We start from the raw sequence: 57,671 nt of genomic DNA on the forward strand, positions 1-57,671 counted from the left end.
CCTACGTGCACTATGCGTCCAACGAGACCATTGGTGGCCTGCAGTTTGACTGGGTGCCGCAAACCGGTGACGTGCCGTTGGTGGTCGATATGTCGTCCGACATCCTCTCGCGCCCGATCGATGTGTCGCAGTACGGCCTGATCTACGCCGGCGCGCAGAAGAATATCGGCCCAAGCGGCCTGGTGGTGGTGATCGTGCGCGAAGACCTGTTGGGTCATGCCCGCAGCAGCTGCCCGACCATGCTCGACTACAAGGTTTCGGCTGACAACGGGTCGATGTACAACACCCCGGCCACCTACTCTTGGTACCTCTCGGGCCTGGTCTTCGAGTGGCTGAAGGAGCAGGGCGGCGTTGATGCCATGGAGCAGCGCAACCGTGCCAAGAAAGACCGCCTTTACGGCTTCATCGACCGCAGCGAGTTCTATACCAACCCGATCAGCGTCAACGCCCGTTCGTGGATGAACGTGCCGTTCCGCCTGGCTGACGAGCGCCTGGACAAGGCCTTCCTCGCGGGCGCCGACGCGCGTGGCCTGCTCAACCTCAAGGGCCACCGTTCGGTTGGCGGCATGCGTGCCTCCATCTACAACGCCCTGGGCCTGGAAGCGGTAGAAGCGCTGGTAGGCTACATGGCTGAATTCGAGAAGGAGCATGGCTGATATGTCCGAACAGGAGCTCAAGGCGCTGCGCGTGCGCATCGACAGCCTCGACGAGAAAATCCTCGAGCTGATCAGCGACCGCGCCCGCTGCGCCGAAGAAGTAGCCCGGGTCAAGACTGCCTCGCTCAAGGAAGGCGAGAAGCCGGTGTTCTACCGTCCCGAGCGTGAAGCTGCGGTGCTCAAGCGCGTGATGGAGCGCAACAAGGGGCCGCTGGGCAACGAAGAGATGGCGCGGCTGTTCCGCGAAATCATGTCGTCGTGCCTGGCCCTGGAAGAACCGCTGAAAATCGCCTACCTCGGCCCAGAAGGCACCTTCACCCAGGCGGCGGCCATGAAGCACTTCGGTCACGCGGTGATCAGTCGCCCGATGGCGGCCATCGACGAAGTGTTCCGTGAGGTGGCGGCCGGTGCCGTCAACTTCGGTGTGGTGCCGGTGGAAAACTCCACTGAAGGTGCGGTCAGCCACACCCTGGACAGCTTCCTCGAGCATGACATGGTGATTTGCGGTGAGGTCGAGCTGCGTATTCACCACCACCTGCTGGTGGGCGAGAACACCAAGACCGACAGCATCACCCGCATCTACTCCCACGCCCAGTCGCTGGCCCAGTGCCGCAAGTGGCTGGACGCGCACTACCCGAACGTGGAGCGCGTGGCTGTATCGAGCAATGCCGAAGCGGCCAAGCGGGTCAAGGGTGAGTGGAATTCGGCGGCGATCGCCGGTGACATGGCGGCCAATCTGTACGGTTTGACCCGTCTGGCCGAGAAGATCGAAGACCGCCCGGACAACTCCACGCGCTTCCTGATGATCGGCAACCAGGAAGTACCGCCGACCGGCGACGACAAGACCTCGATCATCGTTTCGATGAGCAACAAGCCAGGAGCCTTGCATGAGTTGCTGGTGCCGTTCTATCAGAACGGCATCGACCTGACCCGTATCGAGACCCGCCCGTCGCGCAGCGGCAAGTGGACCTACGTGTTCTTCATCGACTTCGTCGGCCACCACCGCGACCCGCTGATCAAGGCGGTGCTCGAGCAGATCAGCCAGGAGGCTGTGGCGCTGAAGGTGCTGGGCTCTTATCCGAAGGCGGTGCTTTGATTCAGGGGCCTTGGGGCTGCCTTGCAGCCCTTCGCGGGCATGCCCGCTCCCACAGTGAGCATGTGATGCCGATCTCTGTGGGAGCGGGCGAGCCCGCGAAGGGCCGCGCCGCGGCCCCAATGGCCCTCACAGGCTACCTAGATTTCTGAACAGGGTTCGCACCAGTGGTAAATGCAGCAAAAACCAAACCCGCGCCCATCATCGACCGCCTGGTCGTGGTCGGCCTGGGCCTGATCGGCGGCTCGTTCGCCAAGGGCCTGCGTGAAAGCGGCCTGTGCCGCGAAGTGGTCGGTGTCGACCTGGATGCCCTCTCGCGCAAGCAGGCTGTGGCCTTGGGGGTGGTCGACCGCTGCGAAGAAGACCTCGCCGCCGCTTGTGTGGGCGCCGATGTCATCCAGCTGGCCGTACCGATCCTGGCCATGGAAAAAGTCCTGGCGCGCCTGGCCCTGCTAGACCTGGGTGATGCGACCATCACCGACGTTGGCAGCGCCAAGGGCAACGTCGTGCGTGAGGCGCGTGCCGTCTTCGGTGCACGCCTGCCGCGCTTCGTCCCGGGCCACCCCATCGCCGGGTCCGAGCAGAGCGGGGTAGAGGCGTCGAATGCCACCTTGTTCCGTCGGCACAAGGTCATCCTCACGCCGCTGGCCGAAACCGACCCCGCCGCGCTGGCCATGGTTGACCGCCTGTGGCGTGCGCTGGATGCCGATGTGGAGCACATGTCGGTCGAGCGCCATGACGAAGTACTGGCCGCCACCAGCCATCTGCCACACCTGCTGGCCTTTGGCCTGGTCGACTCGCTGGCCAAACGCAATGAAAACCTCGAGATCTTCCGGTACGCTGCGGGTGGATTCCGCGATTTCACAAGAATCGCCGGCAGCGACCCGACCATGTGGCATGACATCTTCCTCGCCAACCGCGACGCTGTCCTGCGCACACTTGATACATATCGCAGCGATCTCGACGCCTTGCGCGACGCGATCGCTGAAGGGGATGGGCACCAGCTGCTGGGTGTATTCACCCGCGCACGGGCTGCCCGCGAGCATTTCAGTAAAATCCTGGCCCGCCGGGCCTATGTGGACGCTATGAACGCCAACGATCTGATTTTCCAGGCCCAACCGGGTGGCCGCCTGAACGGGCGGATCCGTGTACCGGGCGACAAGTCGATTTCCCATCGCTCGATCATGCTCGGCTCGCTGGCCGAAGGTACTACCGAGGTCGAAGGCTTCCTCGAAGGCGAAGACGCGCTGGCGACCCTGCAGGCATTTCGTGACATGGGTGTGGTCATCGAAGGCCCCAACCACGGTCGCGTGACCATTCACGGCGTGGGCCTGCATGGCCTCAAGCCGCCACCAGGGCCGCTGTACGTGGGTAACTCCGGTACCTCGATGCGCCTGCTGTCGGGCCTGTTGGCCGGTCAGTCGTTCGATGTCACCATGACCGGCGACGCCTCGCTGTCCAAGCGCCCGATGAACCGTGTGGCCAACCCGCTGCGCGAAATGGGTGCTGTGGTCGAAACCGGCCCGGACGGCCGCCCGCCGCTGACCATTCGTGGTGGCCACAAGCTCAAAGGGCTGACCTACACGCTGCCGATGGCTAGCGCCCAGGTCAAATCCTGCCTGTTGCTGGCTGGTCTGTACGCCGAAGGCAAGACCACTGTCACCGAGCCTGCGCCTACCCGTGACCACACCGAGCGCATGCTGCGCGGTTTTGGCTACTCGGTCGACAGCAATGGCCCGGTGGCCTCGCTGCAGTCCGGTGGCAAGCTGACCGCTACCCGGATCGAAGTGCCGGCTGACATTTCCTCGGCAGCGTTCTTCCTGGTGGCAGCCTCTATCGCTGAAGGCTCCGAGCTGGTGCTGGAGCATGTCGGCATCAACCCGACCCGTACCGGCGTGATCGACATCCTGCGCCTGATGGGCGGCGACATCACCCTGGAAAACCAGCGTGAGGTGGGCGGCGAGCCTGTGGCCGACCTGCGTGTGCGCGGTGCCAAGCTGAAGGGTATCGACATTCCTGAAGCATTGGTGCCGCTGGCCATCGACGAATTCCCGGTATTGTTCGTGGCGGCTGCCTGCGCTGAAGGGCGTACCGTGCTGCGTGGCGCCGAAGAGCTGCGGGTCAAGGAGTCCGACCGCATCCAGGTGATGGCCGATGGCCTGATCACCTTGGGCATCAAGTGCGAGCCGACCCCGGACGGCATCATCATCGACGGCGGCCAGTTGGGCGGCGGCGAAGTGCATGGGCATGGTGATCACCGCATCGCCATGGCCTTCAGCGTGGCCTCGCTGCGCGCCAGTGCACCGATTCGCATTCACGACTGCGCCAACGTCGCCACCTCGTTCCCCAACTTCCTGGCGCTGTGTGCCGAAGTGGGTATTCGCGTGGCAGAAGAGGGCAAGTCGTGAATTCGCTGGCACCGGTTATTACCATCGACGGGCCAAGCGGCTCGGGCAAGGGCACTGTCGCCGGGCTGATGGCCCGCGAGCTGGGCTGGAAGCTGCTGGACTCCGGCGCGCTGTATCGCTTGCTGGCATTCAATGCGAGCAACCACGGCGTCGACCTGACCAACGAAGAGCTGCTGACCAAGCTTGCCGCTCATCTGGATGTGCAGTTCATCGCTGCCGAGCCCGGTAAGCTGCAGCAGATCATCCTTGAGGGTGAGGACGTCAGCAACGTCATCCGTACCGAAACCGTCGGTGCCGGTGCATCGATGGTGGCGTCGCTGCCGGCGGTGCGTGATGCGCTGCTGGTGCGTCAGCGTGAGTTCCGCGAAGTGCCGGGGCTGATTGCTGACGGTCGCGACATGGGTACCGTGGTGTTCCCGGACGCGCCATTGAAGGTCTTCCTCACCGCCAGCGCGGAGGAGCGCGCACGTCGCCGCTACCTGCAGTTGAAGGGCAAGGGTGAAGATGTTAGTCTGTCGAGTCTGCTGGATGAGATTCGTGCACGTGATGAACGTGACACCCAACGTGCAGTGGCCCCGCTGAAACCAGCGGCCGATGCCATTCAGTTGGACTCTACCGAGTTGTCCATCGAGCAGGTGTTGCAACGTATCAGAAGCGAGATCGCCCAGCGCGACCTTATCTGATAGCCAGGAAAGCAGGCAGGGGCACCAGTCAACGTCCTGCCGGCTTTCCTTTACTTAAAACGAACCCACATTGTCTGGAATGTGGTTATGGGCGTTTGTTTCGCCCGAATCTACAGGAATTAAAATGAGCGAAAGCTTTGCAGAACTCTTTGAAGAAAGCCTGAAAACCCTCAATCTTCAGCCGGGTGCGATCATCACCGGTATCGTTGTCGACATCGACGGCGACTGGGTTACCGTACACGCTGGCCTGAAGTCCGAGGGCGTCATCCCGCTCGAGCAGTTCTACAACGAAGCTGGCGAGCTGACCATCAAGGTCGGTGACGAAGTTCACGTTGCGCTGGACGCGGTCGAAGACGGCTTTGGCGAAACCAAACTGTCCCGTGAAAAAGCCAAGCGCGCCGAGTGCTGGATTGTTCTGGAAGCAGCTTTCGCCGCCGAAGAAGTGGTCAAGGGCGTTATCAACGGTAAGGTTAAGGGCGGCTTCACTGTCGACGTTAACGGCATCCGTGCGTTCCTGCCGGGCTCCCTGGTTGATGTCCGCCCAGTGCGCGACACCACCCACCTTGAAGGCAAAGAGCTGGAATTCAAGGTCATCAAGCTGGACCAGAAGCGCAACAACGTTGTCGTTTCCCGTCGCAGCGTGCTGGAAGCCGAGAACAGCGCCGAGCGCGAAGCCCTGCTGGAAACCCTGCAGGAAGGCCAGCAAGTCAAAGGTATCGTCAAGAACCTCACCGACTACGGCGCATTCGTGGACCTGGGCGGTATCGACGGCCTGCTGCACATCACCGACATGGCCTGGAAGCGCATCAAGCACCCATCGGAAATCGTTAACGTTGGCGACGAAGTCGACGTACGCGTTCTGAAGTTCGACCGTGAGCGCAACCGCGTTTCGCTGGGTCTGAAGCAGATGGGCGAAGATCCGTGGGTAGCTATCACTGCCCGTTACCCAGAAGGTACTCGCGTACAGGCTCGCGTTACCAACCTGACCGACTACGGCTGCTTCGCTGAGCTGGAAGAAGGCGTTGAAGGTCTGGTACACGTTTCCGAAATGGACTGGACCAACAAGAACATCCACCCGTCGAAAGTCGTTCAGGTTGGCGACGAAGTGGAAGTCATGGTTCTGGACATCGACGAAGAGCGTCGTCGTATCTCCCTGGGCATCAAGCAGTGCAAGTCCAACCCATGGGAAGACTTCTCCGGCCAGTTCAACAAGGGTGACAAGATCACCGGTACCATCAAGTCGATCACCGACTTCGGTATCTTCATTGGCCTGGACGGCGGCATCGACGGCCTGGTTCACCTGTCCGACATCTCCTGGAACGAAACCGGCGAAGAAGCCGTACGTCGTTTCAAGAAGGGCGACGAGCTGGAAACCGTCATCCTGTCGGTCGACCCAGAGCGCGAGCGCATCTCCCTGGGCATCAAGCAGCTGGAAGACGATCCGTTCTCCAACTTCGTTGCTGTCAATGACAAGGGCGCTATCGTCAAGGGCATCGTGAAAGAAGTTGACGCCAAAGGCGCCATCGTCACCCTGGCCGACGACATCGAAGCCACTCTGAAAGCTTCCGAAATCAGCCGTGACCGCGTTGAAGACGCGCGTAACGTTCTGAAGGAAGGCGAAGAGATCGAAGCCAAGATCATCAGCGTTGACCGCAAGTCCCGCGTTATCAGCCTGTCGATCAAGTCGAAAGACGACGCTGAAGAGCGCGAAGCTATCCAGAGCCTGAAAAACGCTCCGGAAGCTGCTGCCGACACCACCATGGCTGCGCTGCTGCGCGAAGCAATGGCCAAGCAGAACTGAGTTCTGTTTGATCGGTAAAAAGGGCGACCCTCGGGTCGCCCTTTTTTTATGCCTGCAATCAAGCGGCGCGGCGGTTGTCACCGCTGGACCACGCCAGCTTCAGGCTGGCACAACCCAGTGTACGGTGGATGACACCGGCATCGCCGGTGTTCGCGGGTAAACCTGCGCCTACGCCGATGGCGCCGGACCACTTCAGGCAGACACCCCCTCCATTGTAGGAGCGGGTTCACCCGCGAATCAGGCGCCACGGTGGATGGCACCGGCATCGCCGGTGTTCGCGGGTAAACCCGCGCCTACGCCGATGGCGCCGGACCACACTAACTTCAGGCTGACACCCCCATTGTAGGAGCGGGTTCACCGCGAATCAGGCGCCACGGTGGGAGGGCACCGGCATCGCCGGTGTTCGCGGGTAAGCCCGCGCCTACGCCGATGGCGCCGGACCACGCTAACTTCAGGCTGACACCCTCCATTGTAGGAGCGGGGTCACCCGCGAATCAGGCGCCACGGTGGATGGCACCGGCATCGCCGGTGTTCGCGGGTAAACCCGCGCCTACGCCGATGGCGCCGGACCACGCTAACTTCAGGCTGACACCCCCATTGTAGGAGCGGGTTCACCCGCGAATCAGGCGCCACGGTGGATGGCACCGGCATCGCCGGTGTTCGCGGGTAAACCCGCGCCTACGCCGATGGCGCCGGACCACGCTAACTTCAGGCTGGCACCCCCCATTGTAGGAGCGGGTTCACCCGCGAATCAGGCAGCGCTGGCCTGTCTAAGCGGTAGACCATTCTTGAATTACTTCAATCTTGAATTTTTTTATTAAGTCAAGATCCACCCTGTTCAAATCCTTCCCGGCGTGCTACAAACTGGTTAAGCAATGATCTAGCTGCTTGATAACGAAGGGAAAAATATGACGAAGTCGGAGCTGATCGAACGTATTGTCACCCATCAGGGGCTGCTCTCGTCCAAGGACGTGGAGCTGGCCATCAAGACCATGCTTGAGCAGATGTCACAATGCCTGGCTACCGGCGATCGCATCGAGATCCGCGGTTTTGGCAGCTTCTCGCTGCACTATCGCGCCCCACGCGTAGGCCGTAATCCCAAGACCGGCCAGTCGGTCAGCCTCGAAGGCAAGTTCGTGCCGCATTTCAAACCCGGCAAAGAGTTGCGCGACCGGGTCAATGAAGACGAGCATGAAGAGGCCCACACCTGATTCCCAAAGGAGCAATCTGATGCGTAACTTCAAGCGCGCCCTGGCGGCGGTCTTCGTGCTGCTATTGGCGGCTGTGGTGCTGTTCTTCGTGCTGGAGAACCAGCAAACCGTGTCATTGGTCCTGTTCGGTTGGGCTGCACCCGCCATGCCGGTTGCTGTCCTGGTATTGGCCGCTTTGGTCATTGGCCTGGCAGTCGGGCCATTGCTGGGGGCCTACGGCGTGCAGCGCAGCAAGCGCAAGATCAGGGCGTCTGCCCGTGAGGCGGCACTGAGCGGCAACTAAGGAAATGTCCTACACCTAATAAAGAAAGGTTCACCTATGCATGCGTCGGCCGTCATGGAGTAATAGTCCACTTCATTTTCGGTCCAGGCGAGTGTGCGCAGCATGGAATATCCCAGCCTTTCCCATCATGGTGGTACCCGCGGCGTCACTGGGTCCTGCCATCAGTTGCACCTTGATCCCTCCGTTAGCCTGCTGATTGATTGCGGCCTTGAGCAAGGGAATGAGGCGCCGTCGGATGCGGAGACCGCGGCGCTCGGCTTCGATATCCAGGGCATTCAGGCACTGGTCATCACCCATGTCCATCTCGACCATGTTGGGCGCATCCCTGCGCTGCTGGCAGCGGGTTACCGTGGCCCTATCCTGTGCAGCGAGCCCTCAGCCCGGCTGCTGCCGCTGGTACTGGAAGACGCCTACAAGCTGAGTATCAGCAGCAAGCCTGCGCAGGTGGCGCGCTATCTCGATTTCATCCGTGACCTCATCGTGCCGCTGCCCTTCGAGCAGTGGCACACGGTGGCCGAGCGCCCGGGTCTTGCCTGTCGTATTCGTCTGCAGCGCGCAGGGCATCTGCTGGGGTCCGCTTATGTCGAGTGCGATATGCAGCATGAGCAAACCAACACCCGGTATGTGTTTTCTGGCGACCTGGGCGCTTGCGGCAACCCGTTGCTGCGTCCGGTGCAGCCTCCGGAGCGCGCCGACGTGCTAGTGCTGGAAAGCACCTACGGCGACCGCCTGCACCCACAGGCAGGCGACCGCCGCCAGCGACTGGAAGACGCCATCGATCGAGCCCTCGCCGACAAGGGCACCATCCTGATTCCCGCATTCAGTCTTGGTCGTACCCAGGAGCTGCTGTATGAACTGGAAGATATTCTTCATCGCAAAGCCCTGCTGAACACTACCGGTCCGGCTCCGGACGGGGAGCCGATCGACTGGTCACAGTTGCCCGTCATCCTCGATTCGCCCTTGGCTCAGCGCATCACCAGCGTGTACCGGGAGCTGCACGAATACTGGAATGCAGAAGCCAAGGCGCGTGTTGAAGCGGGGCGCGATCCACTCGGCTTCAGTCAGCTGATCAGTGTGGACACCCATGCCCGCCACCAGCAGGTGGTCAACTACCTCAAGAGCACAGGGCGCCCTGCAATCGTAATCGCCGGCAACGGGATGTGTTCGGGTGGGCGTATCGTCAATTACCTCAAGGCCATGCTGGGGGATCCGCGGCATGAGGTGATGTTTGTGGGGTACCAGGCTAAGGGGACGCCGGGGGCGGTGATACAGGCGAGTGAGGGGGCTGAAGGGTTTGTGCAGGTTGATTTGGATGGGCGGATGTATGAAGTGCGGCTTAAGGTCATGACGATCGCTGGCTTTGCAGGGCATGCAGATCAGTTTGGGCTCGTGCGCTTCGCTCTGCAGGGGCGGTCTCCTGCAGGACGAGTGTTGCTTGTACATGGTGAGATCAGTGCCAAGCTGCAACTACTACAAGCATTGCGCAGCAGCGCGGTTGCTTCGAACCTCACATTGGAAGTTGGTATACCAAAATAGCAGAACAGATTAATGGTTTTTTTCTCCGGAACTTTTTGAACCAAGCGATCTCTACTTCAACCTTAAACGATCGTCCTGAATACGGTTACCAGATTTTAGATTTTTTGTATAGTCAAAATCCAAGTCTGCTCAATTGATATTTATTCGCATTTGTGGAGGGCGTTGCAGTCACTCTTGCTATTGCTTTCGTATGGGATATTCTAGCTCTGAAGAGCCTGCTGGTATGAGGAGTGCATCGAGCAGCACTTTTGGGCAGTAAAATTTCCCCCCCCCCTTGCGGATGCTGTTCGACATCCGCTGTATTTATTTTCCCCCCGTTTTTGGGTTGCTGGCTCGGCGGTGGGGAGGGGCGAATGCAGCAGTGCAGGTGAAAACAAGGAAAAAAATCGAATGGCTAGCGAGCTATACCGGGGTGGCGAGGAAGTTGATCTAAGCGAGCTATTTAAAAGCTTGTTCGAGCAAAAGGTTTTGATAATCGGGTTAACGATCGCATTCTTATTGTTGGCAGTACTTTACGCTTTTACACGTCAGCCTATTTATCAAGCTGATCTAGCGATCGTAGCACCTTCCCATAACGATATTTCTGCCATAAATTATGGGCGCGGTGAAGCAGTTGGCCTGCCGTTAATTTCCGTTAGGGAGGTGTATGATTTATATGCGCGAGTACTATATTCGGAAAATGCGCGACGCAAAGTGTTTGAAGAAATCTATCTTCTCTCGCTTCCTGAAAGCGAGAAAGCGATGTCTCAGAATGTGATGTTCAGACAGTTTTCTCGTTCGTTTGTAATCAGCAAGGCAGGTGATGATGCGGCTGCACGCTATGTGATCAGCGTCTCTTATTCTGAGCCAGCGGTAGCGGCGGAGTGGGCAGACGCACTTGCGGATACCGCTGCTGAAATGACGAAGAACGAGTTGGTGAAAAATGCCGTTTCAGATGCGTCCTTGCGTGCCGCCATGTTGGGTAGAGAAATCTCCGGTAAACGTGAGGTGGCGCGCAAGGAGCGGGAAGATAGGCTGAGTAAGTTGAAAGAGGCGCTGGCAATCGCCTTGGCTGTTGGCTTGAAGAAGCCTCCTATCATTACGGGGAGTGCTTCGGAGTTGTCGGCGCGAATGGATGGAGATCTCGCCTATATGCGCGGTAGTGATGCTATTCGGGCCGAAATAGATAATATGGAGAGGCGTAACTCCGACGATCCATATATTGATAACTTGCGTCAGCTTGAAGAGCGTATGGCTTTTTATCAGAACTTTAAGGTTAGCGACGATGGCTTTCGTGTTTATCGGCGGGATGGCGTGCTTGCGGTGCCTGATCAACCCGTTAAACCCAGAAAAATTTTGATTATATTGGGTGGGCTCGTGCTGGGGCTAGGTCTGGGAATATTCATTGCACTAATTCGGTTTTTCGTGCGTGGAAAGAAAGAAAGATTTGCATAATGAACGGCTTGGCTCAGGTGCTGGCTGATGTGGTAAAAGGGGCGTAAATTGGACTTGGGTCAGGTTAAAATACTTTATAAGAACAACCTGAAGGTGGTTAGTAATTACCTGCATATGACGGTATTGCAGGTTATGAATTCTTTTTTTTATCTCATTATATATCCCTATGTTATTCACCGGCTTGGGGTGGAAAATTTTGGGCTGTATGTATTTGCATCCGGTGTTGCCATGTATTTCATGGTGTTTGTGAATTTTGGCTTCGATATTCATGCAGCAAAGTTAGTGTCGCTTGAGCAAGATAACAAGCTCGGGCATGGCAGCCTGATGGCTCGCGTGTTGTTGGCCAAAAGCTGGTTAGTCTGTGTCGCTACGGTAATATTCTTGCCGTTGATGATGTTTTTTGAGTTTATGCGTGGGCATTGGCTAGTGTTTGTCTTGGCCTATGCCAATGTGCTGTCCAGTGTGCTTCTGCCGCAGTGGTACTTCCATGGTATGCAGAAGATGAAGGTGTTGACGACTATTCAACTGGTGTTGAAATTGTTGTCATTGCCGTTAATTTTTCTACTTGTTACCCAGGAAGGGGATGTGGTGTTTTACACTGCGATTACTGTCGGGGTCAATGTGCTTGCCAGTCTGCTGGCATTTCTATTTGCAAGTCGGGGGTGCGAGCGCCCTGCGTTTCCGGCTGGTAAAGAGGTAAAGGCATTGTTGTTGGAAGTGCAGCCGTTTTTCTGGTCTACAGCGGCCAACACATTTAAGCAGAAAAGTATTGAAATTATAATTGGTAGTCTATTCGGTATGCGAGAGGTTGCGATCTATGACCTTGCGAACAAAATCTTTTCGGTGCCGAGTCTGTTGGCGTCAAATATTAATGCGGCATTGTTCCCTGTTCTGATTCGCAGCGCACGACGTGAGTTGATTAGCAAGATTATAAAGATCGAGCTCGGCGTAGGCCTGCTGTGTATCTTGTCGGTTGTAATTGGTGGGTATTGGGTGGTGGCGTTTATTGCGCCTCCTGGCATGGAGCAGGCATATTACCTGTCGATCCTGCTCAGCATCAGTATCTTGACTTACCTCATTGTCGGTAGTCATATTTATTTTATCTATGTGCCAAACCAGTGTTATGGTCTAGTGCTAAAAAATCAGATAGTTTCGATTATCTCATTCTATTGCTTTTGTGCGCTTTACTTGAGCGTCCATTGGGATATAAGTTCTGTTGTGTTCGGTTTGGTGAGCTCGGCCATGCTTGAGATTGCATACAGCTATAGCCTTGTAAAGAAAGTGCCTGAATATCAATAGTTTGTCTGGAATTTACGCCCGGTCAAGAAATGAAAGGTAGGCGATTTTATGGAAAGATTCGACGTTCCGGTGGCTTTGTTCTTGTTCAAGCGCATCGACAAACCCCTGGAAATCATCAAGCAGCTTGCCAAAATCGCTCCTGCGCGTCTCTATCTGCTCTCTGATGGTGGGCGAACCGACGACGAGCGGTGTCAGGTTGCTGAGTGTCGTGATGCGATTGAGCGCGCCATTACCTGGGAGTGCGAAGTCGTAAAGAAATATGAGGCTCAGAACGTAGGTGTTTACGAAAATATTGCTGGCGGCGCAAAGTGGGTGCTGCAGCGAGAGCCGTTTGCCATCTTTTTGGAAGACGATAATTTTCCGGAGATTACCTTTTTTCAGTTCTGCAAAGAGCTATTAGAAAGATACGAGAACGATACTCGTGTCTTGTGGATCTGCGGTACTAACTATTTAAAGACGTACGCGCCGCAAGATGGTTCCAGTTATGTATTTACCAAGAACATGATGCCATGTGGCTGGGCGTCTTGGGCAAGTAAGTTTATTCCCTTCTACGACGGTGAGCTTACCCTGTGGCAAGATTCCTATGTGCGTGATCGTATTCGTAAGGAATATGCATACGAGAAACTCTACTATCAGGATCGGTACAATGTTGAGTATGAATTGGATGCCAAGGCTAAGACTGGGCGGTTCTATTCATGGGACTATCAAATGAGTTTTTCCATCCGTGCCCATAATTTGTATGGCATTGTGCCGGCGTACAATCAGATTACCAACATTGGGGTGGATAATGATTCGACGCACGGTGGCACATCAATGGAGGATGTAATGACCGAGCGATTCTGCGGTCTGCCAACACGGCCTATGGAATTTCCGTTAAGGCATCCAAAGGCGTTGTTGATTGACGATACCTTTGAGGTTGCCGTTGCCAAAATTATTCTCCACCCAAAGTTTTTTTCAGTAAAATCAAGGCTTTCGCGCACCGTTCGAAAGCTGCTTGGTATCCGTAAGACAGAAAGTATTCTTGGTTACTTAAAGAGCAAGTTAGCCTGAGCCATGGCGACGATGCAGAGCAGGTATCTCTCGATTATTTTGTCCATCCCAGTGTTCCTGCTGATGTGGGCGTTGTACGGGTGGAATACTTGGAATGGTGATCGCGATGGTTATGAGTTGTATTATAATACGCGTATTACCCTGGCTAGTTGGGGTAAGGAGGTTGGATATGGCTATCTTAATATAATAGCGAAGCAGGCTGGAATATCATTTGGTCATTTCCAGATTGCCCTTTCACTGGTTACGCTGCTGCTTGTATATCGCTATGTCTTGAAAAAAGCTATTGCGCCCGTGGCATCAATGCTGGCTTATTTCGTGTGCTTCTTCGCGTTAGATTTTGTTTTGATGCGAAATTTTCTAGCTTTTGCTATATGTCTGCAGGCGATGCTGTATTTGTATGAAGGGGGCTGGCGGGGGCGCCTCGCCTACGCGTTTCTAATTTTGCTGGCGACCAGTATCCATCAATCTTCGCTTGTTTACATGGTATTCGTGGTAATGCCTTTGGGGCGGGTGCTACCGTTGAATCGCCTTCTTTTTTTCTGCGGCATCTTCATATCTGCTTACGTCATGGTTCGCTATTTCGTAGCGCTTCCAGACTCGATAGCTGCGCACTTTAGTTACTATGCTACTTCATTGAAAAGTTCGCTTTTCAATTCGGCGGTTCACTTGCTCTCGGTGTTGTCTTTGGTACTGGTTGCGTTGAGTGAGCGGAAGAATTTGTTGCGTGGTGTAGCGGTTGATGAGCGGGATAGAGAGTTGATCTTTATCTGTAATGTCAATTGCTTGTCGCTGCTTTTTATTCCGCTGTATTTTGAGTCGGAAATTTTTATCCGGTTGCTCCGTTTTGTGCTGTTCTTCAATTTATTGCACTGCGTTAATTCACTGTTTATGTGGCGAAAGAGTTATTTTCTTATATTGTGTTATCTGTCATTCTTGATGCTTTACCTCATTTTATTTTTTTTGGTTCCTGTGGCTGAGTATTCGGTCATACCGCTATTTAAGAATAATGCACTGTTAGGGTTGGGTTGATGGGGCATACATAATGGAGCAGATTCTGTTGGGTGCAAGGGTCGACGTTCAGGTTGAGGCGCATTTATGAGAGTAGTATTTCTGGGAGGGGTGTTCACAGATACTGACCGTGAATCAATTGTCAGCTATTCGCAGGGTAGCATTCAGTTTGCGGCGGACACATTGCAGAAAAACTATATCCGTGGTTTCAGCGAATGCCCTGAGATCAGCGGGATAACGGTGGTCAATCTTCCGTTTATAGGTGCGTACCCGCGAAGGTATAAGGAAATTTTCTATTCGCCCGCAGTCGCGCTAGAACAAATGAATGGCGCCACTGTCAAAAACAAGCCCTTTTTCAACCTGACGATCATCAAGAACCTGCACAAGGTCATGGTTGCCTATCGAGGCATACAAGACAGCCTGCCAAAAGGCGGAGGGGAGCGCACGTTACTAGTCTGTTATTCCATGCACCTCCCGTTTCTTATTGCGTGCAGGTTGATCCGTGCAATACGTAAGGATGTGGATTTTTGCGTAATTGTGCCGGACCTTCCAGAGTATATGGCAGCTCGCTCCGGCCTGACTAAGCTTGTCTTTCAGGGTTTGGCGCGGATTTCATACCGAATTGTCAATGGGGCCGACAGCGTCGTCGCGATCACTGATGCGATGCTTGACGTATTTTCACCAAGACTCAAAAAGGTTGTTGTTGAGGGCATAGCAGACAGTGATTATGTCAGCCGTCCGTCTTCGTCCGTGCGCAAGCCCTATTTCTTGTATAGTGGTACCTTGGACAGACGATATGGTATTCGCAAACTGCTGGACGCATTCCTTGCATCCGGCGTTGAGAATTATGAGCTTTATATTTGTGGTGATGGCGATGATCGTGCCAATGTGGAAAGCGTTTCTGCAGAAAATGGTAAAGTGAAATACCTGGGTCAGTTGGACAGAAATGCTGTTCTGAAGTTGCAGCGAGAAGCTACGCTGCTGATTAATCCGCGTGATAATGAGTCGGCGTTTACTAAGTACTCGTTTCCATCAAAGGTAATCGAGTACATGTCTTCTGGTGTGCCGGTCATGATGTATGCGCTTGACGGTATACCTAAAGAATATTATCGTTTTTGCTACCTGGTTCCACCCGGTCCGGAGGGGCTGAAAGAGATGATAGCCAAGGTGGCCTCGTTCGATGTCGATGAGCTCAGCGAAATGGGGCGGTCGGCAAAAAAATTTATTGCAGATCATAAAATGCCCAGTGCTCAAATCGCCAAGGTGCTGGATGCCATAAAAGGGAAAACCTATGTTTGAAGGCAAGAAATTACTCATTACCGGCGGAACCGGATCGTTTGGCAATGCTGTTCTCAAGCGTTTTCTGGATACTGATATTGCAGAAATCCGCATTTTCAGTCGGGACGAAAAGAAACAGGATGACATGCGCAAGCGATATGCCAGCTCTAAGCTGAAGTTTTATATCGGCGATGTGCGTGATTATCAAAGCCTTTTGAACGCGACACGAGGTGTTGATTACATCTTTCATGCGGCCGCGCTGAAGCAGGTTCCGTCCTGCGAGTTCCACCCAATGGAGGCGGTCAAAACCAATGTCATTGGTACCGAAAACCTTCTGGAGGCCGCTATTCAGAACGAAGTACGTCGGGTTGTTTGCCTGAGTACTGACAAGGCGGTCTACCCGATCAACGCCATGGGTATTTCCAAGGCGATGATGGAAAAGGTGATGGTTGCAAAATCGCGTAACGTCGATGAGAAAAAAACTGTGATTTGCGGTACTCGCTACGGCAACGTCATGGCTTCACGCGGTTCGGTCATCCCACTGTTCATCGAACAGATTCGTGCCGGTCAGGCGCTGACACTGACTGACCCTAACATGACGCGATTCATGATGACATTGTCCGATGCCGTCGACCTGGTGCTGTATGCCTTTGAACACGGTAACAACGGCGATTTGTTCGTGCAGAAAGCGCCTGCAGCAACCATCGAAGTGCTGGCCAAGGCGCTGACCGAACTGGTTGGCAAACCGCAGCACCCGATCAATGTCATCGGTACCCGTCATGGCGAAAAACTCTACGAAGCCCTGCTGAGCCGGGAGGAACTGGTATGTGCCGAGGACATGGGTGACTACTACCGTGTGCCGCCAGACCTGCGTGACTTGAACTATGCGAAGTTTGTGGAAGAGGGCGAGACCCGTCTCTCAATTACCGAGGACTATAACTCCCACAACACCCAGCGCCTTGATGTTGCCGGAATGCAGCAATTGCTGCGCAAACTCGACTTTATTCGCGCCATAGAACGCGGCGAGCATGCCACCCCGGAGGAGTGAAGCGATGAAAGTACTGGTCACAGGGGCAAATGGTTTCGTAGGGCGCAACCTGCTGGTGCACCTTGGCGAGCGCAAGGACATCGAGGTAGTGCTTTTCACTCGGGAGCATGCCCTTGAGTCGCTGCGCGAAAAGGTTTGTGGTGTGGACTTTGTGTTCCATCTGGCGGGCATAAACCGGCCGAAAGACCCCGAGGAATTCAAGGTAGGCAATGCTGACCTGACCTTGGAACTGTGCCGGGCTATCAAGGCAACTGGGCGGCAGATTCCTGTCCTCTATACTTCGTCGAGCCAGGCTGAACTGGATAACGCCTACGGTGCCAGCAAGCGTGGCGCCGAAGAGGCTCTGTCAGAGTTACAGTCACAACATGGCTCGGCCGTGCATCTGTTCCGCCTGCCTAATGTGTTTGGCAAGTGGGCACGGCCGAACTATAACTCGGCTGTGGCTACGTTTTGCCACAACATCGTGCATGACTTGGAAATCACCATCAATGACCCTCATGCGCTTATCAACCTCGTTTACATTGATGATGTAATCAAAGCATTTGTCCAGGTGCTAGATGGAGTTAAATCCGGCACGCCGTTTGCTAAGGTAGAGCCGCAATACAGCATCACAGTGGGTGAACTGGCAGACCTACTACGTACCTTCCGCGACAGCCGTGCGAGCATGGTCACGGAGGCAGTGGGTACCGGCTTGATACGAGCCTTGTATTCGACCTACCTGAGCTACGTCCCCCCCGAGAGTTTCACCTATAAGGTGCCCAAGCATGGCGACCCGCGAGGCGTGTTTGTCGAGATGCTAAAAACCAAGGACAGTGGCCAGTTTTCCTACTTCACCGCGCACCCAGGCATCACCCGAGGCGGCCATTACCACCACACAAAGACCGAAAAGTTTTTGGTGATCAAAGGTAAGGCGTGTTTTCGCTTCCGTCACGTGGTATCTGGGGCGTTCCACGAACTGTTCACCTCTGGCGAAGAGCCGGAGATTGTCGAGACTGTCCCTGGTTGGACCCACGACATCACCAACGTAGGTGATGACGAGATGATCGTCATGCTTTGGGCCAACGAAATTTTCGACCGTGAGAACCCTGATACCTACGCTCGGCCAGTAGGCACCGAAGCCTGAACGGGCCCGAGAGGATGAACTGATGAAAAAACTGAAAGTTGTCACTGTTGTTGGCACCCGCCCGGAGATCATCCGGCTATCGCGCGTGATTGCGCGCCTGGATGAATACTGCGAGCACATTCTGGTTCACACCGGCCAGAACTATGACTACGAGCTTAATGAAATCTTCTTCCAGGACTTGGGCATCCGCAAACCTGATCATTTCCTGAACGCAGCAGGCGCGAGTGGGGCTGAAACGATCGGCAATGTGATCATCGCGGTAGACAAAGTGCTGGCTGAGGTCAAGCCGGAGGCCTTATTGGTCCTTGGCGACACCAACAGTTGCATGGCCGTGTTGCCTGCCAAGCGCCGGAAGATTCCGACCTTTCACATGGAGGCGGGCAACCGCTGCTTCGACATGCGTGTTCCGGAAGAAATCAACCGCCGCATTGTTGACCATACCGCTGATATAAATCTTACCTACAGCACCATCGCCCGTGATTACTTGCTGCGCGAAGGTCTGCCAGCCGATCAGATCGTCAAAACCGGCAGCCCTATGTTCGAAGTGCTTGAGCACTATCGCATAGGTATCGAAGCTTCGGACGTTTTGCAACGTCTTGGATTAGAGCCGGGTAAGTTCTTTGTCGTGAGCGCTCACCGCGAAGAAAACATTGATTCCGATAAGAATTTCCTCAAGCTGGTGGATGTACTTAATACCGTGGCGGCAGAGTTTGATCTGCCGGTAATCGTCTCTACCCACCCCCGTACGCAGAAGCGAGTTGATGCCATGGGTATCAACTTCCACGCCAACGTGCGTTTGCTGAAACCGCTAGGGTTCAAGGATTACAACAAGCTGCAGTCCGAAGCACGCGCCGTGCTTTCTGATAGCGGCACTATCAACGAGGAAGCCTCCATTCTAAACTTCCCCGCATTGAACATTCGCGAAGCGCACGAACGGCCTGAAGGGATGGAAGAGGCTGCGGCGATGATGGTAGGTCTCGAGGTAGAGCGCGTACTGCAAGGCCTGGGCATCCTCGAACGGCAGGCGCGGGGCGCTATACGGGACCTGCGTCTGGTTTACGATTACAGCATGCCAAATGTTTCCGACAAGGTTGTGCGAATTTTGCACAGCTATACCGACTACGTGAATCGCGTGGTATGGAAGCGCTACTGAACCGGAAGCTATCGATGCCAGCAGAAAAAATGCGCGTACTGGTTGTAACGCAGTACTTCTGGCCGGAAAACATGCGGATCAATGATATGGTCCGCGACTTCACTGCCAGGGGGCATGAAGTCACGGTACTGACAGGTCTCCCCAACTATCCAGAGGGGCGTATTTTCCAAGACTATAAAGCCAACCCAGAAGCCTATTCATTCTACGAGGGGGCGCAGGTTGTTCGTGTGCCGCTGGTACCCCGTGGCACACGTAGTGTGCAACTGGTGCTCAACTATCTGTCGTTCTGCGTGCTCGCATCTTTGATGGGGGCCTTTAAGTTGCGCGGGCGCAAGTTCGATGCCGTCTTCGTCTATGCCGTTTCTCCCATTCTCGCGGCCATACCCGCTGTTATAATCGGGCGGTTGAAACGTGCTCCGGTATTTGTCTGGGTTCTCGACCTGTGGCCGGAGACATTGCGCGCGGTTAACGTAATCCATGACCAACGATTGCTGGGGTTGGTGGGCAAGGCGGTATCGTGGATCTACAACCGCACTGACTACCTGCTGTTGCAGTCTCGTGGCTTTTTCGACAACGTGCGTCGGTATTGCACCCGGAATATCGAGGACGACCGGTTGGTATATTTCCCCAGTTGGGCAGAAGACGACTTTTCGGCCTCAATGGACAAGCCCTGTACCCTCATCGCTCAGGACAACTCTGTATTTACGGTCGTTTTTGCTGGCAACATCGGTGAAGCGCAAGATTTTCCGGCTGTCCTTGACGCCGCGCAGGCGTTACGTGGTGAGGTTCCTGTTCGCTGGGTCATCGTCGGGGACGGCCGCATGAGCGTCTGGCTGGCCGATGAGGTGCGCAATCGCGGTCTGGACAACGTGCATTTGTTGGGGCGCCATCCTCTTGATGCCATGCCGCCCCTATTTGCCCAAGCTGACGCCTTGTTGGTTTCCTTACGCACCAACGATGTGTTCGAGCAGACAATACCTGGCAAGGTGCAGGCCTATCTGGCTTCTGGTAGGCCGGTACTGGGCATGATCAATGGTGAGGCTGCTCGGGTCATCAACGAGTCTGGGGCAGGTTACGCCTGTGCATCTGGCGATGGCGAAGCGTTAGCAATCATTACTCGCAGGATGGCCAAGCTTGCACCTGAGCAGCGCCAGGCAATGGGGGATAGCGGTCGGCGCTTTTATGAACAGGAATTCGCTCGCCATGTGCTGCTGACACGTCTTGAGCAGTTGTTTGGCAGCGCCACCTTACGAAGGACAACCTGATGAACCACCGTGTATTTCTCACCGGAGCCAGTGGCTTCGTGGGCAGTGCCGTATTGCAAAGGCTGTTGGCCGACGGCATGCCCATCGTGGCTACGATTCGTCGCAACAGCACTTCGCTACCACCCGCGGTAGAGGCGGTGCCCTTCGATTCGTTCGAAGAAGCATGTCAGTGGGGTGAAGCGCTGCTCGGCTGCGATACCGTGATTCATTGTGCAGCTCGTGTTCATGTGATGAATGATACCGAGGCCGACCCGCTTGCTGCATTTCGCAAGATCAACGTGCAGGGCACCATGAGCCTTGCCCGGCAAGCAGTCGCAGCAGGAGTAAAGCGCTTCGTTTATATCAGTTCGATCAAGGTCAATGGCGAGGAGACTGCACTCGGGCAGCCCTATACCGCGCACGACCGTCCACAACCTCAAGACCCATATGGTATCTCGAAGATGGAGGCGGAGGCCGAATTGTGGGCATTGGCGAAAGCGTCCGGGCTGGAAGTCGTAATCATACGGCCGGTGCTGGTGTATGGTCCTGGAGTCAAAGCAAACTTCCAGGCCATGATGCGTTGGTTGAGCAAGGGGGTGCCATTGCCGTTCGGGGCCATTGACAATCGACGTAGCCTGGTTGCACTCGACAATCTGGTTGACCTGATAGCGATCTGCATTGAACACCCAGCGGCCGCAAACCAGGTTTTTCTGGTAAGTGACGGTGAGGACCTTTCCACTACTGCACTTCTGCGCCGCATGGCCCAGGCATTGGGCGCGCCGGCGCGGTTGCTACCCGTACCAGGCTGGCTACTCAGTGGTGGCGCCAACCTGTTGGGCCGGACGGCGCTTTCCAAAAGGTTATGTGGGTCATTGCAGGTGGATATCGAAAAAACGCGTAAGGTACTCGGTTGGCAACCCCCGGTGAGTGTCGACGCGGCGCTCAGGGCCACTGCCCAACATTTTCAGGAATCGTCGAACAAATGATGCTTTGGTGGCTTTTACCCGCAGTGCTGCTGTGCTCGTTAGCCATGACCGGCACATTGAGACGTTATGCTTTGGCCAAGAACATTATCGATGTCCCCAATGCGCGTAGCTCACATTCAATCCCCACGCCCCGTGGCGGTGGAGTGTCGATTGTCGTCGCATTTCTGTCCGCATTGGCAGTAATGGCATTCCAGCCGGAGGGGCAGACTGACGCGTTGGTTGCACTGGGCGGGGCGGGGGCGGTGATCGCAGCGCTTGGTTTTATGGACGATCATGGGCATATCGCCGCTCGTTGGCGGTTGCTGGGGCACTTTGCCGCAGCCATCTGGATTCTGTACTGGCTGGGCGGGTTGCCCGCACTGCAGGTGTTCGGTTGGTGGCTCGACCTTGGGTGGGCCGGTGCAGTATTGGCAGCGATATACCTGGTCTGGCTGCTCAACCTGTACAACTTCATGGATGGTATCGATGGCATTGCGAGTGTCGAGGCAATCACTGTTTGCCTGGGTGCCAGTCTGCTTTACTGGTTGAGTGGGCAGGGGGGGATGACGGCCCTGCCACTCCTGCTGGCCGCGGCTGTGGCGGGCTTTTTGTTCTGGAACTTCCCGCCTGCAAAGATTTTCATGGGTGATGCAGGCAGTGGTTTCCTTGGAATTATCCTGGGTGGGCTGTCCCTACAGGCAGCGTGGCTGTCTTCCCAGCTGTTCTGGTGCTGGCTGATCTTGTTGGGTGTCTTCATTGTCGACGCCAGCTATACATTGGTTCGCCGTTTGTTGCGCGGAGACAAGGTTTATGAAGCTCATCGCAGTCATGCTTATCAGTTCGCATCTCGTCGTCACGGCAGACACCTGCCGGTAACCTTGGCGGTCACCGCATTGAATCTATTCTGGCTGCTGCCGGTGGCGCTGTGCGTTTTGTTGTTGGGGCTAGACGGTGTACTGGGGCTAATCGTTGCGTACGTACCTCTGGCGCTGATTGCAGTCTATTACCGCGCGGGTAGCCTGGAATAACTGTTGTACAGCAGAAGTGTTGAAGAATCGGTTAATACAATCAGAAAAAGAACTCTGGGAGCCTATGAACAAAGTACGCAAAAAACTGCTCGGGTTACCGCGTAGACAGAAGCGTCTGTTGCAGGTGCTGACAGATGTAGTGCTGGTATGGATTGCACTGTGGATGGCATTTGTGGTGCGTTTGGGCATCGACGACATGGCCAACCCCTTGATTGACCATACCTGGTTGTTCCTTTGCGCACCTGTGGTTTCCATTCCTCTGTTTATCCGCTTTGGACTGTATCGCGCCGTCATGCGCTACTTCGGCAACGACGCTCTGATTGCCATCATCAAGGCCGTTACGCTGTCCGCGCTGCTTCTGGGGTTCATCATTTATTGGGCCAGCAACCACCAGAACGTCGTGCCACGCTCAATCACTTTCAATTACTGGTGGCTCAGCCTGATCATGATCGGCGGGCTGCGTCTGGCCATGCGCCAGTACTTCCTGGGCGACTGGTTTGCCGCAGCCGCGCAACATGTACCGTTCGCCCAACGTGACGATGGCCTGCCCAAAGTCGCCATCTATGGTGCAGGTGCCGCCGGTAACCAGCTGGTGGCTGCCTTGCGCATGGACCGGGCCATGCGCCCTGTGGCGTTCATCGATGACGATCCCAGTATCAGTGATCGCGTGATTGCAGGGCTGCAGGTCTACCGTCCAGAGCAACTTGACCAGATGATCAACGTGACGGGGGCCCAGGAAATTCTGCTGGCCATCCCGTCATCCACGCGCACCCGTCGCAGGGAGATTCTCAACTTCCTGGAAGGCTATCCGCTCCATGTTCGCAGTGTGCCGGGCATCATGGACTTGGCCAGCGGCCGGGTGAAAGTCGATGATATTCAGGAGGTCGACATTGGCGACTTGCTGGGGCGGGATACAGTGCCTGCCCAGGCTGATCTCCTGGAGCGCTGCATTACCGAGCAAACGGTGTTGGTGACCGGGGCTGGCGGTTCTATTGGTTCAGAGCTCTGTCGGCAGATTTTGGGGCAGGCGCCCAAGTACTTGCTGCTTTTCGATCACAGTGAATTCAACCTCTACAGCATCCTCTCCGAACTGGAGCAGCGCGTTGCCCGTGAATCCCTTGCCGTCAGCCTGGTACCCATCCTGGGCTCGGTGCGCAACCAGTCCCAGCTCCTCGACATCATGCGCACCTGGCACGTCGACACTGTCTATCACGCGGCTGCCTATAAGCACGTGCCGATGGTGGAGCACAACATCACCGAAGGCCTGATGAATAATGTCATCGGCACACTGCACACTGCCCAGGCCGCGTTGCAGGCCGGGGTTGCCAACTTCGTGCTGATTTCCACCGACAAGGCCGTGCGCCCGACCAATGTGATGGGCAGCACCAAGCGCCTGGCCGAAATGACCCTGCAGGCGCTTAGCCGCGAAGTGGCGCCGGTGCTGTTTGGCGACAGCAGCAACGTTTCGCAGGTGAACAAAACCCGCTTCACCATGGTGCGCTTCGGTAACGTGCTGGGTTCATCGGGGTCGGTGATCCCACTGTTCCACAAGCAGATCAAGGCGGGTGGCCCGCTTACCGTTACCCACCCCAAGATCACCCGCTACTTCATGACCATTCCCGAGGCCGCGCAGCTGGTAATTCAGGCCGGCTCCATGGGCAAGGGCGGCGACGTGTTCGTGCTGGACATGGGCGAACCGGTGAAAATTGTGGAACTGGCCGAGAAGATGATTCACCTGTCTGGCTTCAGTGTGCGCTCCGAGCGTAACCCGATGGGTGATATTGCCATCCAGTTCACCGGGTTGCGGCCGGGGGAGAAGCTGTATGAAGAGCTGCTGATCGGCGATAACGTCATTGCTACCCGTCACCCGATGATCATGAGTGCCAACGAAGACTTCCTGCCCTGGGATACGCTCAAGGAGTTCCTACGCCAACTGATGGCGGCAGCGGCGGTTGATGACTTTGTGCGGGTACGGCAGTTGCTGCGCGAAACCGTGAGCGGCTATTCGCCGGAAGGCGAGATTGTCGACTGGATTTACCAGCAGCGGCGCCTGGAGCCTTGAGCTTGCTTCGCAGGTAAACTCGCTTCCACAGGGCCGCGATGCGGCCCCTGTAGCTCCGCCATTCCAGCCTGAATGTCACGTTGCCATCGTCTTCACTCTCGAATCAACCGCCGACAGTCTAGAATCCTGAAAGTGGAAGAGCAGACCCTGACAACGGAAGCAGACAAACATGACCATTCTGGTAACCGGCGGTGCAGGTTTTATCGGGGCGAACTTCGTTTTGGACTGGCTGGCCGGCGATGACGAACCCGTGGTCAACCTGGACAAACTCACCTATGCAGGCAATCTGCAGACCCTGAGCAGCCTGCAGGGCGACAAGCGCCATATCTTTGTGCATGGCGACATTGCCGATAGCGGGCTGGTCGCGGAGTTACTGCATGCCCATCAGCCCCGCGCCATCATCAACTTTGCCGCCGAATCTCATGTCGACCGCTCGATCCATGGCCCGCAAGCCTTTATCGAAACCAACGTCGTCGGCACTTTCCACCTGCTGGAAGCCGTGCGTGCATACTGGGGCGGCCTGAATGAACCGGCGCGGCAGGCATTCCGCTTCCTGCATGTGTCTACCGACGAAGTGTATGGCTCGCTGGCTGCCGACGAAGCGGCCTTCACTGAAACCCATCCGTACCAGCCTAACAGCCCGTACTCGGCCAGCAAGGCTGCCAGCGACCACTTGGTCCGTTCGTATTTCCATACCTACGGCCTGCCGGTGCTGACCACCAATTGCTCCAACAATTACGGCCCTTACCACTTCCCGGAAAAGCTCATCCCGCTGATGATCGTCAACGCCTTGGCCGGCAAGCCATTGCCGGTGTATGGCGACGGTCAGCAGATTCGCGACTGGTTGTACGTAAAAGACCACTGCAGCGCCATCCGCCGCGTGCTGGAAGCCGGCAAAACCGGTGAGGTTTATAACGTCGGGGGCTGGAATGAAAAGCCCAACCTGGAAATCGTCAACCGCGTTTGTGCGCTGCTGGACGAACTGCACCCTCGCACCGACGGCAAGCCCTACGCCGAACAGATCACCTACGTAAGCGACCGTCCCGGCCACGACCGCCGTTACGCCATCGATGCCCGCAAGCTGGAGCAGGAGCTTGGCTGGAAGCCTGCGGAAACCTTCGAAACCGGCATCCGCAAAACCGTGGCCTGGTACCTCGACAACCAGGACTGGGTGCAGAACGTGCAGTCTGGCAGCTACCGCGACTGGGTTGAAAAAAACTACGCAGGGCGTTCTGCATGAAGGTGCTGCTACTGGGCAAGGACGGTCAGGTAGGCTGGGAACTGCAACGCAGCCTGGCCCCACTGGGGCAGTTGCTGGCGCTGAACGCTCGCAGCCAGGCGTACTGTGGCGACCTGGGCAACTTGCCGGGCCTGGCCGAAACGGTCCGGGTCTACGCCCCCGATGTCATCGTCAATGCGGCGGCCTACACCGCCGTGGACAAAGCCGAGAGTGACCGTGAGCAAGCCTTCAAGGTAAACGCCGACGCTGTCGGCGTGCTGGCCCGCGCTGCCACTGACAGTGGCGCACTGCTGGTGCATTATTCCACCGACTATGTGTTTCCGGGGCAGGGCACCCAGCCCTGGCGCGAAGACGACGCCGTTGACCCACTGAATACTTATGGCGCCAGCAAGCTGGCTGGCGAGCAAGCCATCCAGGCTGCCGGTTGCCAGCACCTGATTTTTCGCACCTGCTGGGTGTATGCCGCACGCGGCAACAACTTCGCCAAAACCATGCTGCGCCTGGCTGCGGAGCGTGACAGCCTGGGCGTGATCGATGACCAGCACGGTGCCCCGACAGGCGCCGAACTGATTGCCGACATCACCGCCCACGCCATTGTCGCCACCCGCCGCAACCCATCCCTGGCTGGTCTGTACCACCTGGCTGCGGGTGGGGAAACCACCTGGTGCGGCTATGCCCGTTACGTACTGGAGCAAGCGGCGGTCCATGGCGTGCCGCTGAAAGCTCATGCCGAATACGTCACCCCATTGACCACAGAGGCCTACCCGACGCCGGCCATGCGGCCGGCCAACTCGCGTCTAGATACCCATAAACTGCAGAAGGCCTTTGCCCTGACCCTGCCAGACTGGCGCCTGGGTGTGGCTCGCATGCTGACGGAAATCTACGAGAAAGGACCACTATGAAGCGTAAAGGCATCATTCTGGCGGGTGGGTCGGGTACCCGCCTGCACCCGGCGACCCTGGCAATTTCCAAGCAACTGTTGCCGGTGTACGACAAGCCGATGATCTATTACCCGTTGACCACACTGATGTTGGCGGGCATTCACGACATCCTGATCATCTCCACCCCGCAGGACACCCCGCGCTTCGAGCAGCTGCTGGGCAACGGCCACCGCTGGGGCATCAACATCACCTACGCTGTGCAGCCATCTCCGGACGGTCTGGCCCAGGCGTTCCTGATTGGCGAAGACTTCATCGGCAACGCCCCCACCGCGCTGGTGCTGGGTGACAACATCTATTACGGCCACGACTTCCAGCAGTTGCTGCGCAGCGCGATGGACCGCCAAGGCAGCGCCAGCGTGTTCGCCTATCACGTGCAAGATCCTGAACGTTATGGCGTGGTCGAATTCGACGGGCAGGGTAATGCCATCAGCCTGGAAGAGAAACCGGCCAAACCCAAGTCCAACTACGCCGTGACTGGGTTGTACTTCTACGACAATGACGTGATCGAGATTGCCAAAAGCATTCGGCCATCTGCGCGTGGTGAGCTGGAGATTACCGACGTCAATCGCGCGTACCTGGAACAGCACCGTTTGTCGGTGGAGATCATGGGGCGCGGGTATGCCTGGCTGGATACCGGAACGCATGACTCGCTGCTTGAGGCAAGTGGGTATATCGCGACGATCGAGCGGCGGCAAGGGCTGAAGGTAGCATGCCCGGAAGAGGTGGCATTCCGGCAGGGGTGGATCGATGTCCAACAGTTGGAAACGCTGGCAGCACCGCTGGCCAAGAACGGTTATGGCCAGTATCTGCTGCGTTTGATTCAAGGCACGGTTTATTGAGGTAACAACCTAGGGGGCGGAACCGCCATTCTACGGGCGGTTCAACCCGCGAAAAGGCCGGGCTTGCTGGCCAATTTCCCAGGTCATTCACCGTCGCAGCCGCCACCGTATTCGCGGGTAAACCCGGCGGTGGCCCCCCATCGGAAGTCGAACACAGGACGTCGTAGGAGCGGGTTCACCCGCGAAAGGGCCGGGCCTGCTGGCCAATCTCCCCCGGTCATTCACCGTCGCAGCCGCCACCGTATTCGCGGGTAAACCCGCTCCTACGCCGATCCGTGAACCATCCCTCACCCCAGGGTTTTCCCACCCCGGCAACCCGCGTATCATCCGCATACACAAATCTGAACATTCCCACGCCAGTTCCAGACCATGAGTCTTGCGCCCCCTGCGGGCATGGCAGTTTCAGGTACCCAGACAATCATCAGTGACATATAACGACTGGCCAGTTTCGTGGCCGGGCCAGGCATGCCGGCTGTCCGACGGATGGGACGGTGCCCGATGAGATTTGAAGGAATAGGTTTTGATCAAGCGTAGAAAGGTTGCAATCGTTGGTTGTGCGTACCGTTTTCCTGGCTCTTCCAATGCAGGCTTCTGGCAAAACCTGATGGAGGGCCGCGACCTGGTGACCCAGGTTGACCCGTCGCGTTGGAACAAACGCGAGTTCCTGCACCCGGACAAGGCCAGCCCTGCAACCAGCTACACCTTCGCCTCAGGCACCCTGGGGGATATCAGCGCTTTCGACGCTGGCTTCTTCAGCATCTCGCCGCGTGAAGCCGCGATGATGGACCCGCAGCAGCGCATGCTGCTGGAAATGTGCTGGGAAACCTTCGAAAACGCCGGGGTCAAGCCGTCCAGCCTGCGTGGCAGCAACTGCGGCGTCTACCTGGGCATCGCCGGTGTCGAGCAGTCCTACCGCCTGCTCGAGGACCTGTCGGCCATCGATGGCGCCACGGCGACCGGCAACACCATGAGCATCGCGGCCAACCGCCTGTCGTTCTTCTACGACCTGCGTGGCCCGAGCATGGCCATCGACACCGCCTGCTCGTCGTCGCTGGTGGCCTTCCACCAGGCGTGCCAGGCCATCCTCAGCGGTGATGTCGACCAAGCCGTAACGGGCGGTATCAGCCTGCACATGCACCCGTTCGGCTTCATGATCTTCGCCAAGGCGACCATGCTGTCGCGCACCGGGCGCTGCCAGTCGTTCGACGAAAACGGCGACGGTTATGCCCGCTCCGAAGGCGGCGGGTTGTTCCTGCTCAAGGACTACGACCAGGCAGTGGCCGATGGAAATACCATTTTGGCGGTGGTGGCGGCCAGTGCGGTGAACACCGACGGGCGCAAGTCCAGCCTGACCCTGCCCAATGCCGAGGCCCAGGCGGCGTTGCTCAAGCGCGCCTACACCCAGGCCGGCATCGCCCCCGAGCAGCTGGACTACCTGGAAGCCCACGGCACCGGTACCGCCGTGGGGGACCCGATCGAAACCCGCGCCATCGGCGAGGCGCTGGGCCAGGCGCGCGGCGCCGGCAACCCGCTGCCAATCGGCTCGGTGAAAAGCAACCTCGGGCACCTTGAAGCCGCCTCTGGCGTGGCCGGCCTGATAAAGGCACTGAACTGCCTGGCCGAGCGCACCGTGCCCGCTACCATTGGCGTGCAGGCGCTGAACCCGAACATCGCGTTCGCCGACCTCAACCTGCAAGTGGTCACCGAGCCCCTGCCGCTGAAGGCCGATGGCCAGTTGACCGTGGGGGTGAACTCGTTCGGCTTTGGCGGCGCCAACGCCCACGTCATCCTGCAAAGCCCCGAGCCACAGGCGCCGGCAGCGCAAGCGGCCAGCGCCCCGCGGGTGCCGTTGCTGCTCAGTGCCAAGAGCGAAGAAGGCCTGCGCGCAACCGCTGAACGCTTTGCCGCCTACCTGGCCGAGCAGCCCCAGGCCGACTATTACGATGTGGCCTACCAGGCGATGTATCGCCGCGATGCACACAGCCACCGCCTGCTGCTGGTCTGCGACAACGCAGCCGAAGCCGCCCAGGCGCTGGACGACTATGCCCAGGACCCGGCCCTCAGCGAACTGAGCGCAGTGCTGGAGGCCGGCCAGGCCCTGGACGGCGCCTCGGCACCGGTATTTGTCTATTCCGGCAACGGCTCGCAATGGCAGGGCATGGGCCGGGCGATGCTCGACCAGCCGCTGTTCGCCGCCGCCGTGGATGAAGTGGACGCGTTGTTCCAGCCCTTGGCGGGCTACTCGCTGCGCGCCGAGCTGCTGGGTGACAACGGCGAAGGCCGTTATGCGCGCACCGAAATCGCCCAGCCGGCGCTGTTTGCCCTGCAAGTGGCGGTTACCAAAGTGCTGGCTGCCGAGGGCATCCACCCGGTGGCGGTGATCGGCCACAGTGTGGGTGAAGTGGCGGCGGCCTGGGCCAGCGGCGCGTTGAGCCTGGAGGACGCCACCCAGGTCATCTTCCACCGCAGCCGCCTGCAGGGCCTGACCCGTGGTACCGGGAAGATGACGGCGGTCGGCCTCTCGGGTGAGGCCACGGCGCAACTGATTGCCGAACTGAAACTGGACGGCCGCCTGGTAGTGGCTGGCGAGAACAGCGCCCGCGGCGCTACTGTGGCCGGTGAGGTCGACGCCCTGGCACTGCTGGAAGCGGCCCTGGAAGAGCGCCAGGTATTCGCCCGTCGCCTGGACCTGGACTACGCCTTCCACTCGCCGGCCATGGACCCGATCAAGCAAGCGGTTATCGACGACCTCGCGCATATCCGCCCGCAGGCTACGAAAATTCCGTTCTACTCCACTGTCGTCGGTGGCCAGTTGAACGGCGAACGCCTGGACAGCCAGTACTGGTGGCAGAACATCCGCTTCCCGGTGCTGTTCCAGGGCGCGCTGGCTGCCCTGGTGCGCAATGGCCTTAACCTGTTCGTCGAAGTGGGCCCGCATGCGATCCTGCGCAGCTACGTCAACGATGTGCTGGCCGAGTGCGAACAACCGGGGCAGGTGATTGCCACCCTCAAGCGCAGCGACCACAGCCCGCTGCTGCTGGAACGTACCGTAGCCCGCCTGCAGATTGCTGCCGTCGAGCCACAGTGGCAGGCGCGCTTCCCGGTGACCGGGCGCCCGCTGCGCCTGCCTAACTATGCCTGGCAGCGCGACCATTTCAGCTTGCCGGTCACTGCCGAGGCCTATGGCCCGCTGAGCCACGAGCGCGTGCACCCGTTGCTGGGTTACCCGGTAACAGACCAGGCGCTGACCTGGGAAAACCGCCTGGATACCCAGCAGTACCCGACCCTGGCCGACCACAAGGTGGGTGAGTCGGTACTGTTCCCGGGGGCAGGCTTTACCGAGCTGGCCCTGGCCGTTGCGCAACTGCACCAGCCGGGCGAGTTCGTCGATATTGAAGAGCTGGAAATCCACAACCCTCTGCTGCTGAGCAGCGAGGCCATCAAGAAAGTGCGCGTGCAGGTGGAAGAGGCCGACGGCACGCTGCGCATCAGCTCGCGCACGTTGATGCAGCGCGAAGACTGGGTGCAGCACGTGGTCGCACGCTTGCCGGGCGAAGCGCGCGGTGTGCTGCTGGACACCCGGGCACCGGCGTTGCCAGCCCGCCCGGCAGACTTCACCGGCGAGCAGCACCTGGCAATGACCTGCGCGGTTGGCCTGAACTACGGCCCCGCTTACCAGACCGTGGCCGCAGCCTGGCTGGAGGGGGAGCGCGTGTTGGCGCAGTTGACCGTGCCTGCTGCCATCGAACACGAACTGGCAAGCCTGCACCTGCACCCGGCGTTGCTGGACGGTGCCTTCCAGCTGATTACCGAGCTGCTGGCCAGCCGCCAGGGGCATGACGATGGCCTGGCGTTCATCCCCGTCAAGCTTGGGCGCATTGCCTTTACCAATGCCGGCGGTGTGCCGGTGCTGGCCGAGGTGCGCCAGCGCAAGCGCACCGCGCATTCGCTGTTGGTCGACTTCACCCTGTTCGATGCCAGCGGCGCTGCTGTGCTGGCGATCAAGGATGCGCGCATGCGTGCCGTACGCCTGCAGTACGACCGCAGTGGCGATATCAAGCGTATGGGCCATGTTGGGCAGGCCGCGCCAGGCGCGGTTGTGCCTGTGCAGCGTAACGCCGTGGCCTGCTCGCCGCTGGTCGAGGCCTTGCAGTGCCTGGCGGACGAGCCGGCGCAGGTGCGTTACCTGAATGAAGTGGAGCCACTGCTGGATGTGCTGTGCAGCAGCTTTGTCCTCGATGCGGTGGAACAGGCCGGCGGCTGCATCAGTGCCGAGCAGGTCGCGCAGTGGTCGCAGGGCCAGGGCGACTTCCTGGCGATGCTGTTGCGCCATGCCGAGCACGACGGCAGCCTGCAGCGCAGCGCTGACGGCGGCTGGCAACTGGTCGACCACGGCGAGCGCCCGACCTCGCAGGCTATCTGGCAAGAGCTGTTCAAGAGCTACCCCGAGTACTTCCAGATTATCCATTCCGTGGGCCGCATCGGCCGACATCTGTCGGCGTTGCTGGATGGCAGCCAGGCCTTCGACACCCTGCAACCGCGCGAAACCAGCGGTGCTAGCCTGGCGCGTCTGGTGCTGGGTGCGGCAGGGCAGCAGCACCTGCTCAGCGGCATTGGCCAGACCTTGGCCGCACGCCTGGCGCAACTGCCGCCGGGCCAGCGCCTGCGCGTGCTGGAATTCGGCTTTGGTGGCGCTTCGTTTGCCGAGCTGTTGTACGCCGGTCTGGATTTCGATCGCCTCGATTATGCCTATTGTGTCGCCGAGCCTGAGCTTGAGCAGCGCCTGCGTGACGACTGCCCGGCGCTGGAGGTATTTGGCCTGGAGCAACTGGCCGACGCCGGTACGTTCGACTGGGTACTGGTGCCGACCGATTTTGGCCCCCTTGATACGCTGGGTGACGCCCTGCGCCTGGCCAGTGGCCGGCTCAACCCGCACGGCCAGTTGGCGCTGCTTGGGCAGTACCCGGCGCGCTGGGCCGATTTCGTCTTCGGTGCCCAGCCAGACTGGTGGCTGGCCGGCCCGCAGCAGGCGTTGTCGCGCCAGCAAGGCCCGGCGTTCTGGAGCCATGAGCTGCAGCGGCATGGCCTGACCGCATTGCGCACGCTGGAGGCGTTGCCGGGTAACGCCTGTGGTAGCTACCTGTTGCTGGCGGACAAGCCCGCCGGTGCAGACACTGCTGCACCTGTGGCCGTGCAGCGCTGGGCCGTACTCGCCGAAGCAGGGCAGGGCGCCGCCCTGCGCCTGGCAGAGCAACTGCGCGCCCAAGGCCAGCAGGTTGACCTGTTGCAGCCGGGTGACGCCCAGGCACTGGCCGCCCAGCTTGGCGCCTTTGCCCAGCCCCCTGAGCATGTGCTGCACCTGGCCGGTTTCGACAGCGGCACAGGCCTCGATGGCCAGGCCGAGCGCTGCATGCAAGCGGCCGCGCTGGTGCAGGCCTGTGAGTCGCTGACGATCGCCCCGCAGTGCTGGCTGTTCAGCCGTGGCGCTGCCGAGCACCTGCACAGCGTCGACACCGCCGCTGACGTTGCGGCCATCGGCGACGCCGCCTTGTGGGGCTTTGGCCGTACCCTGGCCAACGAATCTCCGCACTGTCGTATTCGCCTGCTCGATCTGGCCCACGCGGCAGCGGTCGAGCTGGCGGTACCCGCGTTGTTGCACGCCGACAGCGAAACCGAGCTGGCCCTGGACGGCGAAGGCCGTCGCTACGTGCCGCGCCTGCGCGTGCTGGCCGACCAGCCGCGCCGCGCAGTGGGCGATGCGCAGTGGGTGTGCCTGGGCTTCGACCTGCCGGGCCAGCTGCGCAACCTGCGCTGGGAAGTGCGTGAGCCGCGTCAACCGGCGGCGGATGAGCTGGACATTCAGGTGCGCGCGACGGGCCTTAACTTCCGTGACGTGATGTTCGCCCTCGGCCTGCTGTCGGACGAAGCCATCGAAAACGGCTTCTCCGGCCCTACCCTGGGCTTCGAATTTGCCGGTGTGGTGCAGGGCAAAGGCGCCGAGGCAGTGGGCGACTTCGCCCCGGGTGACCGTGTGGTGGGCTTTGGCCCCTGCAGCTTCGCCAACCGCCTGGTCACCAACGCCAACGCCGTTGCACGCATCCCTGAAGGGATGTCGTTCGAGGCGGCGGCGACCATTCCGAGTACCTTCTTCACCGTGTACTACGCGCTGCATCACCTGGCGCGCCTGGAGCCGGGCGAGAAGGTGCTGATCCACGGTGCTGCCGGTGGCGTGGGCATCGCTGCCATCCAGATCGCCAAATGGCTGGGCGCAGAAATTCACGCCACCGCAGGCAGCGATGAGAAGCGCGACTTCCTGCGCCTGCTGGGCGTCAGCCACATCTACGACTCCCGTTCGCTGGCTTATGCCGACCAGGTACTGGCAGCCACCGGTGGGCGTGGTGTGGACGTGGTGCTCAATTCGCTGGCCGGTGAGGCCATCAACCGCAACCTGCAGGTGCTGAAGCCGTTTGGTCGCTTCCTTGAGCTGGGCAAGCGCGACTTCTACCAGAACACCCGTATCGGCTTGCGCCCGTTCCGCAACAACATCAGCTATTTCGGTATCGACGCTGACCAGTTGATGAGCGAGCGCCCCGCGCTCACCCGCCGTTTGTTTGCCGAAATGATGGAGCTGTTCGAGCAGGGCATTCTGCATCCGTTGCCGTTCCGCGAGTTCGACGCCAACCAGGTGGTCGAAGCCTACCGTTACATGCAGCAGGCGCGGCAGATTGGCAAGGTCGTGGTGACTTACGCCAACCCCATCCAGCAAACTGTCGACACCCGTGTGCAGCCGGTGCGGGCACTGCAGCTTGCCAACGATGCCAGCTACCTGGTCACCGGCGGCCTGGGTGGCTTTGGCTTGCGTACTGCGCAGTGGCTGATCGACAAAGGTGCCCGTCACCTGGTGTTGCTGGGCCGTCGTGGCCCGGCCAGTGAAGAGGCCCAACCGCAACTGGCGTTGTGGCACGCCCAAGGTATCGATGTGCAGGCCGTGGCGTGCGACATCACCGACCGTGAGCAACTGCGAGGGGTGTTCGATCGCATCGCCGCCAGCCCGTGGCCACTGCGTGGCCTGGTGCATGCCGCGACGGTGATTGACGACAGCCTGATCCGCAACCTTGACGGCGACCAGTTGCGTCGCGTGCTGGAGCCCAAGGCCAAGGGCGCGCAGTACCTGCACGAGCTGACCCAGGGCCTGGCGCTGGACTTCTTCGTGATGTTCTCCTCGGCCACCACCTTGTTCGGCAACCCCGGCCAGGCCAACTACGTGGCGGCCAACCACTGGCTCGAAGCCCTTGCGCGGCACCGTCGTGCTCAAGGGCAGGCAGCCACCGCCGTGCTGTGGGGCGCCATCGACGATGTCGGCTTCCTGGCGCGCAACAGCCAGATCAAGGACGCCCTGCAGAGCCGCATGGGGGGCTCGGCGCTGCGGGCCGAGGCCGCCTTGGCACAGCTCGAGGCCATGCTGTTGCAGGGTGACAACGGCCATGGCGTGCTGGAGCTGGACTTCAAGGCGCTGGCGCGCTTCCTGCCGAGCGCCACTACACCACGCTTCAGCGAACTGGCCCGTGCCTATGGCGGCGACCATGAGGATGAAGGTGGCGGTGAAGACATCCAGCGCATGCTGGAGGAGCTTGACGATGGCGAACTGCTCGAACGCTTCGTCGACATGCTCAAGCACGAGGTGTGCGAGATTTTGCGCCTGCCGCCAGCACGCCTGGATGCCCAGCGCCCGCTGCAGGAAATGGGGCTCGATTCGTTGATGAGCGTCGAGTTGGTGGTGGCGCTGGAAGAGCGTTTCGGTATTCGCCTGCCGGTGATGGAGCTGAGTGACAGCTCCAGCATCGACAAGCTTGCCGCACGTTTGCTGGAGCTGCTGCGCGGTGAAGCGGGCAGCAGCGAAGAGCAACTGGCGCAGAATGTGCTTGCCCGTCATGGCAGCGAGCACAGTGCCGAAGAGTTGGCGCAGTTGAACGCAGCCTTGGCCGACAGCAACGCGGCACCCAACCGATTGATTGATTAAGAGTGCCAGATGACAGCCAGAACCCCGACCGGCCTTGGTGGCGATGCCAAGCAACGCCTGATCCAGCAAGCCCTCGCCCGACGCCGCAATGCGGCCGAGGGCGAGCAGGGCGCCACCCTGGAGCAGGTGCAGCAGGCTGCCCTGAAGGTGCCCGAGGCGCACTATCGCTTTGACCTGCACCCGGGGTACCAGCAACTGCGGGTTATCCAGCAGAGCGCCATGCAACTGGGCGTGAGCAACCCGTTCTTCCGTATGCACCAGGGCACCGCCGGTGCTCAGACGCAGATTGGTGAGCGCGAGTTTCTCAACTTTGCCAGTTACAACTACCTGGGCTACTCCGGCCACCCGACCGTGGCCGAAGCGGCCAAGGCGGCGATCGACCGCTACGGCACCTCGGTGTCGGCCAGCCGCCCGGTTTCTGGCGACCGCCCGCTGCACCGCGAGCTCGAGCGCGAGCTGGCGCGCCTGTACGAAGTGGACGATGCGGTGGTGATGGTCAGCGGCCATGCCACCAACGTCACCACCATCGGCTACCTGTTCGGGCCACGCGACCTGGTGGTGCATGACGAGCTGATTCACAACAGCGTGTTGCAGGGGATCCAGCTGTCGGGTGCCCGCCGTCTGAGTTTTGCCCACAACGACTGGCAGGCGCTGGACCGCCTGCTGGGCGAGCAGCGCCAGCACTTCGAGCGGGTGCTGGTGGTGGTGGAAGGCATCTACAGCATGGACGGCGACTACCCCGAGCTACCCCGGTTCGTCGAGCTCAAGCATAAGCACAAGGTTTTCCTGATGGTGGATGAAGCCCATTCGCTGGGGGTGATGGGTGCGACGGGCAAAGGTATTCGCGAGCACTATGGGTTGGCTGGCGATGACGTCGACATCTGGATGGGGACCTTGAGCAAGACCCTGGCCAGTTGCGGCGGGTACATTGCGGGCCGCACGGCGCTGATCGAGCACCTGAAGTTTCTGGCGCCGGGCTTTTTGTACAGTGTTGGCATGCCGCCGGCGGTCACGGCCTCTGCGTTGGCAGCGTTGAAGCTGCTGGCTGCTGACAGCGAGCGGGTAGCGCAAGTGCAGGCGCGAGGGGAGTTGTTCCTGCGCCTGGCGCGTGAAGCAGGGCTGGACACGGCGACCAGTACCGGGTTGGCGGTGATCCCAGTGATTACCGGCAGTTCGTTCAAGGCCGGCCGCTTGTCCAGCGCCCTGTTCGAGCGTGGCATCAATGCCCAGCCGATTTTGTACCCGGCGGTGCCAGAGCATTCGGCGCGGGTGCGGTTTTTTGTGTCTTGCGAGCATACCGAAGAGCAGATCAGGCATACCGTTGCGGTGGTGGCGGAGGAGATGGCGCGGCTGGGGTGATGGCCACGCCTACAGCCAGATGGCATCCCAGTGCGGGTATTCGCCGACATTGGGTGCCAGGCCGCCCCTGACCGGGTTGGCAATGATGTAGCGAGCGGCGTTGAGCAGGTCATCATCCTTGCGCATGGCGCGATCGCAGTAGCCCGCCTGCCAAATGGGGTTGGTTGTTACGCCGGCCTTGTGCAAGGCAAGGCTGGACCTTGATTTGAAGCGGCGCATCAACGTGGCCAGCGTCACCTGTTTCAGTTCTATCAGCCAATGCACATGGTCGGGCATGACCACCCAGGCCAGCGTGGCGCAGCTGTTTTCCCGGTCTGCCTGGCGCAAGTGATTGACCACCAGCCTGGCCAGGTTGAAGTTGTGAAACAGCGGGCGACGCTGGTGGGTGACGGTTGTCAGCATGTACAGCCTGCCGGGGTGTGAAACCCGGTGGCGGCGCAGATGGTGGGCATGGGCGTAGTGCATGTGGTCATCCTTGAAGGCTTCGATAGTTCGAGCCAGCGTAGACGCCCTCATGACGCCAGCAGCGGTGCAACCATTGCAGAATGTGCCCAACGACCAGGGGGGGCGGTGATTGGCCAGGGATATTGGCCCGCAGGCCCGGCCCTTTCGCGGGTAAACCCGCTCCTACGACGGCGTATGTCCGACCACCGATGCGTTTTCACCCTCCGTGTAGGAGCGGGTTCACCCGCGAATACGGTGGCGGCAGCAACGGTGAACGGCCAGGGATATTGGCCAGCAGGCCCGGCCCTTTCGCGGGTAAGACGGTCGGCGCCCAACCCCCGATCTGTGCCCACCCCCGATCAGCATATTCGCGGGTTCACCCGCGAATACGGTGGCGGCAGCAACGGTGACCGGCCAGGGATATTGGCCCACAGGCCCGGCCCTTTCGCGGGTAAACCCGCTCCTACGACGGTCGGCGCCCAACCACCGATCTGTGCCCACCCCCGATCAGCGTAGGAGCGGGTTCACCCGCGAATACGGTAGCGGCGGCAACGGTGACCGGCGAGGGATATTGGCCCGCAGGCCCGGCCCTTTCGCGGGTAAACCCGCTCCTACGACGGGTTGCGTTCAACCACCGGGCCGGGGTGGACTGGGCGTGGGTCAGATATGCGGCGCCTCATACGCATTCAACTGCTCCACAAACCGCCAATGGCTCTTCTTGCCAAACCCCATCAACTGCTTCAACCGGATATCCCAACGCATGTGGTGGTTGGCAATCCATGGCAATGCAAACAGGTGCGCCCCGCGCCAGGGGATGAACGGGTTACGCCGCAGGCTGGCATAAATTTCGACGCGGTGGCTGGCCTGGTGGCTCGCACAACGGGCATGGAAACCAGAGGTATCCGCCACCACCAGGGTGTTGGCTGGCACCGCAAAGCGACGGGGCGGCGGCAAACCGAGGGCAGCCAGCTCGGGCTCGTCGATACGGAACGAACCCTCACGGTGCATCTGCTCGCTGGAGCGCGCGGCCCCCAGGCTTTGGCGATACTCCCAGGCCAAACGCTCCGGCGTCAGGCGGTGCGAGCCCGGCACATAACTGAACGGCCCTTGGTCATCCGCCACATCGTCCAGAAACAACCACGCCTTCGCCGTGGGGTGAAAGGTGTCGGCATGCAGGCGGGTCTGCGGGTCCTGGTCGGCATTGGCAGCGTCGATCACGATCGACTGCAACTGGTAGGTAATGCCACCGGTATTGGACGACGCATAGGCAATCAGGTCGCGTACCCCACGGTCCGCCACAAACGCCGCACTGGCCGGGTTTTGCGCCAGCACGTCCTGGTCAAGGCTGACCCGGCGGGTAACCGCACGGCCCTGGCGCATTTCCCAGCCGGTGCTGCGCAATGCACCCAGCTCGGCGCGCAAGGCTGCAAACTGCTCGGCAGGCAGGGCGTTTTCACGGATGAAAAAACCGTTCTGCTCAAAATGCGCGCGCTCACCGGCATCCAGCCGCGAGGCCAGCGCATTGCGACGGTAACCTGCCATGGCCATCGCCAACTGACGACGCTGCACATGCAGGCCCAGGGCATTGAGCCGGGCGCTGCCCAGCACCGGGTTGTTCTCGAACGACTTGGCATGGGTAGCCAACTGCAGGCAATGCCAGGGGAGTGCCGCGTAACGGCCGATGTCCTTGATCGAAACAGGCATGATCTAGTCCTTTGATGGGGCCAATGGCCGGCCACAGCCGAGCATGGTCCGGGTATAGTTGAGCAACGGCGCCACTCGCCGATAGGCCACCCGCGCCGGGTGTGGCGCGTTGAGGCAGGCGAGGGCGTGCCAGGCATCGCAGGGCAGGTCTTGCTGGACGTCGGCATAGCGCGCATAGCGCAACAAGGCGCCGGCTACCAACTGGTCCAGGGTTAAACGCCGGGTGCGGCGCGGCAAGGGCTGATGGTCCTCGGTCAGGCCCCAGCCGGCATAGAACGGCGTGCCATAGGTGACCACCGGCAGCCCGCGCAGCAAGGCTTCGAAACCGGCGGTGGAACTGAGCGTATGCAGTGCATCGACCTGGCCATACAGGCTGGCGATGTCTACACCCGCCAGTACCTGATCGGCCAGCCCCACCAGCTGTGCCGGGGCGATGTGCCCGCGGCGCTTGCCGGCCTCCACGTCGGGGTGCGGCTTGTACAGAATCCAGGCATCCGGCAACCGCGCGCGCACCTGTTGCAGCAGGCGCAGGTTGCACCCGGCACCGCCACCGCTGCACAGCGCCGAGGCGTCATCCTCGACCTGGCCCACCACCAGTACCCGCAACTGCCCCGGCTGCGCCAGCAGGGCCGGGCGCACATTGCTGCGCAGGTTGAACTTGCTGGTGCCGCTGGCAACGATCTGCGCCCGCAAGCGCGCCGCTTCGGCCAGGCATGGGGCGTCAAATTCGCCTTGCTGCAACAGCTGCTCCAGGTCGCTGGCAGACTGCGCATCGTAATGAATGCCACCCCGGTCCAGCACCAGTGACAGCGCCGGGCTGTTGGTTGCCCCCAACCCCGTGGAGCGCAAGAAACCATCCTCGACCCGCCACAGTGGCACCCCCGCCTGGCGCGCACGTTCGGCCAGGCCGGCCGGCTCGCGCGCAGCCCACACCAGCAGCCGGCCCTGTTCGGCCGCAACCTGGCTTATCAGTTGCGGGCTGTCCACGCTGAAACGCAACTGCCCCCAACGGCTTGCGAAAAACCGCCGGATGTTGTGCTGCTTGTGCCGCTTCACGCCCAGTACCGTGGTGGGGCCGGCAAACGCAGCATCGCGGGCTTTCTTGTTGGCCAGCTGGCGGGCAACGGTCAAGGCATCGGTCAGTTGGCCGCTCAATGGGTCGACATAACGGCAGTAGCGCACATAGGCCGCCGCCACCAGTTGCACAAGGTCTGGCCGGGCCTGTCGGCGAGCAATGGCCATGCGGTCATCGGTCAACCCCCAGCCCGCGTAGAACGGCAGCCCGAAACAGGTCACCGGCACGCCCTGGATCAACGCCTCCAGCCCGGCCTGGCTGGTGCCCACGTACACGCGCCGGGCACGCCGGGCCAGTGACGCCCAGGCTACCGGCCGCGCCTCCAGCGTGACCCCACGGGCCCGCGCGGCATCCAGCAGGCAACTGGGCTTTTGCCCGCCCAGGCAGTCCGGGTGAATGCGCACGCGCACGTCGGCATCCGGGTTTTCTGCCAGGGCCTCATCCAGCATTCGCACGTAGTCGGCTTCGCATAGCCCGCCACCCGGGATCGAATAATCCCCGGCAGTCTGGTCCACCACCAGCACCAGCGGTCGTTCACGGCCTAGCGGGTCGTCGTCGGGCAGGTCCTGGGCGTTGTTGTACTTGCCGATGCCGCTGCTGCGCATCAAGGCAATCAGTTCGCGGGCGCAATCGAGTTCGTATGCGCTGAGCGCCTCGGGCTGCTGCAGGATGTTTTCCAGCAGCGACGGGCGGTCTGCCAGGTAGTGGATGCCCACCGGGTCGACCACCATGGACATCGGCGTATCGCCCTCGATGCCCAACGAAGATGAACGCAAAAAACCGTCTTCCAGCGCAATGTAGGGCAGCCCCCAGCGCTGGCACAGCACCCGGGCATGGGCCGACGACTGCTTGTAGCCGATACCGGCAATGGCCTTGAGCCCTTTGGGCGCCTTGCGGCCACGGCGCCACAGCCAGAAGGGCGGGCCTTCCGGGCCGAGGAACTGCGGCAGGTGCAGCACCTTCCAGGCCACCCATTGCGACATGATGCCGATCCAGCCGCTGCCGTCTACCAAGGCATCGGGTGGCACGTAACCTTCGGGCGGGTGGGGTACAAAGGGCGGTGTGTTGTGCATTACACAGCCCGCCACATGTTGCGCACCGGCGGGAACGGCACCCAGCGCTTGCGGCGCAGGGCAAAGCCATTATGCAGGTACAGGTGCTGCGCCCGATGATTGCTCAGCGGCACCTCCAGCTCTACCTGGGTAAAGCCCTGGCCGGCGGCGTGCGCGCAGCACGCCTGCACCAGCGCCGAGCCCACGCCTTGCTGGCGTGCGGCCTTGCTGACCCGCAGCCCGTACAGCAAGAACGGGTAGCGCCATTCGCGCAACTCGCTCAGGCAGAACCCGATAAACCGCACCCAGCCACTCAACACGCCGAACTCACGCACGAACGGCCGCCAGTGCAAGGCAAACGGCCCGCGCCGGCCATGCTTGAGCGCGGCAAAGCCCAGTGCCTGCTCGCCATCGAAGGCCAGCAGCACACGGTCCCAGTGGATAGCCGCCCCCAGCAGGCGATAGCGGCAGGCCGTATTGCCAATCAGAAACGCCAGCGACCCCCGCCCCTCGGTCAGCAAGCGGGCCAAGGCAGGGTCTGCGGCACGCTCCGGCGACAGGTCCGATCCCAAAACGATACGCACCACGTTGTCAGGCTACCCCGGCACTGGCCATAGGCGTGTCCTGGCGGGTTGCCGGCGCCAAGGCATGGGCCAGCAATGTGCTGGAAAGCTGCTGCACCGGCATTGGCCTGGCCCCGCAGCCAGGCTGGCGGCGGTTGGACCACACCAGGTAGTCGGTATCCCCCGCGGGCGCACCGACAGCCTGGTACACCTCGGGCAAAATCGGCACATGGTCGCCAAAGAAGCACAGCAGCGCCTCGTTCGGCTGGGCCAGCAAGGTTTCGCGCAGCATGCCCAGCATGCGGTCGGCATTGCCGATGTGCCGCAGGTAGGGCGCCAGGTCTTCCATGCCCGGTTGCAGCGGGCGGTCGAACCAGGCGGGCAGCTCGTGCGCGGCTACGCTTTCCAGGTGCAACGGGCCATGGTTTTCCATGGTGACCGCATGGATGAACAGCGGCTGGGTGCGGCCTGGCGCCTGCAGCAGCGCGCGGATTTTGTCTGCCACGGCGCAATCACCAATGAACGGCCCGGCCTTTTGCGAAGCGTTGAACGCCTTCACATCGATGAATTCATCAAAGCCCAAGGCCGGCAGCACCTTGTTGCGGCCATAGAAACCACCATCGTACGGGTGGATGCAAATGGTCCGGTACCCCTGCGCCTTGAGCCTGGAGGCGATACTGGGCAGGCCTTGGCGGGCCAGCACCCGGTACGGGTTGAAGCGGTGCACGCCCAGCCGGTCGGCGGGGATGCCGGTAAGGTAGGCGAACTCGGTACGCACCGTATTGGCGCCCCAGGCCGCCACCTGCAGCTTGCCCCGGGCCAGCGCCTGGCTGGCCAACAGGTCGTACTGTTCGAGCACTTGCGGGCGCACGCCAGGCCACAGCCCACGCACATCGAAGAACGACTCGCTCTGCACCGAGACCAAGTCCGGCAACGCCTCGGCCTGGGCCGCTGGCGGCTGCGAAGAGGCCGGCACAGCCCCACCCGCAAACGGCGAGCCCAGCCCGTCCCGGTCCACCGGCGCCCGCGCCGCCCAGAAGTACCGCCACAAACTGGCCGCCAAGCCCCAGCCGCGCACATCCCGCTCGGCATCAAAGCTCGGCTTCACAGGCCGATGCCCCAGGCGCAGCAAGCCCAGGCCCAGCGCCAACGGCAGCAACGCCTCAAGCCGCGCGCCCGGCACCTCGAAGCTCAACCCCGCCCACAGGTAAACCAGAAAGCCCACTGCCAGCAGCGCGGCCTTGCCAAAGCCAAAGAACGGCAAGTACAACCGCGGAAACTTCACTGCATCGCTGAAATACTCGAAATCTGCACACACAAACGGCTCACGCAGCGAGTGATACTTGGCGTTGCTTACCAGCACGATCAGCAGCCACAGCAGCAACACATTCACGCCACTGAACAACGGCCGCGCCGTCAGTCCATACAACAGCCCGAAGGCCACACACCACAGCCCCGCGTGCAGCAGCCAGCAATCGGCCGGGCGACGCAGGGCAGGGCGGGGAACCAGCAGGCGCTCGACCGCGACGGTCAAGCCCAGGCCGATCAAGGCGACCGGCAACATGGAAACATCAATCACTGTACTTCAACCCACGCAGGATCATCGAAGAAAGCCACTGCGGAATAAGCCCCAGCAGCCAGGTGCCCAGGTTGAGCGGGAACGGAAAGCTGATACGCGCCTGGTTCGCTGCCAGCCCGCGCTTGATACGCCTGGCCGCTTTGTCGGCGGTCCACAGAAAAGGTTTAGGCCCGGGCATTTCGAAGCACATCTTCGACTCCACATACCCCGGTACAATCACATTCACTTTCACCCCTTCCGGCGCCAGCCAGTCGCGGATGGCCTCGCCGTACACCCGGATGGCGGCCTTGCTGGCGCTGTAGGTCGGTGTGACCGGCAAGCCACGCCAGCCCGCCAGCGAACTGAACAGGGCGATTTGCCCATCGCCACGGCTGCGCATGGCGGGCAGGGCGGCCTCGACAGTGGCCAGAGCGGCCATCACGTTCACTTCCATCAGGGCGCGGCTGTCGTCCCAGCCTTCCGCTTCGCCATTGGCGCCCACGGCGGTGTTAAGCCCAGCGCCCACCAGCACCAGGTCGGGCTGATGCTGCTCGCTTACCCGGCGCACCATGGCCCGCAGGGCGTCCAGGTCGCGCACGTCGAGGGCCTCCAGCAACACCTGGGCACCCAGGGCGCGGCATTGTTCGGCCATTTCGGCCAGGCGGTCCTGGCGCCGGCCTTGCAGGATCAGCGTCACCCCCGGGGCGGCGTAGGCAGGCGCCAACGCGCCACCGATACCGCCTGTGGCGCCGGTGATGAGGATGCAGCGGGGTGAGGCATGCGAACTCATAGGTATTTTTCGATTCTTGAGGTTTTCGCCATCAGCACTTCCAGGCAGTTGGCCACGGCCATGTCCATGCCGCAGGCGGTGTAGAAGCCGCCGTTGACCTGGGTGGTGTGGATGACGGTGTTGCGGAAACGTTGAAACAGCGTGTTGTCGGGCGCTTCGGGCTGCTGCCAGAAATCATCCAGCCCGCCCTGGTGGGTTAGCCCCGGCATCGCGTAGATTGGCTCGGCCAGCGTGCAGGTAGGGCGGTGGTGCAGCAATGCAGAAGCCCCCGCGGTACTGTTGACGGTGATCATGCCGGTGATGTGCGAGAGCAGCGTAGGCATGTGCCCGCTTTCCATGAAGTCGACACGCTCGGCCACGTCGTACTTGCGCGCCAACTGCTCGGTGACCTTGCGGTAGTTCACCAGCCCAGGCGTCAACGGGTGGTTTTTCACCAGCAGGCGCGCATCGAAGGGCGCGTTGAGCGAGAACGAGTCGATCACATGCTCGATCACCTGGGTCATGTTCTGGAACGGCGAGTGGTCGCGGATTTGCGCATCGCTGTCCAGCTGCAAGGGCAGCAAAAACGTGGGGTGCCGTTCGCGGGCCACTTCGGCCACCAGCGCGTCGTCATGCACACGGGCACGCAGCAGGCGCATGCCCTGGCGAATGAAACCGGCGTACTCCACGGCTGCGTTGAACGGGGCATGGGTGCGGTAGCGCGGGAAGCACAGCCGGTTCAGCGCGCCGCCGGCGTGGTACAGCACATCGTGCGTGGCACGTGCGGCGAACGACAGCTTGAACGGGTTGCCATTCTGGTAGCGCGGAATGTACTTGCCCACATCGCGGTACCACTGTGGGTCACGTGGCAAACGCGAGTTGTTGTTGACCCCGTCGCGTTCCAGCGTCACCCAATACGGCCGAAAGTAGCCTTCCTCGAACACGTGCACGCGGATGCCCGACAAGCGCGCCAGGGTCACGGCCGGGCGGTGTACCGGGCGACAGTCGCCGAATAGCACCAGGTCGGTGATACCCAGTTGGTGGAACTCCTGTGAATACCAGGCCTGCATGTCTTCCGGGGCGTGCGGGCAGGTCAGCTGCGCGCCGCTGGGGCCATACAGGGCGTCACCGACATTGAAGCGCACACTGTGCACCCGCTGGCCGATATCCCGCAGCCCCTTGGCAAGGCGACTGAAGAAGGGCGAACTGACACCCTGAAGCAGCAGAAAATTGTGTGACGGGATACGCAGCAGCGGACCACGCGTCGCCCTTGCATTCAGTTGGTCGGGCGCTTCATGCCCAACAAACTGCTCAAGCGTCGTTTCAAGTCCTGCCATCGGGAGGGAGCTCCAGGCTGCGGTAAGGCGTGCCAATTTTGTAGTTCGTATAAGGTTTGTTCGGCGGTGGTGAAGCGGTTGGTCACCAGGCTTACGTAAGTGGGGTAGAGCAGCAGCGTGCCCGCAACCAGCTGGTCCAGCGTCAGTTGTCGGTTGCGCCTTGCCTGCACCGGTGCTTGAAGGTCCAGGTCGCGGGTCAGCCCCCAGCCGGCGTAGAACGGCTGGCCATAGGTCGTCACCGGCACACCGCGCAGCAGGGCCTCGAAGCCCGACTGCGAGGTCAGCACATGCAATTCGTCGACCACTTCCAGCAATTGCTGCAGTGGCGTATCGCCGATCACTTCATCGCACCAGTGCACGGTTTGCGCTTCGTCGTCACCGCGGGCGCGCGTGCCGGCCAGTACCTCTGGGTGGGGTTTGTACAACACCCATGCATCAGGGTTTTGCTCACGCACGGCGCGCAGCAGTTGCAGGTTGCTGCGGATACGGTTGCCGCCAAAGCGGATGGACGCATCGCCCTCCACCTGGCCAGGCACCAGGATCACCCGTTGCGCATGTGAAGGGCGCTGCCAGCTGGCGCCGGGCAAGTTGTACTTGGTCAGCCCCGCCGCGCAGATGGCCAGGCGCAAAGCATGCGCGCGGGCTAACAACTGTGGGTCGAATGGCTCTTCAGCCAGGATGCGCTCCAGGCGCGAAGGGCGGGTGGCGTCGTAGTAAATACCCAGGTCATCGACCACCCACGACAACGGTCGCGCCTTGCCGGCGCCCAGGCCGACCGAGCGCAGAAAGCCGTCTTCCACCCGGTTGACGGGCAGTGGGTGGGCGCAAAGGTGGGTGTCGTGCTTGCAGCCCCAGGACACCACGGGCAAGTCTTGCGCCAGCGGTTGCTCGGGCTTGACGAAGCGAATGGCTGCGCCATTGAAAAACAGGTTTGCCAGCGGTTCTTTCCAGCGGCTGAAACCCAGCATCTGTACGGCGCTTGGCAACACGCTGCGGTGCCGCCGTTGCAGCCCCAGCCAGTTGATCAGCACCTCTGGCGTGCACGGCTGACCCCGTTCAGGGCAGACATAGCGCGGGTAGGCCACCAGGCTGGCATGAATCAGTTGCGCCAACGGCACAGGCTTGCGCCGCGAAGGTGCCGGCAAGCGATCGTCGGTCAGCCCCCAGCCGGCATAGAACGGCATGCCCCAGGTGTGCACCGGGACGTTCCAAAGCAGGGCATCGAAGCCCAGTTGCGACGTCATCACGAACACTGCACGCATGCGTGGCAGCAAATCGGCCGGGTGAACATTGTGGGCCAGTATCTGCACCCGCGGGTTGCCGGCAAGCGCTGCCAGGTCGAAGTGCCCGGCCTTGCGCCCGGCCACCACGTCGGGGTGCACCTTGAGCACGATGGTGCTATGCGGGTAGCGGGCCAATGCCGCCTCCAGCATGGCCCGGAAGTCGCCGGCCCCTGCACCTTGCAACGAGGCATCGCCACAGGTCTGGTCGGCCACCAGCACGCAGTCGGCCGGTAACGCTGGCAACTCGATGCGTGCGTCGTTGTACTTCGACACCCGTTGCTGCTGCCACAGGTCACGTAGCGCCAGGGCACGTTGGGTTTGCTCGGCGTCTAGCGGTGTGGCGATCAACTGTTCGAGGCGGGACGGCTGGGCGGCGTCGTAGTACACGCCCACGTCATCGACGATCAGCGACAGGGGCGGCTCGTCGGCGCCCAGGCCCACGGAACGGATGAAGCCGTCTTCCAGCGTGAGAACGGGCTTGCCAGCCTTGTGCGCCTCGGCCATCGCCTTGATGGCGCTTGGCTTGCGGCCCCAGGCCATTACCCAATCAGCGAGCTCGACATCGCGCACGGCACCGCTTTGCAGCGCGAATTCGGGCAGCAAGGCAGGCAACGTACTGATGCGCTGGGCTCCTTTTGACAGGATCAGCAGGCGAGGGCGGGGCGAAGCGTCGTCCATATACGTGGAGCGGCATCCATTCAGCAAAGGGGCGGCATGGGCCTGTAGCCCTGCGGGTCCGGTGGAAACGAAAGAGGGCGAATCTTAATACAAATTCACATTTGTAGGCGTGCCGCTGAGCAAAAAACGCGAAAAGAAATTAGACGATATGTGCAGATGATGTCCTATGGTATCAAAATGATATCTGATCCCGACAAACTCCCCCGAAAACGCGGCGTACCACACACCGCTGGGGAACGTACGCACGCCTGTAGGAGCGGGTTTACCCGCGAAGCTTTTTCCCATAGGTACAAAAGCTCATCTACTCCTACTCCAGCATCTCCAGCAAATAGGTGTATTTTTCCAGCAGCAACCCCATCCGGTCGCGCTCCTTGTACTCAGCGACCGTTTCTGGGCGCAAGCAGTGGAACAGCGCCGTGAGGAGAAACACGTAGCGCAAGTTCCCTAGCGCCTGTTCCACATCGAAGCGCTCCGGCAGGGCTGCTCGGTACGTCTCGATGAACTCGGCCTGCGCTGCCAGGAATACTTTCATGTCCTTGCGCCGGAACAGGCTGCCCAGGTAGGCGCCGCCGTCAAAGCCTACGCGCCCAACCTTTACCTCGCTCCAGTCGATCAGGTGCAACTGGCTTTTGTCGACGAAGAGATTTTTTTGCAGGTAATCCATGTGGCTGATGCAGCGCTTGCTGCGCCGTGCTTTGGCTGCCATTTTTCGGGTCAACGGCACAAATGCCTTGAAGCGCTCGGCAAGGCCAGCAAACCTTTCGTCTTCGAGCCCAAGCTTCACCAATCCAGGCAAACACCGGGAGAAATTGAAGCGTGGGCGAAGTTGAAACCAAGGTCTGAAGAAATCCATGCTCCAAAGCAGAGGTGCCTTTACAAGTGGCTGCGCTTGCAGATAGTCATGGCTTAACGTCTCCAGTTCTGCAATGCCTAGCGCCAGCGGTTTGCCGATCTTGTGCATTCGTGGGGGCTTGCCGCGTACGAACTCGGTGAAGATCAAGCTTTCCCATGGTGTTTCAATAACCCCCAGGCAGGCGGGGTAGTGAAAATGTATGCTGCCGGTCAGCATGCCATCTGCGCGGTGAAAGCGCGCTTCCTGGCTGCCGATGAACGCTATTTTGCGAATCGATTTTTCCACGACCTCTACCGGTTGACCGGTACAAGGGTCCTGTAGCCGATGGTGGCGTACGTAGTTCACGAACGAAGCATTACCGCCCAGCACCTCGGTCGTAATCTCCAGCGTCTTTCCTTCCCATTGGGGGGCTAGAGCGTGAAGATGGCTTTCGAGAGAGGCGCTTTGCCAGCGGTAGTGTGTTTTGCTGGCTACATGCCGGCGTGTAGGAGGATTCATAACATCCATGTTGCCACTGCCATACGTCCAATTTGAAGCTGAGAAAGGGGGTATGCTGCTGTATGAGCGGCCTGTGTACAACGAAAAGTTACAACAAGATATTGATTTGGAAGGTGGGTGAGGGCTGAACGCCTTGTGGTTCAAGGGTTGCCGCTGGCGTCGGGGTTTGTGCTAGGCCAAGCGATGCTTCCCGCTTTTTTGGTGTCGTTGCGCGGGAATCGCTCCACCAGTATTTATCGGGTAGCGCGCCGAACTGGTCCAGCGACTGCATAGACAACAAGCCTTCACTGATGGTCCGAGAGTTGCGGTTTCCGCGTCTAATCACTTAATGACTTGCGTCAAACGAATCCAATGGCTATGGCGTTCCCGCGCAATCAGTCCGAGTTGGCACCTTGTAAAGGCACACCTACGAAGTTAGTTAACTGGTTGCCGGGTGTAAAAGTCTGCAGAGGCTGGGATGTGAAGAGATGGATTAAATTTGATGCCTCAATGACATCATGGGCTGAAATTCGGCGCTTAGTTCTCTGTTCTGCTAGCGTCGCCGCCAGTCAGATTGCTCTGAGACTGGTGCTTCCGCACTATGCTTCCAGCGGTAAAAACCTTAACATTCGCGCCTTCGTATACATTCGCTGTCGTCAGGGACGAAAATGAATCACCTCAGCATCGCCAAAGAAGCCCTTATCGCTCAAGCTCAAGCCGTTACTCAGTTGGCCGACCGCCTGGATGGCGAGTTCCAGAGCGCCGTTGAACTGATCCTTGGTTGCCAGGGGCGTACCGTGGTGTGCGGCATGGGTAAGTCTGGCCTGATCGGCCAGAAGATGGTCGCCACCTTCGCATCCACTGGCACCCCCAGCTTTTTCCTGCACCCGGCCGAAGCCTTCCATGGCGACCTGGGCATGCTCAAGCCAATCGATGTGCTGATCCTGATCAGCTACAGCGGCGAAACCGAAGAGCTGATCAAGCTGATTCCTAGCCTGAAGTCTTTCGGTAACAAGATCATCGCCATGACTGGCAACGGCAAATCTACGCTAGCCAAGCATGCAGACATCTGGCTCGACATTTCGGTCGAGCGTGAAGTTTGCCCGAACAATCTGGCCCCCACCACTTCGACGCTGGCGACTATGGCCATGGGTGATGCACTGGCAGTGGCGCTGATTGAGGCTATCCAGTTCAAACCAATGGACTTCGCTCGCTACCACCCCGGTGGCAGCCTGGGTCGCAAGCTGCTGACCCGTGTTTGTGACGTCATGCACTCGCCTGCGCCTGTTGTTTCTCCATCTACCAGCTTCCATGATTGCTTGCTGGTCATGACTCGTAGCCGCTTGGGCATGACGGTGGTGATGGATAACGACAAGCTGGTCGGTATCGTTACTGACGGCGACCTGCGTCGGGCGCTGCTGGAAGACGAGAGCGTTATTCAAGCCTCGGTTGAGCAGTTCATGACTGCCAGCCCACACACTATTCGCGAGGATTCTCAGCTTTCTGAAGCTGAGGCCTACATGCTGGACAACAAGATTCGGGCGTTGGCTGTGACTGACGCTGAAGGTGCTGTTGTGGGGGTTGTTGAAATTTTTGACTGATCGCTCCTAGACCTCGTAGGCGGTTTTGTGTGTCTTGGCAGCGTACGCTTCGGTGCGCTGCTTTGGCATTTCTCCTCCCCCCCCCCCCCGGAAATGCTGGCTTTTTCGGCCTACCTCCGCGCTCATTTCTCACTCCCTGCTTTTCCACCCTTGAATAATGATCTATATTCGACTGGCGTGAAGCGGTGGGTGCATTAAGGATGCTGAGATCCGCTTTCAATAATGCAGTTTTAAGTTGATCTGTATAGAGATGAGACATGATGAGCGCCGTTGAGTCACCAAATAACACGAATATCAAGCAGGCGGAATCTAAAGCTGATATTTTGAAATATGAAATTCAGCGGAATGGTGTTGAAGCTTTGGTGATGTCTGGGGCTAATCCCAAGCGAGCAGTCATTTCGTTTTCGAGCATGAATCCCGGTAAGTATGAGCGTTGGTCATGGTTTTTTGAGCGCCATGCGGAAGGGTGCGAAGATCTATATATAATTTTCAAGGACGACTCGCAGCATTATTACCTGGGGGATAGTACGTCCTCTATGTATATTAGGCATATTAAGTTTATTAACGAGCAGCTAGAGTCGCGCGGGCTTAAGGCGTCTGATGCATATATGGTTGGCTCTTCCATGGGTGGGTATGCTGCGCTTTATTTTGGGTTTACGCTTGGTGTTGCAGGTGTGGTCTCCATAAATCCTCAAGTCGATTATGCAAGTACCCGTCGTCACTCCTTGCAAAACTGGGAGAGGCAAATTCGGGCGATTGGAGATACTTGGGTTGATTTAAATGACTTTGTTTATCGTTTTGAAGTTAAGCCAAAGATACACATTGAGCATGGCGATTATCCTGCAGATGTGGCGGCTGTTAACAAGCTCATTGGATCGCTTACGGATTTGAAAATTTGCTACAGTCGAGAGTTCACCGGCGGTGGGCATAGCGAGACAACTATTAATAAATACCGTCTATTCGATATTATTGATTTCTGGGCTAAAGGGCGTTCTATAAGCTAGGCCAATTCTGCTATTGGCCTCCCTTGAGAGCATGGGGAAAGTAAAATTACTCTCCCTCATGCGGCCTTATTACTGAGCCATCGTGCTCATTACCTTGGCATATCCTAGTGCCGTACTGAGAACACTTTCTTTATCTTGGGCGCATAGAATAGCGTCAGCAACCTCACGGAACGCCCCTGTTCCGCCGCTGGCTAGCAGCGTTTGAGTTGCTGCTGCTTTCACGTAAATAGGAGCGTCCGCTACAGCGAAAGAAATGCCGCAAGCTGAGAAGGCTGGTAGGTCAATACTGTCATCACCAATGCATGCTGTTTGCGCAGATGTAGCACCTGCTTCATCCATCAATTGCACGCAGGCACTGTGCTTATCTTTAACCCCAAATTGGCACAGACTGATACCTAAGTCAGACACGCGTTTGCGTAAGGTCGCTGAGTCACGACCCGACAGCACTGCAACTCGTACACCGTTCTCTTCTAGCATGCGCATTCCCAGTCCGTCACGCACATGGAAGCGTTTAATGCATTCTCCTGTAGCATCATAGTAGATGCCGCCATCAGTTAGAACACCATCAACGTCCGTGATGACTAGGCGGATATCTTTGAGAGTCGGCTTGATAGTGGGTTGTTGACCGGTGATGAGAGCTCTGACATGCTCTAAGCACTCTGGCGTATCTACCCCAGGTCCTGTCGGCTCGACTATATAGGCTCGAATGCAATATCCAGCAGCCATAAGACGAAGTTGCTCTAGCTTTTCAGCATGCTCCATCATTGGTTGGGGTAGTGTAGAATATTGCGCAACTACATCGCGCCTATACGCATAGACACCAACGTGCTTCAAATAAGAAGTCGCTTCTTTGTCTCGAGGGTAAGGGATTGGCGAGCGACTGAAATACAATGCGTTACCGTTAGTGGCAAGCACAACCTTCACGGTGTTAGGGTTTTTAGCTTCCTGTTCGTCGATCGGGTGACAAAGCGTTCCAACGCTCACTCCAGCGTCGGCAAGCATGCCTGCGGCTAGCGACTCAATATCAGTCGGACGTACTAGCGGCTCATCCCCCTGGAGATTAATGTAGATGTCTGCATCAATCTCACGCATAACTTCTGCTAGTCGATCAGTGCCAGAAGGGTGATTCGGTGAAGTCATAACGTATTTTCCGCCGAATGCGCGTACCGCTTCTGCAACACGTTCATCGTCGGTGGCGATGACTACATCATTTGCGTTAGAAACCTGAAGAGCACGCTCGTAAACGTGCTGCACCATTGGCTTTCCTGCAATGTCGGCCAGCGGTTTACCTGGCAAGCGTGTTGAGCCGAATCGGGCTGGGATAACGATCGCGACCCGTTGTTCAGAGCTTGGCATGTTCACAATCCTTGCTACCTAAGATCTGCTTACGAGATTTGCAGCGGTGGGAATGATTTAACCAGATCATCAAGTGCTTTAATTTGCATCAGGAATGGTTCCAGCTTATCTAGCGGCAGGGCGCTTGGTCCGTCACATTTGGCTTGGTCTGGGTTGGGATGTGCCTCAAGGAAAAGTCCCGCAAGACCGACGCCCATACCCGCACGTGCAAGATCTACTACTTGGTCGCGGCGACCACCCGATGCGGCACCAGACGGGTCGCGGTTCTGGAGTGCATGGGTGACGTCAAAAATGATTGGCAGATTGTCACAGGTGCGCTTCATCACACCGAACCCGAGCATGTCGACTACCAAGTTGTCGTAGCCCATGCACGAGCCACGATCGCAAAGAATTAACTGATCGTTGCCCGCTTCTTTGAACTTATGCACGATGTTCTGCATCTGTGACGGGCTCAAGAACTGAGGCTTCTTGATGTTCACCGGCTTCCCTGTCTTGGCCAAAGCGAGGACCAAGTCGGTCTGACGAGCCAAGAACGCTGGGAGCTGAAGGATATCTACAACTTCAGCAACAGGGGCAGCTTGATAAATCTCGTGAACGTCAGTAATGATAGGTACGCCGAACTCAGATTTTACCTTCTCGAAAATTCGCAGGCCTTCTTCCATGCCTGGTCCGCGATAGGAGTGGATGGAGGACCGGTTGGCTTTGTCAAAACTGGCTTTGAAAACATATGGAATGCCAAGCTTTTCTGTGACACGTACATATTCAGCGCAAGCAGTCAGGGCGAGGTCTTCGGACTCCAATACATTGATGCCTCCGAAGAGGACAAATGGGCTATCGTTAGAGCATTTGATATGTTGGGAAATCTGGATCATGTTTAGGGTTGCCCGTTAATCTAGGTGTTCGAAGGTCAAAAATGGGAGTGCCTGCTCTAATTCCGATGCGCTCATAGTGCTCATCAGAATATTGAAGTCTGGTGGCTCGATCGACGCTGGAGGAGTCTGGGTTTCAGTCAGAATTAGAGATGATTCTGATATTCTATAGTATCTGTAGCCATATGGCTTCAGTGAGGCATGAATAGTTTCAGTTAGAGATGTGGGTAGTAGCTCGCATATGATATCAGGCTTGGATGCTTCGATAATGTTCTGCGCGCTGCTAAGGATGAGGTGCTCAGCACCCTCCGCATCAATTTTCAGGAGCTCGATTCTGGGGATGTTTTGATCCTGCACAAATTTATCAAGGCTGGTTGCCCGGACAATCCGGCTTTCCACTGGTGAGCGATCAGTTACTTCTGAAACTGTAGTCGAGCCAGAAACGAGAATGTCTTCACCAGAGTAAATAAATAGCTCTACTTCTGGACTGCCATCCGTGATTGCTATATTGAAGCACTTGAGGTTGGATGCCCCGTTGGCACGCTTATTCGCTAGCAAGCGAGAGTAAACCCTGTCTAAAGCCTCTATAGCAAAAACTTTAGACTTAGGGTTGCTTTTTGCTGCAGCTAGGGAGTAGACGCCAGTGTAGGAGCCAATGTCGATGACATGTGACGACGACTTGGCGAGCGTTGTCCAAAGTCTAAGGCTTGTGGACTCGTACGCATTTTTCCCATGCCAAAAATAAGTGCGAGCAACGAAGTCATCATTGTTGCTGAACATGGAGAATAAGATGTCATCAATCTCAATGTCGACGAATCCAAAGTATGAAGTTTTCTCCATTAAAGATTCAAGTTGAGCCTGGTCGATTTTTGTATTGGCTTTAAGTTGGTATAGCCTTCTTAGCGCCAGCGCAGCTTCGTTCTTATTCTCCATGAACTTCATGCAGCTACCACCCGTTTCCCGAACAGTGAAGAGAATTCCTCGTAATCTAGATAGGGGCGCAAGAAGGACGCTTTGCTGCAGTTGACTATGCGTTTCCCCTCTTTGTTCATGATGGTGTTGGCGTTTGCAATATTCCAGATCTGAATGCTGGTGAAGCTATCTTCCAGTTGCGGGTTGCTTTCTTTGTAAAAGCGGGGTGACTCAGCCGAATACTTGAGGTCGCAGCCGAGTAGATAAATATCTTTGATCCCGAGATAGTACGCGAACTGAATGGCAAGCATAGTCGTTGTGCAGCCAAAGAAATAGCCGGCGCGAATATCTCTCGAGAAACCATCTCTTTGGAGTGCTGGTACGTAGTAGCTCTTGTTCGGAAGTGCTCTGTCATCAACTTCACGAAGCTCTTCGCGAAGGATTCGAATCGTCTTGGGGTCGAGGTCGGTAGTGCCGAAATGGCTCTTCTCCGGGTGCGTTAAAAAACGCTTGTCCGAGAGCACGTAATAGTCAGTGGTGAAACCATGCTGCTCTTCCAGCATGGTGGAGGCATTCATGCCAATGGTCACTTCTCCTTTCAGAAGCGAAAGGTCTTCTGAAAGAATAGAGGGACCATTTGCCAAGATAAAGGCACGTTTGCCCTTCTCGCGATTCTTCAGGGACGAAATAGATTTAAAAATTTTCATAAGCGTTATCGAACACCCTAGCCATTTTTTCTGGGGTCAAGTAGGACTTGAAGTAGTCCAGGCTTGCTTCTTGAAGTTCAGCGGTCTTCTTCCAGTCATTCGCTAATTCATGAAGCGTCTCAGCGATCGACTCGCCTGTGGCGTAGAGGAATGGAGGCTTGTTGCCGTCGGCGAATGTCGAAAATACTGCCTTACAGAAGTAGTCCGCCCTGTTAATTGTGACGTTGCCAGCGGCTAGACCCTCAACCGATACCTGGTGGAATCCGCCAGTGGCAATCTCATCAATAGAAACGTGGCACGTCTTTCGTACAGCCATCAAAACTTTTGGAGAAACAGGTTTGTCAGGTACCACCGCTTCGATCTTGCCGAGGCTAACAAGCGAGTTCATCGCTGTTTCAAGCTCTGCCACATACTTGTTGTTCCAGCGGCCTGGCCTTAAGTGAGTTGGGCTGAAGATAACTCGAAGCTTCTCACCTTTTTGCCTGATGCTCGCCATCGGCGTGTCGTGAATAATGTTTGGGACAAAAATATGGTTGTTATGGATCCTAGGTTGGAATTGTCCCACTACAAAATTGGCCAGGAATGGTAGGTTGATATCATTCTGGCGTGGCACATAAAGCGGCCCTTCTCTCAGGGGAGAATGGACTTGGTAAAAGTATTTTGCCGCTTGGTTGGCGTGAATCAGACGCTCAGCCCAAGCGGGGGGGAGATCATTGTGAATTTGAATAATGTCCGCTTCGCGAATAGCCGCATCAATCAACGGCTTGGTGAACTCGGTTTCAACAATGTAATCTTCAATAAATTTTTGAAAGAGTGGGCCGTTGTTGGGGTAGTCGTTCAACGCGATGGCGATGGAGTCATGACCAATCAGACGCTGGGCGAGAGCGACCTTCGCGGGTGCAGCCACCAGCGGAGTCTGAGAGATATGAACTATCTTATACTTCTTGGACATCAATCATCACTCCATCTTTCAAGCAGGCTTTAATGAGGTTGAGAGGCGAACCACCTTGTTCTACGGCCTCACATTGTGAGCGATACCTCATATAAACCGATTCCAGTAATGCAAAGCCAACGGTCGACTTTGCAAGATCTTCATAAATCTCGATCATATTGGTTGATCCAGTATGATCAACTGGGCGAATTTTCATTACGCCCTGGTAATAGCGATGATCAAAATTGAAAAATTCAGATCTATCGAATTCCGCTTCTTCGCTCATAAGGACTGGGAGTAGCATGTCTTTCTTACGAGGGAAGCCTTCCTGCAGTGCTCGTCGAATAGCTACCGGGATGTCGTCAATCGACTCGATAGTGATTAAACGGCTCAGGTTAGTGGCCTCTTCCTCTGGGAAGAGAGTTATAACAACATCCACTGCCTCAGGATCAACTACCAAGTCTTCCTCAGTTTTGATGAGAATGACTCTCTGGTCGGTTCCTGAGTATCTCAGGGCGTAGCACAGGTTGGCGGGGGCGTTTAGCACAATCAAAAAATTGATTTCTGCCAGGTGGCCTTTGTTTTTTGCATCAATTCTGTTGATGATGGAAAGCGGTGACTGATCTTTTGAGATGTCAAAGGCACCCAGCTGCATCCTCTCCGTACTCACATACTTGAAATCATCATATGTGTTCAGCTTATCGAGAATGGATAGAACCAGCTCGGGGTGGACATCGCTTTGGTGAAGAAAAGCTGTCCCATATCCCTTGGGTTTGGCGGGGCGTACTTTGAACTCAATACGACCTTCATCGCTAATTGAAGTGATGTAATTTTCCAAAATTGCCTTTTTTTGCTTCGGTTGGGCGTTGTCCACTATGGCTTTCACTGTAGGGGATTTCACTATGACGGTAACGGGAGCCGCAGGTTTCTCTGCGATTATTGGGTGATCTTTGAACTCAATCTTTAGGGTCGCCAATCGCTTCAGTCGGCGCTCTTGAAGCTTTCTTCTAATGTATTTCGCCTCTGTTGAGTCGCGAAAAAAATCAATAGGATGCAGGAATAGCTTCTTTGTTTTTTTAACAAAGGGGGACTGTTTTTTCTTCATGATATTTTTTAGTTGGCTTTTGACCAGGGTTTTTAGATGTTTTTCAATGCGCTTTTCGGGCCTGGTGGTCAGAGAAACCTTCTTTCCCCCTTTGAGTGTCTCCGTGAGACCATTTCTGAACGCTAGGTTTATTTGAGCGGTAAGGCCAAAGTTCTCAATTGACTTCGGCAACTTGTAAGTTTTCGATATGCTTTCCGAAAACTTTTGAATGTCACCTGGCTTGACTGAGATAAGCTCTGCCAAGTTGGAAAAGTACTCGACCACCCCAAGGTGTTGCCAAAGTACTACGTGACACCCGCGTGTTAGCGCCTCGATCGCGACCATTGACGATGTTTCGAACAGGCTTGGAATGATTACAACGTTTGAGAGCGCGTAAATTTCATCCTTACCCATAGAGGTGCCATCTAAAAAAGCCATATTGCTGGCTGCTGGAGCCTCATTGATTGGCGGACATACGATGGCGAACTTTAGGTCGGGAAGATTGCTAGCAAGTTGCTCCAGAGTTGAAGTTCCTTTGAGCTTTTGATAGCGCCCAACGAACGTAACGTCATATTTCCTTTGTGCTAACTGTGGGTTTGCATTAGAGGCGGCTGGATTTGGGAAAACGTTTGGAGTCTTCTTGAATCCAAAT

At 58.3% G+C, this 57,671-nt stretch carries 42 protein-coding genes (2 of these 42 cut by a window edge); 27 read left to right on the plus strand and 15 right to left on the minus strand.

Features of this window, described 5'->3' with window-relative positions; translation table 11 throughout:
• From serC to ACYCCG_RS16560, 25 genes are all read left to right on the plus strand, one after another.
• On the plus strand, positions 1–656 hold the 3' portion of the coding sequence (serC, locus tag ACYCCG_RS16440; protein ID WP_176685053.1) for a 3-phosphoserine/phosphohydroxythreonine transaminase. The gene continues 430 nt to the left of window position 1, outside the view; 656 of the gene's 1,086 nt are visible here — the last part of the coding sequence; its start codon lies off the left edge, out of view; the stop codon is at positions 654–656.
• A 1-nt stretch (position 657) separates the two neighbouring features.
• Positions 658–1,752 carry a prephenate dehydratase gene (gene pheA, locus ACYCCG_RS16445; RefSeq protein ID WP_003252669.1) on the plus strand — a complete coding sequence of 365 codons (1,095 nt, stop codon included), beginning with the start codon at positions 658–660 and terminating at the stop codon, positions 1,750–1,752.
• Between the two features lie 197 nt (positions 1,753–1,949).
• Positions 1,950–4,157: a bifunctional prephenate dehydrogenase/3-phosphoshikimate 1-carboxyvinyltransferase gene (locus tag ACYCCG_RS16450; protein WP_459671225.1), complete on the plus strand. Its 2,208-nt coding sequence runs from the start codon at positions 1,950–1,952 to the stop codon at positions 4,155–4,157.
• On the plus strand, positions 4,154–4,840 hold the full coding sequence (gene cmk / locus ACYCCG_RS16455; protein ID WP_176685055.1) for a (d)CMP kinase: 687 nt from the start codon (positions 4,154–4,156) through the stop codon (positions 4,838–4,840). The genes ACYCCG_RS16450 and cmk overlap by 4 nt, the downstream gene beginning before the upstream one ends.
• Positions 4,841–4,964: 124 nt before the next feature.
• Complete coding sequence (gene rpsA, locus ACYCCG_RS16460; RefSeq protein WP_003252673.1) at positions 4,965–6,641, plus strand: 30S ribosomal protein S1; 1,677 nt, start codon at positions 4,965–4,967, stop codon at positions 6,639–6,641.
• Positions 6,642–7,549: 908 nt separating this feature from the next.
• A complete protein-coding gene (ihfB, locus tag ACYCCG_RS16465; protein ID WP_010952810.1) occupies positions 7,550–7,852 on the plus strand; it encodes an integration host factor subunit beta in 303 nt (100 codons plus the stop codon).
• A gap of 19 nt (positions 7,853–7,871) precedes the next feature.
• Positions 7,872–8,135 carry a lipopolysaccharide assembly protein LapA domain-containing protein gene (locus ACYCCG_RS16470; protein ID WP_135192843.1) on the plus strand — a complete coding sequence of 88 codons (264 nt, stop codon included), beginning with the start codon at positions 7,872–7,874 and terminating at the stop codon, positions 8,133–8,135.
• 102 nt (positions 8,136–8,237) lie between these two features.
• Positions 8,238–9,671 (plus strand): MBL fold metallo-hydrolase, encoded by a 1,434-nt coding sequence (locus ACYCCG_RS16475; RefSeq protein WP_459671159.1) that lies wholly within the window; start codon positions 8,238–8,240, stop codon positions 9,669–9,671.
• A 390-nt stretch (positions 9,672–10,061) separates the two neighbouring features.
• Positions 10,062–11,105, plus strand: a complete 1,044-nt coding sequence (locus ACYCCG_RS16480; RefSeq protein ID WP_209964170.1) for a Wzz/FepE/Etk N-terminal domain-containing protein — start codon at positions 10,062–10,064, stop codon at positions 11,103–11,105.
• A gap of 48 nt (positions 11,106–11,153) precedes the next feature.
• Complete coding sequence (locus tag ACYCCG_RS16485) at positions 11,154–12,404, plus strand: oligosaccharide flippase family protein (protein WP_209964173.1); 1,251 nt, start codon at positions 11,154–11,156, stop codon at positions 12,402–12,404.
• Positions 12,405–12,452: 48 nt separating this feature from the next.
• Complete coding sequence (locus ACYCCG_RS16490; protein WP_459671162.1) at positions 12,453–13,454, plus strand: glycosyltransferase family 2 protein; 1,002 nt, start codon at positions 12,453–12,455, stop codon at positions 13,452–13,454.
• Positions 13,455–13,457: 3 nt separating this feature from the next.
• Positions 13,458–14,483: an EpsG family protein gene (locus tag ACYCCG_RS16495; RefSeq protein WP_209964181.1), complete on the plus strand. Its 1,026-nt coding sequence runs from the start codon at positions 13,458–13,460 to the stop codon at positions 14,481–14,483.
• A gap of 66 nt (positions 14,484–14,549) precedes the next feature.
• Positions 14,550–15,761 (plus strand): glycosyltransferase, encoded by a 1,212-nt coding sequence (locus tag ACYCCG_RS16500; RefSeq protein ID WP_459671165.1) that lies wholly within the window; start codon positions 14,550–14,552, stop codon positions 15,759–15,761.
• Positions 15,754–16,788, plus strand: a complete 1,035-nt coding sequence (locus ACYCCG_RS16505; RefSeq protein ID WP_064614017.1) for a polysaccharide biosynthesis protein — start codon at positions 15,754–15,756, stop codon at positions 16,786–16,788. Before ACYCCG_RS16500 ends, ACYCCG_RS16505 begins: the two co-directional genes overlap by 8 nt.
• 4 nt (positions 16,789–16,792) lie before the next feature.
• Positions 16,793–17,911: a UDP-2-acetamido-2,6-beta-L-arabino-hexul-4-ose reductase gene (gene wbjC / locus ACYCCG_RS16510; RefSeq protein ID WP_176685062.1), complete on the plus strand. Its 1,119-nt coding sequence runs from the start codon at positions 16,793–16,795 to the stop codon at positions 17,909–17,911.
• Between the two features lie 22 nt (positions 17,912–17,933).
• Positions 17,934–19,064: a non-hydrolyzing UDP-N-acetylglucosamine 2-epimerase gene (gene wecB, locus ACYCCG_RS16515; RefSeq protein ID WP_176685063.1), complete on the plus strand. Its 1,131-nt coding sequence runs from the start codon at positions 17,934–17,936 to the stop codon at positions 19,062–19,064.
• A gap of 14 nt (positions 19,065–19,078) precedes the next feature.
• Positions 19,079–20,329 carry a glycosyltransferase family 4 protein gene (locus ACYCCG_RS16520; RefSeq protein WP_209964190.1) on the plus strand — a complete coding sequence of 417 codons (1,251 nt, stop codon included), beginning with the start codon at positions 19,079–19,081 and terminating at the stop codon, positions 20,327–20,329.
• Positions 20,329–21,294, plus strand: a complete 966-nt coding sequence (locus ACYCCG_RS16525) for a UDP-glucose 4-epimerase family protein (RefSeq protein ID WP_459671168.1) — start codon at positions 20,329–20,331, stop codon at positions 21,292–21,294. Before ACYCCG_RS16520 ends, ACYCCG_RS16525 begins: the two co-directional genes overlap by 1 nt.
• Positions 21,291–22,301 (plus strand): MraY family glycosyltransferase, encoded by a 1,011-nt coding sequence (locus ACYCCG_RS16530; RefSeq protein WP_176685066.1) that lies wholly within the window; start codon positions 21,291–21,293, stop codon positions 22,299–22,301. The genes ACYCCG_RS16525 and ACYCCG_RS16530 overlap by 4 nt, the downstream gene beginning before the upstream one ends.
• 64 nt (positions 22,302–22,365) lie before the next feature.
• Complete coding sequence (locus ACYCCG_RS16535; RefSeq protein WP_209964196.1) at positions 22,366–24,363, plus strand: polysaccharide biosynthesis protein; 1,998 nt, start codon at positions 22,366–22,368, stop codon at positions 24,361–24,363.
• A gap of 169 nt (positions 24,364–24,532) precedes the next feature.
• Entirely contained in the window at positions 24,533–25,603 is a 1,071-nt protein-coding gene (gene rfbB / locus ACYCCG_RS16540; protein ID WP_339444598.1) for a dTDP-glucose 4,6-dehydratase, read from the plus strand.
• Positions 25,600–26,505 carry a dTDP-4-dehydrorhamnose reductase gene (gene rfbD / locus ACYCCG_RS16545; RefSeq protein ID WP_209964202.1) on the plus strand — a complete coding sequence of 302 codons (906 nt, stop codon included), beginning with the start codon at positions 25,600–25,602 and terminating at the stop codon, positions 26,503–26,505. The genes rfbB and rfbD overlap by 4 nt, the downstream gene beginning before the upstream one ends.
• Complete coding sequence (gene rfbA, locus ACYCCG_RS16550) at positions 26,502–27,383, plus strand: glucose-1-phosphate thymidylyltransferase RfbA (RefSeq protein ID WP_339444596.1); 882 nt, start codon at positions 26,502–26,504, stop codon at positions 27,381–27,383. The genes rfbD and rfbA overlap by 4 nt, the downstream gene beginning before the upstream one ends.
• 520 nt (positions 27,384–27,903) lie before the next feature.
• Positions 27,904–35,403 (plus strand): SDR family NAD(P)-dependent oxidoreductase, encoded by a 7,500-nt coding sequence (locus tag ACYCCG_RS16555; RefSeq protein ID WP_459671170.1) that lies wholly within the window; start codon positions 27,904–27,906, stop codon positions 35,401–35,403.
• 9 nt (positions 35,404–35,412) lie between these two features.
• Positions 35,413–36,762 (plus strand): aminotransferase class I/II-fold pyridoxal phosphate-dependent enzyme, encoded by a 1,350-nt coding sequence (locus ACYCCG_RS16560; protein WP_459671172.1) that lies wholly within the window; start codon positions 35,413–35,415, stop codon positions 36,760–36,762.
• A gap of 9 nt (positions 36,763–36,771) precedes the next feature.
• Here ACYCCG_RS16560 and ACYCCG_RS16565 read toward each other — a convergent pair whose 3' ends face one another.
• From ACYCCG_RS16565 to ACYCCG_RS16605, 9 genes are all read right to left on the minus strand, one after another.
• A complete protein-coding gene (locus ACYCCG_RS16565; RefSeq protein ID WP_459671174.1) occupies positions 36,772–37,227 on the minus strand; it encodes an REP-associated tyrosine transposase in 456 nt (151 codons plus the stop codon).
• A 639-nt stretch (positions 37,228–37,866) separates the two neighbouring features.
• Positions 37,867–38,910 (minus strand): phytanoyl-CoA dioxygenase family protein, encoded by a 1,044-nt coding sequence (locus ACYCCG_RS16570; RefSeq protein ID WP_176685666.1) that lies wholly within the window; start codon positions 38,908–38,910, stop codon positions 37,867–37,869.
• Positions 38,911–38,913: 3 nt separating this feature from the next.
• Entirely contained in the window at positions 38,914–41,058 is a 2,145-nt protein-coding gene (locus ACYCCG_RS16575; protein WP_459671177.1) for a capsular polysaccharide biosynthesis protein, read from the minus strand.
• Positions 41,058–41,624 carry a GNAT family N-acetyltransferase gene (locus ACYCCG_RS16580; RefSeq protein ID WP_121162019.1) on the minus strand — a complete coding sequence of 189 codons (567 nt, stop codon included), beginning with the start codon at positions 41,622–41,624 and terminating at the stop codon, positions 41,058–41,060. The genes ACYCCG_RS16575 and ACYCCG_RS16580 overlap by 1 nt, the downstream gene beginning before the upstream one ends.
• Before the next feature lie 4 nt (positions 41,625–41,628).
• Positions 41,629–43,164, minus strand: a complete 1,536-nt coding sequence (locus ACYCCG_RS16585) for an LTA synthase family protein (protein ID WP_339444512.1) — start codon at positions 43,162–43,164, stop codon at positions 41,629–41,631.
• A gap of 7 nt (positions 43,165–43,171) precedes the next feature.
• Entirely contained in the window at positions 43,172–43,948 is a 777-nt protein-coding gene (locus ACYCCG_RS16590) for an SDR family NAD(P)-dependent oxidoreductase (RefSeq protein WP_459671180.1), read from the minus strand.
• On the minus strand, positions 43,945–45,264 hold the full coding sequence (locus ACYCCG_RS16595; protein WP_459671182.1) for a capsule biosynthesis protein: 1,320 nt from the start codon (positions 45,262–45,264) through the stop codon (positions 43,945–43,947). Before ACYCCG_RS16595 ends, ACYCCG_RS16590 begins: the two co-directional genes overlap by 4 nt.
• On the minus strand, positions 45,204–47,225 hold the full coding sequence (locus ACYCCG_RS16600) for a capsular polysaccharide biosynthesis protein (protein WP_459671184.1): 2,022 nt from the start codon (positions 47,223–47,225) through the stop codon (positions 45,204–45,206). The genes ACYCCG_RS16595 and ACYCCG_RS16600 overlap by 61 nt, the downstream gene beginning before the upstream one ends.
• Positions 47,226–47,532: 307 nt before the next feature.
• Positions 47,533–48,585 carry a phosphotransferase gene (locus tag ACYCCG_RS16605; protein WP_459671186.1) on the minus strand — a complete coding sequence of 351 codons (1,053 nt, stop codon included), beginning with the start codon at positions 48,583–48,585 and terminating at the stop codon, positions 47,533–47,535.
• Between the two features lie 638 nt (positions 48,586–49,223).
• Between ACYCCG_RS16605 and ACYCCG_RS16610 the strand changes: the two genes are divergently transcribed.
• Together ACYCCG_RS16610 and ACYCCG_RS16615 are read left to right on the plus strand one after the other, a co-directional pair.
• The gene (locus tag ACYCCG_RS16610; RefSeq protein ID WP_098089219.1) at positions 49,224–50,156 is read left to right on the plus strand and encodes a KpsF/GutQ family sugar-phosphate isomerase; all 933 of its coding nucleotides are present in this window, start codon (positions 49,224–49,226) and stop codon (positions 50,154–50,156) included.
• A 257-nt stretch (positions 50,157–50,413) separates the two neighbouring features.
• Positions 50,414–51,160: a YqiA/YcfP family alpha/beta fold hydrolase gene (locus ACYCCG_RS16615; protein ID WP_459671189.1), complete on the plus strand. Its 747-nt coding sequence runs from the start codon at positions 50,414–50,416 to the stop codon at positions 51,158–51,160.
• A gap of 69 nt (positions 51,161–51,229) precedes the next feature.
• Here the strand turns inward: ACYCCG_RS16615 and kdsB are convergent, their stop codons facing one another.
• The 6 genes in view from kdsB to ACYCCG_RS16645 are tightly spaced (at most 29 nt apart) and all read right to left on the minus strand, a layout consistent with a single transcriptional unit that may run on beyond the window.
• On the minus strand, positions 51,230–52,516 hold the full coding sequence (kdsB, locus tag ACYCCG_RS16620) for a 3-deoxy-manno-octulosonate cytidylyltransferase (RefSeq protein WP_392460474.1): 1,287 nt from the start codon (positions 52,514–52,516) through the stop codon (positions 51,230–51,232).
• A 29-nt stretch (positions 52,517–52,545) separates the two neighbouring features.
• Positions 52,546–53,388, minus strand: a complete 843-nt coding sequence (gene kdsA / locus ACYCCG_RS16625; protein ID WP_070384202.1) for a 3-deoxy-8-phosphooctulonate synthase — start codon at positions 53,386–53,388, stop codon at positions 52,546–52,548.
• A 15-nt stretch (positions 53,389–53,403) separates the two neighbouring features.
• Positions 53,404–54,327 carry an FkbM family methyltransferase gene (locus ACYCCG_RS16630; protein WP_459671192.1) on the minus strand — a complete coding sequence of 308 codons (924 nt, stop codon included), beginning with the start codon at positions 54,325–54,327 and terminating at the stop codon, positions 53,404–53,406.
• Positions 54,324–55,004: a 6-hydroxymethylpterin diphosphokinase MptE-like protein gene (locus ACYCCG_RS16635; RefSeq protein ID WP_070384200.1), complete on the minus strand. Its 681-nt coding sequence runs from the start codon at positions 55,002–55,004 to the stop codon at positions 54,324–54,326. The genes ACYCCG_RS16630 and ACYCCG_RS16635 overlap by 4 nt, the downstream gene beginning before the upstream one ends.
• Positions 54,991–55,956: a hypothetical protein gene (locus tag ACYCCG_RS16640; protein ID WP_392460472.1), complete on the minus strand. Its 966-nt coding sequence runs from the start codon at positions 55,954–55,956 to the stop codon at positions 54,991–54,993. The genes ACYCCG_RS16635 and ACYCCG_RS16640 overlap by 14 nt, the downstream gene beginning before the upstream one ends.
• On the minus strand, positions 55,940–57,671 hold the 3' portion of the coding sequence (locus ACYCCG_RS16645) for a glycosyltransferase (protein WP_459671194.1). Its footprint extends 419 nt past the window's final position; 1,732 of the gene's 2,151 nt are visible here — the last part of the coding sequence; its start codon lies off the right edge, out of view — the gene reads right to left on this strand; it ends in the stop codon at positions 55,940–55,942. The genes ACYCCG_RS16640 and ACYCCG_RS16645 overlap by 17 nt, the downstream gene beginning before the upstream one ends.

The organism is Pseudomonas sp. VEM90 (genome assembly GCF_054611535.1).

Coding starts and splice junctions, on each gene's coding strand:
- pheA (WP_003252669.1), top strand. CDS start 658: ATGTCCGAACAGGAGCTCAAGGCGCTGCGCGTGCGCATCGACAGCCTC.
- rpsA (WP_003252673.1), top strand. CDS start 4,965: ATGAGCGAAAGCTTTGCAGAACTCTTTGAAGAAAGCCTGAAAACCCTC.
- ihfB (WP_010952810.1), top strand. CDS start 7,550: ATGACGAAGTCGGAGCTGATCGAACGTATTGTCACCCATCAGGGGCTG.
- ACYCCG_RS16470 (WP_135192843.1), top strand. CDS start 7,872: ATGCGTAACTTCAAGCGCGCCCTGGCGGCGGTCTTCGTGCTGCTATTG.
- ACYCCG_RS16475 (WP_459671159.1), top strand. CDS start 8,238: ATGGAATATCCCAGCCTTTCCCATCATGGTGGTACCCGCGGCGTCACT.
- ACYCCG_RS16480 (WP_209964170.1), top strand. CDS start 10,062: ATGGCTAGCGAGCTATACCGGGGTGGCGAGGAAGTTGATCTAAGCGAG.
- ACYCCG_RS16490 (WP_459671162.1), top strand. CDS start 12,453: ATGGAAAGATTCGACGTTCCGGTGGCTTTGTTCTTGTTCAAGCGCATC.
- ACYCCG_RS16495 (WP_209964181.1), top strand. CDS start 13,458: ATGGCGACGATGCAGAGCAGGTATCTCTCGATTATTTTGTCCATCCCA.
- ACYCCG_RS16500 (WP_459671165.1), top strand. CDS start 14,550: ATGAGAGTAGTATTTCTGGGAGGGGTGTTCACAGATACTGACCGTGAA.
- ACYCCG_RS16505 (WP_064614017.1), top strand. CDS start 15,754: ATGTTTGAAGGCAAGAAATTACTCATTACCGGCGGAACCGGATCGTTT.
- wbjC (WP_176685062.1), top strand. CDS start 16,793: ATGAAAGTACTGGTCACAGGGGCAAATGGTTTCGTAGGGCGCAACCTG.
- wecB (WP_176685063.1), top strand. CDS start 17,934: ATGAAAAAACTGAAAGTTGTCACTGTTGTTGGCACCCGCCCGGAGATC.
- ACYCCG_RS16520 (WP_209964190.1), top strand. CDS start 19,079: ATGCCAGCAGAAAAAATGCGCGTACTGGTTGTAACGCAGTACTTCTGG.
- ACYCCG_RS16525 (WP_459671168.1), top strand. CDS start 20,329: ATGAACCACCGTGTATTTCTCACCGGAGCCAGTGGCTTCGTGGGCAGT.
- ACYCCG_RS16530 (WP_176685066.1), top strand. CDS start 21,291: ATGATGCTTTGGTGGCTTTTACCCGCAGTGCTGCTGTGCTCGTTAGCC.
- ACYCCG_RS16535 (WP_209964196.1), top strand. CDS start 22,366: ATGAACAAAGTACGCAAAAAACTGCTCGGGTTACCGCGTAGACAGAAG.
- rfbB (WP_339444598.1), top strand. CDS start 24,533: ATGACCATTCTGGTAACCGGCGGTGCAGGTTTTATCGGGGCGAACTTC.
- rfbD (WP_209964202.1), top strand. CDS start 25,600: ATGAAGGTGCTGCTACTGGGCAAGGACGGTCAGGTAGGCTGGGAACTG.
- rfbA (WP_339444596.1), top strand. CDS start 26,502: ATGAAGCGTAAAGGCATCATTCTGGCGGGTGGGTCGGGTACCCGCCTG.
- ACYCCG_RS16560 (WP_459671172.1), top strand. CDS start 35,413: ATGACAGCCAGAACCCCGACCGGCCTTGGTGGCGATGCCAAGCAACGC.
- ACYCCG_RS16565 (WP_459671174.1), bottom strand. CDS start 37,227: ATGCACTACGCCCATGCCCACCATCTGCGCCGCCACCGGGTTTCACAC.
- ACYCCG_RS16570 (WP_176685666.1), bottom strand. CDS start 38,910: ATGCCTGTTTCGATCAAGGACATCGGCCGTTACGCGGCACTCCCCTGG.
- ACYCCG_RS16575 (WP_459671177.1), bottom strand. CDS start 41,058: ATGCACAACACACCGCCCTTTGTACCCCACCCGCCCGAAGGTTACGTG.
- ACYCCG_RS16585 (WP_339444512.1), bottom strand. CDS start 43,164: ATGTTGCCGGTCGCCTTGATCGGCCTGGGCTTGACCGTCGCGGTCGAG.
- ACYCCG_RS16590 (WP_459671180.1), bottom strand. CDS start 43,948: ATGAGTTCGCATGCCTCACCCCGCTGCATCCTCATCACCGGCGCCACA.
- ACYCCG_RS16595 (WP_459671182.1), bottom strand. CDS start 45,264: ATGGCAGGACTTGAAACGACGCTTGAGCAGTTTGTTGGGCATGAAGCG.
- ACYCCG_RS16600 (WP_459671184.1), bottom strand. CDS start 47,225: ATGGACGACGCTTCGCCCCGCCCTCGCCTGCTGATCCTGTCAAAAGGA.
- ACYCCG_RS16605 (WP_459671186.1), bottom strand. CDS start 48,585: ATGGATGTTATGAATCCTCCTACACGCCGGCATGTAGCCAGCAAAACA.
- ACYCCG_RS16610 (WP_098089219.1), top strand. CDS start 49,224: ATGAATCACCTCAGCATCGCCAAAGAAGCCCTTATCGCTCAAGCTCAA.
- ACYCCG_RS16615 (WP_459671189.1), top strand. CDS start 50,414: ATGATGAGCGCCGTTGAGTCACCAAATAACACGAATATCAAGCAGGCG.
- kdsB (WP_392460474.1), bottom strand. CDS start 52,516: ATGCCAAGCTCTGAACAACGGGTCGCGATCGTTATCCCAGCCCGATTC.
- kdsA (WP_070384202.1), bottom strand. CDS start 53,388: ATGATCCAGATTTCCCAACATATCAAATGCTCTAACGATAGCCCATTT.
- ACYCCG_RS16630 (WP_459671192.1), bottom strand. CDS start 54,327: ATGAAGTTCATGGAGAATAAGAACGAAGCTGCGCTGGCGCTAAGAAGG.
- ACYCCG_RS16635 (WP_070384200.1), bottom strand. CDS start 55,004: ATGAAAATTTTTAAATCTATTTCGTCCCTGAAGAATCGCGAGAAGGGC.
- ACYCCG_RS16640 (WP_392460472.1), bottom strand. CDS start 55,956: ATGTCCAAGAAGTATAAGATAGTTCATATCTCTCAGACTCCGCTGGTG.